This is a genomic window from Sphingomonas sp. P3_C6, from assembly GCF_056402595.1.
Genome location: NZ_JBFUHB010000001.1, coordinates 502,276 through 559,946, shown reverse-complemented (window position 1 = coordinate 559,946; position 57,671 = coordinate 502,276). Strand labels below are relative to the sequence as shown.

Sequence of the window (57,671 nt, the reverse complement as noted above, 5' to 3'; positions counted from 1 at the left end):
CTCGCCCACCTGCGTGCTGAGTTTCGGCGACAATGACGATTGTATCGGCGAGCTGATCGGCGAGGAGCTTGGCGGCATCCGGGCGATGTTCACCATGATGAACAATGCCCGGCTCAATGTCGGGCTGCAGGGCGCCCAGGTTGCCGAGCGCGCGACCCAGGCCGCAGTCGCCTATGCCCGCGATCGAATCCAGTCGGCCCGCGCCGGGTCGCCGAGCCGCGAGAGCGTCGCGATCATCGAGCATCCCGATGTCCGCCGCATGCTGATGCGGATGAAGGCGCAGACCCAGGCCGCCCGCGCCCTGGTCTATTACGCCGCCGCCCATGTCGACCGTGCCACGATCGGCGAGGCGGGCGCGCAGGAACGGCTCGACCTGCTCACCCCGCTTGCCAAGGCGCATGGCACCGACATCGGCTGCGAGGTCAGCTCGATCGGCGTGCAGGTGCATGGCGGCATGGGCTATATAGAGGAGACGGGTGCCGCCCAGTTCTTCCGCGATGCGCGAATCACCCCGATCTATGAGGGTACCAACGGTATCCAGGCGGCCGATCTGGTCGGGCGCAAGCTTGGCCTCGATAATGGCGGCGTGTTCGCCCGGCTGATCGCCGACATGCGCGCCGAGGCGAAGGATGCAGGGCTGGTCGCGCTGATCGATGCGTGTGACGCAATCGGCCGCGACCTGATGAGCCGGGACGCCGACGACAGGCTGGCGGCGAGTTATCCGTTCCTCACCATGCTCTCGACGGCAGCGTGCGGCTGGCTGATGGAAAAGCAGGGTCGCGCTGCCGCAGGCGGATCGGGCGATCCGGCGTTCCTCGCGATGAAGGTCGCGAGCGTGCGCTTCTATATCGAGCAGATCGTGCCCGAGGCGATGGGTCTGAAGGCAGCGGCGATGGCCAAGGCGGATGTGCTGTATTCGGTGCCGGCGGACGCGTTCGCGGCCTGACGTTTCTCGTCATGCCGGACCTGTTCCGGCATCCATCGTCCAGCGAGCGATGCGATCGGTAATGAAGCGCTGCGCTTGCAGAGCGACGACCCCCGGAACACGTCCGGGGCGACCATCCGGGCTTACGCCTCTTCGCGCTCCAGCAGTTCCTCGGTGTTCAGGCCGAGCAGCGTGATGTGCGCCCGAATGCGCGGCCAGCTTTCGCGAATGAAATGATCGCGCTCGGCAGCGCGGAGCTTTTCGGCTGCGCCGGGCAGGACGAACATGCCCACGCCGCGGCGGACCTCGACATAGCCGTCGTCCTGGAAGCTCTGATAGGCCTTGGCCACCGTCAGCGGGTTGGCGCCATGCTCGGCCGCGAGCGCGCGGACCGAAGGAAGCTGATCACCGGCGCGATATTCTCCGCGCAGGATCGCGGCTGAAATCGTGCCGCGCAGCTTGATGTAAACGGGGCTGTCTTCGCTGTTCAACGCTGTCATGGTGCAATAATACAGCAATTACCCCCCGAGTCCATACTATGTCCAATATCGAACAATTTTGTCCGATTCCGGACGCGGACGCTCCTCCAGGGGCTTTGATGGCGTGCCAATGAACACGAATCCGACGATTTTTTCGGGCGCAGCCCCGAAAGCATCGCGCACCGCTTCGTTATAAGCCGGCCATCCGGTGAGCCATCCGCCGGCGAATCCGGACGCGTGAACCGCATGGAGCAGATTCATGCAGGCCGCCCCAGCGGACAGCTCCTGCTCCCACAGCGGGATATGGCTTTCGACCTTGGGTGAGGACAGGATGACGATAAGCGTAGGCGCCTGGCGGGCGAACTGCTCGAGCGCTTCGATCTCGAGCCGCGCGGCCTGAGGACGCTCGGCGCGATAGGCGCTGATGATGACCTCAGCCAGCACATCGCGGCGATCGGACGGGACCACGACGAAGCGCCACGGGGCGAGCTTGCCGTGATCGGGCGTGCGCGCCGCGATCTCCAATATCTGCGCAAGCTGGGCCTCGTCCGGCCCGGGCGCCACAAGATCGCGGGGCTTGCCCGAGCGGCGGGTGGAAAGGAGCGCGAGCGGGCTGCTGGTGTCGTTGAACATGACCGCCATCTAGGGGCTGGGCGCGCGTATTTACACCCCGGCGTATGCCGCTAGGTTCGCTCCATCAGCACCGCCGCTTTCGACGGCGGGAAGTTATTGAGGGAGCTAACGAAAATGGTGGACACCCCGACCGCGGACAGCCCGCGAGAGCCGGATATCACCCATGTGAACCCGGCAAGCGACGCCGTCTGGTTCGGCCATCCGCCGCAGCTCAAGCGGCTGTTCACCACCGAGATGTGGGAACGCTTCGGCTATTACGGCATGCGGGCGATCCTGACGCTCTATCTCGCCAATCATTTCCTGTTCAACGACCAGACCTCGACCGGCATCTATGGCGGCTTCACCGCCCTGGTTTACCTGACCCCGCTGATCGGCGGCCTGATCGCCGACCAGTATCTCGGGTCCAAGCGCACCGTGAAGTTCGGCGCAATCATGATGGCGGTCGGCTATTTCACGCTCTGCTTCGGCGGCAATGGCGCCACGCCCTTCGCGACGATCGATGGCCAGCGCTATGAGGTGGTGGTCGAGGGCAAGGGCGATGCGGGCAAGCAGTTCCTGATCGACAAGGATCAGAAGCTGCAGATCCGCGGCAATGACGACAAGAGCGTCTCGCTGCTGGCGACGGACGGGCATGAGGTGCGCAAGATCGCACCGAACGGCTTCAAGTCGGACGGCGAGCGCTCGCCCTTCTTCGTCTTCATCATGCTGCTCGGCCTGTCGCTCGTCACCGTGGGCAACGGCTTCTTCAAGCCGAACATCTCGACCATGGTAGGTGAGCTTTATGCCAGCGGAGACCGGCGGCGCGATGCCGGGTTCACGATGTTCTATATGGGCATCAACCTCGGTTCGCTGATTTCGCAATTCTTCTGCCCGATCCTCGCCGAGGGCGTCGGCTGGTGGGCCGGCTTCGGCCTCGCCGCGATCGGCATGACCTGTTCCTGGCTGCTGTTCCAGTTCGATGGCGGCCGGCTTGTCGGCTATGGCGAACGCCCGGCCGACGCGCCGACCAACCGCGACTGGTGGATCTATGGCGGCGCGCTAGTGACCGTGCCGCTCGTCATCTTCCTGTTCTGGAACCTGATGAACTATGTCGCGCCGCCGGAAGGATCGGGCGTGATCGGGTATGTCATGAACCTGCCGATCATGGGCAAGGCACTGTTCGGCACCTTCCTGCTCGGCGTGCCGGCCATTCTGATCTGGTCCTTCGCCAAGGGAAGCAAGGCCGAGTTCCAGATGATGATGGCGGCGATGGTGCTGATCATCTTCAACGTGGTGTTCTGGACCCTGTTCGAGCAGGCCGGATCCTCCCTGACCCTGTTTGCCGCGCGCAACACCGTGCTCGAGATCGGCTGGACCGCGCCGCTGTTCGCGATGTTCCAGGCGACACCCATCACCTATTATCTGTTCTTTGCCGCAGTGATCGGCGGGGTTTCCTGGCTCGGCTTCTGGTTCTTCGCCTCGGGCGAGCAGGCGGAGACGCGGCGCATCCTGGCCATCGGTTTCGCCGTCGTTGCGGTGGCCGGCCTGATCGGCATGCATGTCGCACGGACCCACGGGTTCGGCAGCGAGGCCGTCTATGTGATGCCGGCCGGGCAGACCCAGATCTTCAACGCGTTGTTCATCGYCATCTTCGCGCCGATCTTCAGCGTGTTGTGGAATGCCCTGGCGCGCCGCGGGCTGGAACCGTCGATCCCGATCAAGTTCGCCATCGCGCTCATGGGCGTTGGCGCCGGCTTCCTGTTCCTCGTCTGGGGCAGCCAGTTCGTCGGCAGCGACTTCAAGGTCGGCATGGCGTGGCTCGCCGGCCTGTACCTGATCCATTCGATCGCCGAACTCTGCATCTCGCCGGTCGGGCTTTCGATGATCACCAAATTGTCGATCGCGCGGATCGTCGGCATGATGATGGGCGTGTGGTTCCTGTCGATCTCCGTCGCGCAATATGTCGCGGGCGCAGTGGCGCAGGTGGCCAGCGTCGAGACGGTCGGCGGACAGGTGACCAATCTGAAGGTCAGCCTGGAGACCTATACCGGCGTGTTCACGACGATCTCCTATATCGCGATCGGGCTCGGGCTGCTCCTGCTGCTCCTGTCCTGGCCGCTGAAGAAGTGGATGCACGGGGTCACCTGACGGCTGCCCCCTTCCCTCCCTCGCCTTGCGAGGGAGGGATCAGGCCTCGATTCAACCGATCGCCCGGTTGCGCACGCTGGAACCGGATGGGACGCAAGCGCGCCCTGTCCGGCTCTTTGACATGGTGAGAATGTCGGACGGTTTTTCTGCCGGAACGGCGGTAAAACAGCGGGGTTTTCGTCAGAAAGCCGGCGATTTTCCCCTGTTATGCGGTAACGGGGAAACGTCGTTCAACCCGTTGAAAACAGGTCAGGATTTCGGATGCGGAATCCAACAAAACAGCGGAAGAAAAATTGAAGCCGCGAATCGGCGGGAATGTTGGCCGCTCAGGCGGCCATGCGCAGTTCGAGGCGGCCCCAGATTTCGACCAGGGCACCGACGAGTTCGCGCATCATGGCTTCGTCATGCGCGGGGCCGGGGGTGAAGCGCAGCCGTTCGGTACCGCGCGGCACGGTGGGGTAATTGATCGGCTGCACGTACACGCCGTACTCGGCGAGCAGGATGTCGCTGATCTTCTTGGCCTTGACCGGATCGCCGACCATCAGCGGCACGATGTGCGTGGTCGAGTTCATCACCGGCAAGCCGGCCTCGGCCATCATCGTCTTCAGCAAGGTCGCCGCAGCCTGCTGGCCCTCGCGCTCGACGCCCGATGCCTTGAGGTGCCGCACGCTCGCCAGCGCGCCGGCGACCAGCACCGGCGACAGCGAGGTGGTGAAGATGAAGCCCGGCGCATAGGAGCGGATCACGTCGATGATCGTCTGATCGGCGGTGATATAGCCGCCCATCACCCCGAACGCCTTGCCCAGGGTGCCCTCGATGATGGTCAGCCGCCCGGCGACGCCGTCGCGCTCCGAGATGCCGCCGCCGCGCGTCCCGTACATGCCGACCGCATGGACTTCGTCCAGATAGGTCAGCGCGCTGTACTTGTCGGCGAGATCGCAGATCGCCGCGATCGGGGCGACGTCGCCCTCCATCGAATAGACGCTCTCGAACGCGATCAGCTTCGGCGCGGCCGGATCGACCGCCGCCAGCAGTTCCTCGAGATGATCGAGATCATTGTGGCGGAAGACATGCTTCTCGCAGCCCGAATTGCGGATGCCCGCGATCATCGAGGCATGGTTCATCTCGTCGGAGAAGATGATGCAGCCCGGCAGGATCTTGGCGAGCGTCGCGAGCGTCGCCTCGTTCGAGACATAGCCCGAGGTGAACAGCAAAGCGCCTTCCTTGTCGTGGAGATCGGCGAGCTCGCCCTCCAGATCGACATGGTAATGCGTGTTGCCGCCGATATTGCGCGTGCCGCCCGAGCCCGCGCCGACATCGTGCAGCGCCTCTTCCATCGCTGCGATCACCGCCGGATGCTGGCCCATGGCGAGATAGTCGTTCGAGCACCACACCGTGATCGGTTTCGGCCCGTTATGGCCCGCGAAACAGCGCGCGTTCGGAAACGCCCCCTTGTTGCGCAGGATGTCGATGAAGACGCGATACCGGCCCTCGACATGCAGTCGATCGATCGCCTGGGTGAAAATGCGCGAGTAATCGACCCCGCGCAGTGCCGTGCCATCCGCTTCCATATCGCTCGCCCTAGACCCCTGAGGTGCGGATTTCCAGTATTTTACGCGCGATGAATGCTCGCTTGATGAGCGTTCCCTTTGAGTGTGGTTCTTAGCGTGGATCAATCGCGGGCGTGTCGTTTTCATGCTATGAACGAACGTCACGGACAGGTGGCTGAACACAGGCCCGCGACCGAGAGACGCGATGCGCTCCCGCTACACGCACGGAGCTTCTTACCATGGCCGAAACCATTACAAGCGACGGAAAACAGGACTATTATGCTCGCCGGGCAGCGCAGGAGCGCGAGCTCGCCGGGCGGACCACCGACCGGTCTGCGCGCCGTGTCCATCACGATCTGGCGAGTCGTTATGCCGTGCTGGCGGCCGAGCCGGCAGAGCCGCCGGCCGAGTCGCCTAGAGTGCCTCGACCCGCATGAGGCCGTAGCGGGCGAGCACCGGCTTCAGCGCGCCGTGATCGGCATGACCGGTGAACACCGCGATTCCGTCGCCGGGACTGCCGGGCCATGACTGGTCGTTGGTTAGATGGGCGACTCGGCGCGCAATGCCTTCCGACCCGTCGACGAAGCGCACCGCATGGGGTGCCGCCGCCGCCAATTCCTCGACCACCAGCGGGAAATGCGTGCAGGCGTTGACGATCACGTCAATCCGGTCGCCGCCAGGCTGATCGAACAGACCGGCGAGGATCGCCCGGTAACGGTCCGGCGGCGCATCCTCTCCGCGCAGCTTGGCCTCGGCGAGCTGGACCAGCTCGGCCGATCCGTGCCGCAGCACCAGGCAATCGCCGGCGAAGCGCGCGGCGAGATCGTCGACATAGGGCTGGCGCACCGTCGCGTTGGTGCCGAGCACGCCGATCACGCGTGTCTCGCTGAGTGCGGCGGCTGGCTTGATCGCGGGCACGGTACCGACGATCGGCAGGTCCAGCGCCGCACGCACCGCGGCAAGCGCGATGGTCGACGCCGTGTTGCAGGCGATCACGATCAGCCGCGGACGATAACGCTCCGACAGCCGCCCGAGCAGCGCCGGCACGCGCGCCGCGATCTCGGCTTCGCTCTTCGTGCCATAGGGAAAGCCGCCCGAATCGGCGACATAGACAAAGGGCGCGCCGGGCAGGAGGCTGCGCGTGGGCCCGAGCACCGACAGCCCACCCACCCCGGAATCGAAGAACAGGATGGGCCGCGTGTCCGTCACAATCGCGATGTAGCGCTGGTGCCGGGTTTGACAATCCCGTCATCTTGGCCCGTCATCTTGGCCCGTCACCTCGGCCCGGCATCTCGGCCGGGGGCTTGCATCCGTGATCCGTCTGCCCGACCTAACAGAGGTTGTTGGCTGCCCACCCATATCGGGCTATGATGCCATGACCTGGGGGCTGATCCGTTTTGCCGACTGAATATGTCTGGATGGCGCCGGCTGGCGCGCTGCTGCTCGGCTATCTGCTGGGCTCGATTCCGTTCGGGCTGATCCTGACGCGTGCTTTTGGCGCAGGCGACATCCGCAAGATCGGATCGGGCAATATCGGCGCGACCAATGTGCTGCGCACCGGCCGCAAGGGGCTTGCAGCGGCAACCCTGTTGCTCGATGCGGCCAAGGGGTTCGCCGCCGTCGCGATCGTCGAGGCGATCTGGCCCGGCAATGGCGTGCTGGCCGCGGTCGCCGCCTTTCTCGGCCATGTCTATCCGGTCTGGCTCAAATTCCGCGGCGGCAAGGGCGTGGCGACCCTGATGGGCATCGTGCTTGCGCTCCACTGGCCCTGTGCGCTGGTCTATGCGGTGGTCTGGCTCGGGCTGCTGGCGCTGCTGCGTTTCTCCTCGCTCGCGGGCATTACCGCCGCGTTCAGCGCGCCGTTGAGCGCCGCCTTCTTTTCCGCCTTCGATATCGTGCTGCCACTGCTCGCGCTCGCGCTGCTGGTGCTGTGGAAACATCGCGAGAATATCGAGCGCCTCCTGAACGGAACCGAACCGAAGGTCGGCGCGAAGAGTGCGTGACGATCCGCCGCGCGATGCGGCGGCCACGGTCGCGCGCCTCAGGCTGATCCGCACACCGCAGATCGGGCCCGTCACCTATCGCCAGCTGGTCGGGCGTTTCGGCAACGCGGCGGCAGCGATCGAGGCGCTGCCCCAGCTGGCGGCGCGGGGCGGCGGGAAGTCGCCGGTCGTCGCAGCGCCGGCCGTGGCCGAACGCGAGATGGCGATGGCGGCAAAGCTCGGCGCGCGCCACCTGTTCGTCGACGACCCGGACTATCCGGCCTTGCTCGCCGAGCTCGACGATGCGCCGCCCGCCATGATGATCCGCGGCGATATCGGCCTGGCCCGCCGCCCCACCATCGCGATGGTGGGCGCGCGCAACGCGTCCGCCGCCGCCTGCCGTTTCGCGCGGCAACTGGCGGTCGAGCTGGGCCGCGAGCACGTCACCATCGTCTCCGGTCTGGCGCGCGGCGTCGACACCGCTGCCCATGTCGGGTCGATCGACAGCGGGACGATCGCGGTGATCGCCGGTGGTATCGACATCGCCTATCCGCCGGAGAATGCAGCGTTGCAGGAAGCCGTCGCCATGCGCGGCCTGCTGATCGCCGAGCAGCCGCCGGGCACCGAGCCGCGTGCGCGCCATTTCCCCTATCGCAACCGGATCATCGCCGGCCTGGCGCAGGGCACGGTGGTGGTCGAGGCGGCGCCGAAATCCGGATCGCTGATCACCGCCCGGCTTGCCGGCGAAATGGGCCGCGAGGTGATGGCCGTACCCGGATCGCCGCTCGATCCGCGCGCGCAGGGCTGCAACGGCCTGATCCGCGACGGCGCGACGCTGATCCAGTCGGCCGCCGACATCCTGGAACTGATCCGCCCGATCGACCCGCGCATGGTGCGCGCACCCGGATCGCGCTTCGACGGACCGCCACCCGAAGACGCGAGCGATGCCGAACGCCATGAGGTGAGCGGGCTGCTCGGCCCGGTGCCGGTCGCGGTCGACGAACTGATCCGCCAGTCGGGGCTTGCGCCCGCCATCGTGCAGACCGTGCTGCTCGAACTGGAACTGGCCGGCCGGCTGGAGCGTCATGCCGGCGGCCGGATCAGCCTGGTCTGAAAGAGGACGGACATGATCAGCGATCAGGTTACGACGGGGCAGATCTTCGAACGCCTGGGCGCGATCATTCGCGAAAACGGTGTCCCCCTGATCGGGTGCGTGGCGATATTGTCGGCCATCGACGTAGCGCTGGAACAATATGCACCGACGATCTCGGCCCTCCCGTCGGGTATCGCCAGCATCGTTGCCCAATATTATCTCACGATCACCGCACTTGAGCGCCAGGGTCTGCGTCAACCAGACGGCGGGAGGTTCGGGTCCTTTTTCCTCCTCGGGATTCTCTCCGGTCTCGGTATTTTGCTGGGTACCCTGCTGCTGATCCTGCCGGGTGTGTACCTCGCCATCCGGTGGTCCGCCGCGTCGGCTGTCCTCCTTGCGGACAAGAAAAGCGCGAACGACGCGTTGAGCGAGAGCTGGGCCATGACCCAGAAAAGCTTCTGGCCGATCCTCGGCGCCTATCTGGTCATCATCGTCCCGGCATTTATCGTGGGGATCGGGTTATCCGCCGCCCTTGGCGGCGTCTGGCCGATCGCGTCATCCCTGGTCGTGTCGATCCTGACACTCAGCGCCTTCGCGATCTCCTGGCTGGCGGGCGTGGCGATCTATTCATTGTTGAAACCGGGCACCGACCCCCTTGTCGAAATCTTCGCATGACCGATATTGCCAGCCTGCGCCGGACCGAGCCGACCGCTTGACGCCGCCCCGAACACCTCTCCATCCTCGCGCGTACACGTAAGGACGCTTTAAAAACCCATGCAGCTTGTTATCGTCGAATCGCCCGCCAAGGCGAAGACCATCGAGAAATATCTGGGATCCGACTATCGCGTTCTCGCGAGCTACGGCCATGTCCGCGACCTGCCGGCCAAGGATGGATCGGTCCATCCGGACGACGGTTTCTCGATGGAATGGGAGAATTACGCCGACAAGGCAAAGCAGCTCAAGGCGATCACCGACGAGGCCAAGAAGGCCGACCGGCTGATCCTCGCGACCGACCCTGACCGCGAAGGCGAGGCGATCTCCTGGCATGTCCAGGAGGTGCTGCGCGGGCGCAAGGCGCTCCCCAAGCATGTCGAGCGGGTCACCTTCAACGCCATCACCAAGGCGACGGTGACAGAGGCGATGAAGCATCCGCGCGAGCTGGATACCGACCTGATCGACGCGTACCGCGCACGCCGCGCACTCGACTATCTGGTCGGCTTCACCCTGTCGCCGGTGCTGTGGCGCAAGCTGCCCGGTGCCAAGTCGGCCGGCCGCGTCCAGTCGGTCGCGCTGCGCATCATCGTCGATCGCGAGCGTGAGATCGAGGCGTTCCGCCCGCAGGAATATTGGTCGGTCACGGCGGATATGGAGCAGGACGGCACGCCCTTCACGGCGCGGCTCGTCACCTTCGAGGGCAAGAAGATCGACCGGCTGTCGATCGGCGAGGAAGGCACCGCGCTGCGCGCGAAGAAGGCGGTCGAGGACGGCCGCTTCAGCGTGCAGACGATCGAGGTCAAGCCGGCCACGCGCAACCCGCCGCCGCCCTTCACCACATCGACCCTGCAGCAGGAGGCTGCGCGCAAGCTCGGCTTCTCCGCCGACCATACGATGCGCATCGCCCAGGGCCTCTATGAGGACGGCGCGATCACCTACATGCGAACCGACGGGGTGCAGATGGACGGCTCTGCCATCTCGGCTGCGCGCAAAGCGATCGCCGACCGCTATGACGCAGGCTATGTCCCGGACAAGCCGCGCATGTACCAGACCAAGGCCAAGAATGCGCAGGAAGCGCATGAGGCGATCCGCCCGACCGATTTCGGCAAGGACAAGCTCGGCGGCGGCGATCATGCCCGGCTCTACGACCTGATCTTCAAGCGGGCGCTGGCCAGCCAGATGGCGTCGGCACGCATGGAACGCACCACGGTCGAGCTGGCCGACGGCACCGGCCAGACCGGCCTTCGCGCGACGGGCCAGGTCGTACTCTTCCCCGGCTATCTCGCGCTTTATGAGGAAGGCACCGACGACAGCGCCGACGAGGATTCGCGCCGCCTGCCGCGCCTGCGCGAAGGCGATGCGCCGGCCAAGAAGGCCGTCAATGCCGAGCAGCATTTCACCCAGCCGCCGCCGCGCTTCTCCGAAGCGTCTTTGGTCAAGCGGCTGGAGGAGCTCGGCATCGGGCGCCCGTCCACCTATGCCTCGATCATCAAGACGCTGAAGGACCGCGCCTATGTGAAGGTGGAGAAGAACCGTTTCTTCGCGGAGGAAAGCGGGCGTCTGGTGACGGCGTTCCTCGAGCGCTACTTCGAGAAATATGTCGGTTATGATTTCACTGCCGGGCTGGAAGACGAGCTCGACGAAGTGTCGGGCGGCCGTGCACAGTGGCAGGCGGTGCTCGAATCCTTCTGGAAGGACTTCAAGCCGCGCACTACCGAGGTGATGGAACAGAAGCCGTCGGAAGTGACGGCGGCACTCGACAAGTTCCTGGAGCCCTATCTGTTCCCGGCCAAGGCCGATGGCGGCGATCCGCGGCTCTGCCCCAATTGCGGACAAGGCCATCTGGCGCTGCGCGGGGGCAAGTTCGGCGCGTTCGTCGCGTGCTCCAATTATCCGGACTGTAAATTCACCCGCCGTTTCGGCCAGCCGGGCAGCGACGGCGATGCCGGCGATACCGGCCCCGAGGTGATGGGCCAGGATCCGGAGACCGGCGCCGAGGTGACGAAGCGCAGTGGCCGCTTCGGCCCTTATGTCCAGCTCGGTGACGGCAAGGACGCCAAGCGCGCCTCGATCCCGAAGGACGTGCCCGGCGAGGATTTCGGCCTGGAATGGGCGCTGAAGCTGCTGAGCCTGCCGCGCACCGTGGGCACGCATCCGGAGACCGGCAATCCGATCACTGCGTCGATCGGGCGTTATGGCCCATATCTGGCGCATGACGGCAAATATGCCCGCCTCACCTCGACCGCCGAGGTGTTCGAGACCGGCATGAATGCAGCCGTGGTCAAGCTGGCCGAGGCAGCAGCCGGCGGTGGACGCCCGCAACGCGGCAGCCGCGAGCCGCTCAAGGTTCTGGGCAAGCACCCGCGTACCGAGGCCGAGATCAAGCTGATGGAAGGGCGTTTCGGCCCTTATGTCACCGACGGCGAGACGAACGCGACCCTGCCCAAGTCGGTAGAGAAGGACCAGCTCACCCTGGAGGAAGCGGCCCAGCTGATCGACGCCCGCGCCGCCGCAGCCCCTGCGAAGAAGAGCAAGAAAAAGGCTGCCCCGAAAAAGGCCGCTGCCAAGAAGCCGGCGGCGAAAAAGGCTCCGGCCAAGAAGGCTCCTGCAAAAAAGGTGGCCGCTGCGGAATAACCGGAATGCCGGGCCCGGGCCGGCGTAACGGTGCGTGGGTCAGCCGGCGTCGGGCATCAGCACTCGCAGCGCGAGCCATAGGGCCAGGCCGAGCAGGATCAGCAGGGTGGCAACGATGCCGATCGAGCGCGCCGGGCGTGGCGGCCCGGGCGGGTTGAACAGCCCGGCCGCGTTGAGCAGGCGCGCGCCGACAAAGGCGGCCGCGGCGATGGCGAGGGGCGTCCGGTTGGCCCCGCCGCTTTCGAGCAGGGCGATCAGGATGATGCCGATCGGAGCATATTCGGTGAGATTGCCATGCGCGCGGATGGCAGAGATCAGATCGTGCTGGCCCGCGTCGCCATAGGACGCGCGATGCTTCATGCGCATCCGGATCGTCGTGATCGACAGAAAGACCAGCAGCAGTGCCAGCGCGGCTGCGGTGAGCGCAGTGATCGTGAGTTGCATTGCCCCCTCCATATAATTGTGGAGGCGGTTCTATTCCTTTTGGCGCGCCCCGTCGATGTGGGCGGCGATTCAGCTCAGGCGGCGCGGGCGCTCGTCAGGTGCAGCCATGCGCGGGCCGCCTTTTGTGCTTCGGCGATCTCGCGCGCGGTCATGTCCTCGGCGATTTCGCTGCGGCAGGCCTGGGCCGCTTCGCTGCCCGCGACAGCGGCCAGGTTGAACCATTTATGCGCCTCGATCAGGTCGACGCCGATGCCGGCGGCGCCACTCGAATAGACCATGCCGAGTTCGTAGAACGCGTCCCTGTCGCCCCGGGCCGCGTCGGCCAGCCGGCTGTCGATCAGAAACTGCGCGCTCTTCAGGCTGCTGCCCATGTTCTTCACCCCTGTTATCCATCCCTGTCGGGCGATCTTGGGGTGAAGTTTTCAACAAATGGTTAATGCGACTTAAGCATCTTTGCGGATCATACCGCGATATTGTCGATCAGGCGGGTCGTGCCCATCTTCGCGGCGGCCAGCAGGCGGCGCGGACGATCGGGATCCGGACTTTCCTTCAGCGTCTCGGCATCCACCAGCGTGACATAGTCGACCTCGAATCCGGCGGCGGCCAGCGACTCCCGTGCGGTGACGAGCACCGTCTCGACATCGTCGCCCTTGCCGATGCCCCTTGCTGCCACGCCTAGAGCGCGCGGCAGCGCCACTGCCCGGCTGCGCTCGTCGTCGTCGAGATAGACGTTGCGCGACGAGAGGGCGAGGCCGTCATCCTCGCGCTGGGTCGGCAAGCCCATGATCTCGATGCCGAAATCGAGATCGGCGACCATGCGGCGGATGACCGCGAGCTGCTGGTAATCCTTCTCGCCGAACCAGGCGATGTCGGGGCGGACCTGATTGAACAGCTTCGACACGACCGTCGCGACCCCGTCGAAATGGCCGGGCCGGGCGGCGCCGTCGAGCCCTTCGCTGACGCCGGCGACCGAGACGTTGGTCGCGAAGCCTTCCGGGTACATCACCTCGACCGGCGGGATCCACAGCAGGTCGCAGCCCGCCGCCGTCAGCATGCGGATGTCCGCGGTTTCCTTGCGGGGATAGCGCGACAGGTCCTCGTTCGGGCCGAACTGCTTCGGATTGACGAAGATCGACGCGACCACGCGCGTGCCCGGGCGTTTCGCCGCCTCGATCAGCGCCATATGGCCCGCATGCAGCGCGCCCATGGTCGGTACGAGCGCGATCGTCGCCCCCTGCTCGCGGAATTCGGCAATCCCGCCACGGAGCAGATCGAGTTGACGGATGGTTTGCACGCTTGATGGGCCTTCGATAAGGACGGGAGGACGGGGCGGGCCTTCTATGGGGGGCAGCGCGACCGATCAATACGGCCAATCATCAGGGACACGAGCGACTTGTCGACGGTTGCACAGAAGCCACATATCATCGTGTTCGCCAACGAGAAGGGCGGCACCGGCAAATCGACGACCGCCGTCCATGTCGCCATCGCGCTGCAGGTACGCGGCGCGCGCGTTGCCGCGTTCGATCTCGACCATCGCCAGCGGACCATGGGACGCTATCTCGACAATCGTCAGGCGACGGCGAAACGCACCGGGCGCGAGCTGAACATCCCCCGCCACGCGACCCATGACGGCGAAAGCCTGGCGCGCTTCACCGAAACGCTGGAGGCGCTGGCCGAAGGCGCCGACTTCCTGGTGATCGACACGCCCGGTCGCGACGACCGTTTCGCCCGCATCGCGGCGCAAAAGGCCGACACGCTGGTTACGCCGATGAACGACAGTTTCGTCGATTTCGACCTGATCGGCCAGGTCGATCCGGTCACCTACAAGGTGACCCGCCCTAGCTTCTATGCCGAGCTGATCTGGGACGCGCGCAAGGCGCGCGCGAAGGCGGACGGATCGACGATCGACTGGGTCGTGCTGCGCAACCGCGTCCAGCATATCGAGGCGCGCAACATGCGCCGCGTGTCCGAGGCGCTCGACCAGCTTTCCAAGCGAGTCGGTTTCCGCATCATCCCCGGGCTCGGCGAGCGCGTGATCTATCGCGAGCTCTTCCCCAAGGGCCTGACCATGCTCGACGCACGTGAGTTCGGCGAGATGGGGCTGGCGCACGTCGCGGCCCGGCAGGAGCTGCGCGAGATGATGGCGGCGCTCGGCCTGCCCGAGCCAGCGCTGCCGCTGTTCGCCTGATGGCGAAGCTGGTCTTCATCGGACTGCTATTGTTCGGCGTCTGGCTGTTCCTGCGCCGCAGCGCGCCGACGCCGCCGATCGACGAGAAAGAGGCCCGTGCCATCCTGGGCGTCGACCGTGCCGCGGACGCGGACGCGATCCGCGCCGCGCATCGCCGCCTCGTCGCCGCCGTCCACCCCGATCGCGGCGGATCGGCCGAGCTGGCCCGGCGCATCAATGCGGCGCGCGACACATTGCTCAAAAGCCGCGACTGACCTTTCCCTACAATGAACTTTCACGGCGCTCGATTATTGGGCGCTCGACATCATGACCGGAGGACCGATGACGCACCGCTTCGACCCCACTTCCCTGCGCGAATATGACATTCGCGGTATCGTCGGGAAGACGCTCGGCCCGGCCGACGCCAATGCGATCGGCCGCGGTTTCGCCACGCGCGTACGGCGCGCAGGCGGCACCCGTGTCGCAGTCGGCTATGACGGCCGCATCTCCTCGCCCGAGCTCGAAGCGGCGCTGATCGCCGGCCTGACTGCGAGCGGCGTCGACGTCGTTCGGGTCGGCATGGGGCCGACGCCGATGCTCTATTATGCCGAGGCGATCCTCGAGGTCGATGGCGGCATCCAGATTACCGGCAGTCATAACCCCGGCAATTACAATGGCTTCAAGATGGTGCTGCAGCACCTGCCGTTCTTCGGCGCCGACATCCTGGATCTCGGCAAGCTGGCCGAGGAAGGCGACTGGGAAGAGGGCGAAGGCAGCGTCTCCGACTTCGACATCGAGGACGATTATGTCGGACGTCTGTTGGCGGGCTATGCCGGCGGCGCCTACCGGGTCGGCTGGGACGCGGGCAACGGTGCAGCCGGGCCGGTGATCGAGAAGCTGACCAAGCTGCTGCCGGGCGAGCATCATCTGCTGTTTACCGAGGTTGACGGTACCTTCCCCAACCATCATCCCGACCCGACCGAGGAGAAGAATCTCGCCGACCTGAAGAAGCTCGTCGCCGAGAAGCAGCTCGATTTCGGCCTCGCCTTCGACGGCGATGGCGACCGGATCGGCGCGATCGACGGCCAGGGCCGGGTGATCTGGGGCGACCAGCTGCTCTCAATCCTCGCCGAGCCGGTGCTGAAGGAACTCCCCGGTTCGACCATCATCGCCGACGTGAAGGCGAGCCAGGCGCTGTACGACCGGATCGCGGAACTGGGCGGCGAGCCGCTGATGTGGAAGACCGGCCACAGCCTGATCAAGATGAAGATGAAGGAGACCAACTCTCCGCTTGCCGGCGAGATGAGCGGGCACATCTTCTTCGCGCACGATTATTACGGGTTCGACGACGCGCAATATGCCGCGGTCCGGCTGATCCGCGCGGTGCACATGATCGGCAAGTCGATGACCGAGATCCGCGGCGCGATGCCGGCCATGGTCAACACGCCCGAAATGCGCTTCCAGGTCGATGAGAGCCGCAAGTTCGCGGTGGTCGACGAGGTTCTCGACCGGCTCGAGGCCGAGGGCGCCGACGTGAATCGTACCGATGGCGCGCGGGTCAACACGGCGGATGGCTGGTGGCTGCTCCGCGCCTCCAATACCCAGGACGTGCTCGTCGCGCGCGCCGAGGCAAAGGACCAGGCCGGGCTCGACCGGCTGATGGCGATGATCGACGCGCAGCTTGCCGCGAGCGGCATCATCCGCGGCGAACAAGCGGGGCATTAAAGCCGGTGGGGAGCCTTCCAGGCCCCTCCCTTCGGGGAGGGGCCTCAAGGGACTCGCATTTCAGCCCTCAAACCGCCACCTAGGGCCGATGCCTCCCCCTCCACCCCAGCTTATCCGCGTCGTCGACCTCGAGACCACCGGGCCGGCCCCACCGATGCATGGCGTGTGCGAGATCGGGTGGCAGGATGTCGTGCTCGGTGCCGATGGGCGCTGGGAACTCTACGGCGAGGGTGGCAGCCGGCTGGTCAATCCAGGCCGTCCGATCCCGCCGATCACGCAGGCGATCCACCATATCCTGGACGAGCAGGTCGCTGATGCGCCCTTCTGGCACGACGTCGCCCGCGCCGTGCTCGATCCCTGGCCGCGCCGACTCGCGCTCGCCGCGCATCGCACGACGGCCGAACTCGAATTCTGTACTCCCGCCCTGACCCGGAACGCCGACTGGGTGTGCACCTGGAAGTGCGCGATGCGGCTATGGCCGGATTGCCCGAGCTTTTCCAACCAGGTGTTGCGCTACTGGCGCAAGCCCGCGGGAATCGAGCATGAGCGCGGCCTGCCCGCGCACCGCGCCTTTCCCGATGCCTATGTCACCGCCTTCCACCTGCGCGACATGCTGAACGAAGTCGGACTGCCTCAGCTGGTCGAATGGTCGAACCTGCCGGGCCTGTTGCCGCGTGTTCGCCAAGGGCCGGATCGCGGCAAGGACTGGCGCGAGATCGAGGACGAATCGCTCGCCCGTTTCCTGGGCGACCGCGACATCGACGTGCGCTTCACCGCCGAGACCGAACTGGCCCGGCGCAGGGGCGGCGGTGCGGTCGGGCGGACCACGCTGCAGGGCGCCCTGTTCTGAGAGGCACCCTTCTCTGAGACGGCGCCGCATCGGCCGGGCGGTGCTGGCGTTTATGGTATCGCGTCTCTAGAAATGCGGCATGGCCGACAGACCGATGTTCGAGGGGATCGCCCGCCGCGTCGGATGGGCGGACCAGTCGATGGGCCGTTTCCTGATCGCCTGCATGGCGATCGGCTTCGCCAGCCTGATCGCGGTCGGCATCGCCGCCGTGTGGTCGACCGGGCGCAACGAGCAACATATCCGCGCGGTCAACCACACCTATGAGGTGCAGCTGGCGATCGCGCGCGCCAACATCCTGGTCGAGCAGGCGGAGTCGGTACGGCGCGGCTATATCATCGCGCGACAGCAGGAATATCTGACCAGCTACAAGACGATCGCCGCGCAAATCCCCGCCGCCCTGCAAAGGATCGACGCGCTGACCGCCGACAACCCCCGGGAGAAGGCCAATCTCGCCCGGCTGCGCGGGCTGGTCGCAGCGATCGAGCAGCGCCGCGACATCACCAATGCTCTGGTCGAGTCGGGACGGATCGACGCGGCGATCAGCGCCTTCACCGACGAGACCACCGCGCGCCGGATGCGCGGCATTCGCGATCTCGGCAAGGCGATGGAACGGGAGGAGCAAAACCTTCTCGCCCTTCGCGACGCCGAGCAGCAGGCGAGCGTACGGACCTTCCATGTGACCATCAGCGTCGCCGCTGCGCTGCTGCTGTTCGTGGCGGTCGCCTCGCTGCTGACCGTGCTGCGCTATACCAGCGATCTTGCCACCTCGCGCGACGCGCTGCGCAATTTCGCCGAATCGCTTGAGGAACTGGTCGACGAACGGACCGCCGACCTTAGCCGGGCGAACGAGGAGATTCAGCGTTTCGCCTATATCGTCAGCCACGACCTGCGGGCGCCCCTGATCAATGTCATGGGCTTCACCGCCGAGCTCGATACCGCAACGAACGCCATCACCGAACTGATCGACCGGATCGAGGCAGCGGCTCCCGGACTCCTCACCGAGGAAGCGCGCAACGCCGCGCGCCAGGACATGCCGGAAGCGATTCGCTTCATCCGCACCTCGAGCGAGAAGATGGAGCGGCTGATCGACGCGATCCTCAAGCTCTCCCGCGAAGGCCGGCGTCTGATCACGCCTGAGCGGATCGACATGATCGCGCTGATCCACACGGTGGGTGCGACCCTGCAGCATCTGATCGACGATAGCTGTACGGAGCTGGTGATCCAGGACGATCTGCCCGAGATCGTCAGCGACCGGCTCGCGCTCGAACAGATCTTCGCCAATCTGATCGAGAATGCGGTGAAATATCTCGAGCCCGGTCGGCGCGGGCTGATCGAAGTGCGCGGCGCGCGCGGCGGCGGTCGCGTGACCTTCGAGGTCAGCGACAATGGGCGTGGCATCGCCCGTGCCGACCATGCGCGTGTGTTCGACCTGTTCCGCCGGTCGGGCAATCAGGACCAGCCAGGCGAAGGCATCGGCCTGGCCCATGTGCGAGCCTTGGCGTATCGGCTCGGCGGCGTTATCGATGTCCGGTCAGATCTCGGCAAAGGTGCCATCTTCCGCCTTTCGCTTCCCGCCACACTCTCCGAAATACAGGGGACTTAGAAATACAGGGGAATTAGATGAACGATCACCACACAGTCAGCATCGTGATGATCGAGGATGACGAAGGTCACGCGCGGCTGATCGAGAAGAATATCCGGCGGGCGGGGATCCTGAACGAGATCGTCCACTTCACCGACGGGACGCGAGCGCTCGACTATCTGTTCGGCCACAAGGATGGGCCGGCGCCTCGCGACTCGTCACTCGTGCTGCTCGACCTCAACCTGCCCGATATGAATGGCAACGACATCCTGGCGAAGATCAAGAGCGAGCCCGCTCTGCGACGTACGCCGGTGGTCGTTCTGACGACCACCGACGACAAGGTCGAGATCGAGCGCAGCTATGATCTCGGCGCGAACGTCTACATTACCAAGCCAGTCAATTACGAAAGCTTCGCCCAGGCGATCCGCCAGCTCGGCCTGTTTCTGTCGGTCATCCAGGTGCCCGACGCGGAGACCCGGCCGGCCTGAGTCAGGCGGCAAAGCCGGAGAGCAGGCTGGCGACATTGGCGCCGAGCGCCTCGACGGCGTAGCCACCCTCCATCGCGATCACCGTCGGCCAGCCGCGCGCCGCCACATCGCGGGCGAGCACTGCATAGTCCTCCGTCGTGAGCCGGAAGAAGGAGATCGGGTCGCCGTCCCAGGTGTCGGCGCCGAAGCTCAGGATCAGCAGCTCGGGCGCGAAATGGGCGATGGCGTCGAGCGCGGCGGTCTGGGCTTCGCGAAAGGCGTCGAGCCCGGCTCCCTGCGGCAGGGGCAGGTTCAGGGTGGCACCGGCCCCTTCTCCTTCGCCGGTCTCGTCGTCATGGCCCCAGAAAAAGGGATAGTCGGTCGCCGGATCGGCATGGATCGAGGCGTAGAAGACATCGCCGCGCGCCCAGAAAATGTCCTGCGTGCCGTTGCCGTGATGATAGTCGATATCGAGGATCGCGACCCGCGCCGCGCCGGCATCACGCGCCGCCTGCGCCGCGATCGCCGCAGTGTTGAGATAGCAATAGCCACCGAGATAATCGGCGCCGGCATGGTGGCCGGGCGGGCGGCAGAGCGCGAAGGCGGCGCGGTCGCCGCCCTGTACTGCACCCAGCGCCGACAGGACCGACTGCGCGCTCCAATAGGCGGCATCCCAGGTATCCGCAGTCAGCGGAGTCGAGGCGTCGAGGCTGTAGCGGCCGGCGAGCGCGTCGATCCGGTCGAGCTTCAATCCGCGCCGTGCCACGATCGGCCAGATATAGCCGATCACGTCGCCCGGCCGCCCCGCCGCTGCCCAGCGCGCAGGGCCCGTTTTCAGGAAATCGAGATAGCCCGCGTCATGAACGGCGCGGATCGCCGCGTCGCCATGGTCGGTCGGCGCCTCGAAATTGCCGAGTGTGCCGGCGACCGCCTCAGCGCGTACCGGCCGTTCCGCATAATCGGTGAAGCCGCCATTGTGCAGCTCCGTCAGCGGAGCATGGGCTAGCTGACGGGAATCGAAGAAACGGCGCATCCCGACCTTGTCGTGCGCCGCGGTGGCCGGCGCAACCGTCGCACCCCCTGCGGGCATCAGGCCCGCTCGTTTCGGGAACCAGCGACGTACAGCAGGATGAACCCCATGACCGCCGACAGGATCGACCCCGCAAGCACGCCGATCTTCACTTCGTCCATCAGTGCCGCATTGCCGGGGAAGGCGAGGCCGCCGATGAACAGGCTCATGGTGAAACCGATCCCCGCCAGCAGCGCGACGCCGTAAACCTGCGCCCAGGTCGCGCCGCCCGGGGGCTTGGCAATTCCCAACCATACCGCGAGGCGGATGCTGCCGAAGATGCCGAACTGCTTGCCGAAGAAGAGCGCGAGCGCGATGCCGAGCACCAGTGGTTCGATCAGGATGAACGCACCGAGCCCAGCCAGCGACACGCCCGCATTGGCGAAGCCGAACAGCGGCACCACGCCGTACGCCACCCAGGGATTGAGTCCGTGTTCGAGCCGATGAAGCGGCGATTCTTCATGATCGGGCGCGCCGGGCGAACAGCGGATTGGGATGGTGACCGCCGCGACGACGCCGGCAATGGTTGCATGCACGCCGGACAGCAGCACCAGCAGCCAGAGCACCACGAAAGCCAGGAGATAGGGCCAGAGCCGCGTCATGCCGAAGCGGTTCATCGCGACCATGCCGCCCATGACGATCGCTGCCCCGGCAAGCGCGAGCAACGACAGGCCGTGGCTATAGAAGACGGCGATGATCGCCACCGCGCCCATATCGTCGACGATCGCGACCGTGGTGAGGAACAGCTTGAGCGAGGCGGGCACGCGCGAGCCGAGCAGCGCCAGCACGCCGATGGCGAAGGCGATGTCGGTCGCGGCCGGGATCGCCCATCCGGCACGCAGATCGGCCGCGCCGCCGGTGACGGCGAGATAGAGGATCGCCGGGCACGCCATGCCAGCGGCCGCAGCGATGATCGGTAGGCGCCGTCGTTCGGGCGACGCGAGTCGCCCGTCGACCAGCTCGCGCTTGATCTCGAGCCCGACCAGCAGGAAAAACAGCGCCATCAGGCCATCATTGACCCAGAGATGCACCGTCATCGGGCCGATCGCCGGGGCGAGCACCGGCCCGGTCTCAATATGCAGCAGATGGAAATAATCGGCGGCGAAGGGCGAGTTGGCGGCGATCATCGCCAGCGCCGACGCCATGATCAGCAGGATTCCCCCCGCCGCCTCACTGGCGAGGAAGCCGCGCAGCGCTGAGCCATAAAGATGTTTCGGGCTGGTCATCGCGTCTCCCTTTCACCGCTCGCTATGCCGGGCGTCACCGCCGGATGGCAAGGAAAGTCGGGACGGAACACCCACGCAATAGACAATGCAGGGACTGCATCCTGGCGGATTTCGTTTCGCCCGCCGTGCCGGAAGTCTCATATTGTGTGGTGCACCTATGTCGCCCTCGCCCTTGCCTCTCCCGCTGGGAGAGGGAGTTTTAGGAAGAGGAGTTTTCAGAGTTCCCGGAACATCACGAAGGCATCGACGAACCCGAGCGTAGGATGCTCGAACGCCAGCGGCAGGGTGCCGGTGATGTCGAACCCCAGCGATTGCCAGAGGCGTACGGCTCGCTCGTTGCTGCTCACCACGAAATTGAATTGCATCGCGCGAAAGCCCCGTGCCCGTGCATGATCCAGGGAATGTTCGGCCATCGCCCGCGCCACACCGCGGCCGCGTGCGTCGGCATGGGTCATATAGCCGCAATTGGCGACATGCCCGCCGCCCCCGGCCTGATTGGGCCTGATATAATAGGTGCCGAGCACCTGTCCGCCCTCTTCCGCGACGAACGTCTCCCGATCGGCGCCCATCCAATAAGCGATCGCCTTTGCCTCGCTGAGGTCGCGGTCGAGCGCATAGGTCTCCCCGGCCCGGACGACCGGGCCGATGATCGACCAGATGGCGACGGCATCGCCGGGACGCGCGGGCCGGATCAGCATGGCCCGGCCCCCTTTCGTCAGCGCGCCAGCGCCTCGGCGATAAGCTTGCGGCTGTTCTCGATACCGTAGAGCGCGATGAAGCTGCCCATGCGCGGGCCCTGGGACGAGCCGAGCAGAGTCTCGTACAGCGCCTTGAACCAGTCGCGCAGGCTCTCGAAACCAGCGGTCTTGCCGATCTCATAGACGATGTTCTGGATATCCTCGGCGCTGGCCTCTGTCGGTAGCGCGGCGAGATCTGCATCGAGCCGTTCGAGCGCCGCGACCTCGACACCCTCCGGCGCGCGGCGCTTGAGCGTCGGGGCGACAAAATCGCGCCCATAGGCAAGCGCATGACCGATCAGCCGGTCGAGTTCCGGATAGGCCTCGGCGGTCGCATCGGGCACATAGTTGGAGAGATAGCTCCAGACCTGTTCCTTGGTCGCATCGCCCATCACCCCGACCAGGTTGAGCAACAGCCCGAAAGTCACCGGCAGCTCGCCCGTCGGCATCTTGCCGTCATGGATGTGATGGACCGGGTTGCCGAGCTTCTCCTTCAGTTCCTGTCCGGCATAATTGCCGCGGAACTGCCAATATTCGTCCACCGCGCGCGGGATGACGCCCATGTGCAGCGACTTGGCCTTTCGCGGCTCGCGATAGATGTAGAAGGCTAGGCTCTCCTCGGGCCCATAGGTCAACCAGTCGTCGAGGCTGAGGCCGTTGCCCTTGGACTTGGAGATCTTCTCGCCCTTTTCGTCGAGGAACATCTCATAGGTGAGGCCCTCGGGCGGGCGAGCGCCGAGCACGCGCGTGATCTTCGACGCCTGGGTGACGCTGTCGATCAGATCCTTGCCCGACATCTCGTAATCGACCTGGAGCGCCGTCCAGCGCATTGCCCAGTCGACCTTCCATTGCAGCTTGGCCATGCCGCCGAGCGCCGACTGCTCGATCCGGTCGCCATCATCCATGAAGGCGATGATCCCTGCTTCGGCATCGACCACCTCGACCGGCACCTGGAGCACGATCCCCGATTTCGGGCTGATCGGCAGGATCGGGGAGTAGGTCGCGGCGCGCTCGGCGCGGAGCGTGGGGATCATCACGTCCATGATCGCCTGGTAGCGCTGCAGGATCAGCTTCAGGGTCGGATCGAAGCGCCCCGAGGCATATTCGGTGGTCGAGGACAGAAATTCATAGTCGAAGCCGTAGCGATCGAGGAAATCGCGCAGCATCGCGTTATTGTGGTGCGCGAAGCTTTCGAACTTCTCGAACGGATCGGGCACCTTGGTCAGCGGCTTGCCGAGATATTCGGTCAGCATCGCCTTGTTCGGGACATTGTCCGGCACCTTGCGCAGGCCGTCCATGTCGTCCGAAAACGCCACGAGCCGGGTCGGCGTGTCGCTCAGCGCGTGGAAGGCGTTGCGCACCATCGTCGTGCGCAGCACTTCGTTGAACGTGCCGATATGCGGCAGGCCCGAAGGACCGTAGCCGGTCTCGAACAACACCGGCGCACCCTGTTTCCCGTCCGGATAGCGCTTGAGCAGCTTGCGCGCCTCTTCGTACGGCCAGGCTTTGGATTCGAGAGCGGCGGCGCGGAGTTCGGGTGTCGTCATGCGGGGCGCAGTAGCGCGACGGTGCGTGAGCGACAACATCATGTCAGATGCAGAGGGGGCGGGCTTCTTTTTCGGCCCTTCCCTGGCGGAGATCGGGGGCCAGTTGGGAGACGTCTGAAATTTGCGTTGCAGCCAGTCACTCGAGCCTTCCCAACTGGACCCCGCCTTCGCCGGGGTAGAAGACTAGTAGTAACCGCTGAATGCGACGGGCCACCGTTGCCATTTCGTTCCATTCGCGCGATGGCATAGGCGTGGCCCTTCCCTATCCCGCCCTGCACGCAAGCCATAGCGGCATCTGGATCGCCGATGCCGAGGGTACCCGGCCGATCGGGCGGGGCGAGGCGATCAGGATCGCGGCCGATACGCCGGTGATCGTGCTCAACGCGCCGCTGATCGCGCAGCGGCTTGGCTATGCCGACCTGTCCGGATTGGACGTGCTGGAGTTGTTCGCCTTTCTCTGCCCCGCACGTTTCATGGTGCCGACGCCGCGCGGGCTGGCGCGGGAGACCGGGCTCGACGCGCCGGCGAGCGACGCTGAGGTGGCCGCCTTCCTGCGCAGCGCCGCCGAAAAGCTGCTCGAGCTGCCCAAAGGCGAATGGGCCGAGCGCGAAGGGGCCTGGACCGCCGCCCAATCGCTGTTCAGGCTGCGCTGGACCTGGGCGCCGGTCGTGGCGGATCGGCTGGCCAAACCCGCGACCGCCGAACGCTGGCTGTTCTCCAGGCTGCCGGAATGGTCCGAAGTGGCACCGCGCCCTGCGCCACGCACCATCTCGCTCGACCCCGAGGAGACGCAGGCACGACTCGCGCATCTGACCGGCAATGGCGCCGAGCAACGGCCGGGGCAGCGCGCCTTTGCCCAGGCGGCGATGGAGGCGTTCGGCCCGCGTATGGTGCGCGAGTCGCCCAACATGGTGCTGGCCGAGGCCGGCACCGGCATCGGCAAGACGCTCGGCTATCTCGCCCCGGCTTCGCTCTGGTCCGAAAAGGCCGGCGGCGCGGTGTGGGTATCGACCTTCACCAAGGCGCTTCAGCGGCAATTGGGGCATGAGAGCGCGCGGCTGTTCCCCGATGCCGAGATCCGCAAGGCCAAGGTGGTGACCCGAAAGGGGCGGGAGAATTATCTCTGCCTGCTCAACCTGGAGGATGCGCTGCAGGGCGGGTTTGCCGGGCGGGCGGCGATCCTGGCGCAGCTTGTCGCGCGCTGGGCCGCCTATAGCGCGGATGGCGACATGGTCGGCGGCGACCTGCCCGGCTGGTTGCCGACCCTGTTCCGACGCAACGGATCGACCGCGCTGACCGACCGGCGCGGCGAATGCGTTTATGCCGGCTGCCCGCATTACCGGAAATGCTTCATCGAACGCGCGGCCCGCGCGAGCACCGAGGCGGACATCGTCATCGCCAACCATGCGCTGGTGATGGTCAACGCGGCACGAGGCCGCGAGCTGGCAACGCGACCGACGCGCTACGTGTTCGACGAGGGGCATCACATCTTCGACGCGGCGGATTCGATGTTTTCGACCGCGCTGACCGGGCAGGAGACGATCGAGCTCAGGCGCTGGATCCTCGGCCCCGAATCGGGTGGACGCGGCCGGCGGCGCGGGCTGGCGGCCCGTCTGTCCGACGTGGCGAGCTATGACGAGGGCGGCGGCGTGGCCATTGGCGACGCGATCAAGGCGGCGGGCGCGCTGGCCGCGGATGGCTGGCTGCAACGGCTGAGCGAGGGCGCGCCGTTCGGGCCGGTCGAAACCTTGCTCGCGGCGGTACGCGGGCTGACCTATGCGCGCGCCGAGGCGGCCGGCGATGCCGGGTACGGGCTGGAGACCGAACTGGCCGAGCCCGACGCAGCGCTGATCGAGGCAGCCGGGCCAGCGGCCCATGCGCTCGACGCGCTGGTGCGGCCGCTCGTCACTTTGGGGCGACGGCTCGAGGCGGTGCTGGCCGAGGCGCCGGACTGGATGGACGGGCAGGCCCGGGCGCGGATCGAAGGGGCGATCGCCTCGATCGGCTGGCGCGCCGAGACGGTCGCCGCCTGGCTGTCGCTGCTCGCGCGGATCGGCGGCCCGGCGACGCCCGATTATGTCGACTGGCTGGCGGTCGACCGGATCGAGGGGCGCGAATATGACATCGGCCTGCACCGCCACTGGCTCGACCCGAGCAAACCCTTTGCCGAGACGGTGCTGAAACAGGCCCACGGCGCGCTCGTCACCTCGGCGACGCTGCGCGGCGGGGGCGACTGGGAGGTCGCCGAGGCGCGAACCGGGGCGCAGCATCTGATCCGCGGGGCGAGCCGGTTCGAGGCAGTGAGCCCGTTCGACTATGCGTCCCAGGCCGAGGTGCTGATCGTCACCGATGTGAAGCGCGGTGACATGGGGGCGCTCGCCAATGCCTATGCGCGACTCGGCGTCGCCTCGGGCGGCGGGATGCTGGGGCTGTTCACCGCGATCAGGCGGCTGCGCGGGGTGCATGCGCGGATCGCCGACCGGCTCGCGCGTGACGGGCTGCCGCTTTACGCCCAGCATGTCGATCCGATCGATACCGGTACGCTGGTCGACATCTTCCGTGACGATGCCTCCGCCTCCTTGCTCGGCACCGATGCGCTGCGTGATGGCGTCGATGTACCCGGCCGGTCGCTTCGGTTGGTGGTGATGGAGGGTGTGCCCTGGCCCAAGCCGACCGTGCTGCATGCGGCGCGGCGACTGGCCGGCGGCGGCAGCGCCTATGACGACCGCATCGTGCGCGCGCGGCTCGCCCAGGCGTTCGGGCGGTTGATCCGCCGGGCCGACGATCACGGCATCTTCGTTTTGCTCTCCGCGGCGATGCCGTCGCGCCTGCTGACCGCCTTTCCGCCCGGCGTGAAGGTGTCTCGCGTCACCCTCGACGAAGCGGTAGTGCACGCGGGCCGTCTTCCTTCTGTCAGCCATGTCGGGCATGAGACCCGAGAGGAAGCCTGACGGAGACGCTTGCCGGGATGAAGACGCTGACGCTCCTGCGCCATGCCAAATCGGGCTGGGACGATCCCGTGCTGCGCGATTTCGATCGACCGCTGAACGGCAAGGGCAAGCGCGCCGCCCAATTGGTCGGGCGCAACTGGCGGACGCTTGGCCTGAAATTCGACCAGGTCGTCGCCTCCCCCGCGGTGCGCGTGATGGAGACGATCGAGCAGGTCGCGACCGGCTATGGTGCCGCGCTGGCACCGGCCTGGGACCGGCGAATCTACCTCGCCTCGGCGACGACCCTGCTTGATGTGATCCACGAACTGCCCGAGGGCGCCGACGATGCACTGCTGATCGGGCATAATCCGGGGCTGGAGGATCTGGTGCTGTTGCTGGTGCCCGATTCGGACGGGCAGCCGCTGCGCGACGATGTCGAGAAGAAATTCCCGACCGCGAGCACCGCTCAATTGCGATTCGACGTGGCATCCTGGGGGGATATTGCCGCTGGCGGCGCGGCGCTGGCGCTGTTCGTCCGGCCGCGGGATCTGGACCCGAGCCTGGGGCCTGACCAGGACTGAGTCCTGCTACCTTCCGCTATCTCCCTTCGTCATGCCGGACTTGTTCCGGCATCCATTGCTCCGCATCCGCTGGGGCTGGCCCTCATGCGGAACGGTACAACGTACCTTCATCGTCTGCGTTGCCGGCACGATGGACCCCGGAACAAGTCCGGGGTGACGGCTTGATTGGCGGCTCGGCTACCGCTTTTCGAGCTTCGCTTTCAGGTCGGCCAGGCCCGCCAGCGCGCCGAGCGGCTTCGCCTCTTCCTCGCTGATCACGCCCGCTTCCTTCAGTGCCGCCGCTGCGTTCGGGCCGCGCGGGAAGGGATCGAGCGCGAGCGCCATGGTGTCGGCCGCCGCCTCGCCCAGATCGATCGCAGCGCCGTCGAAGCCCATCGTATCGAGCGCATCCTCGCTCAGCTCGACCTCGGCGCTTTCGCCTTCGTCTCCGGCAACGAAGCGCAACGCGACGGGTTCGTCGACCGCGACGCGAACCGGATCGTCGGTGACGACGCAGGATTGGACGACCTCCGCCACGACGCGGCCGCGCGCGACCACGCCAGCCGCGTCGCGGCGGACACGGAACGTCCCTTCGAGTCGGTCGATCGCCTTCAGCCCGAAGCGTATCGCAAGGGCAGCGCGTTCCGCCGGCGAGGCCGAGACCGCAACCTCGCGCTCGCCTTCGCCGATCGTGTCGATCCGTTCCGGCCGGGAGAATTCGGGCGCCGTCATGGTAGCTGCCCTGCAAGCAGGGTCGCCGTCGGCGTTGCGGCGAGCGATTCGCGCAGCGCCAGCAGCGAATCGCGCGCGTGCGCCAGCGCCGCCGCCTCGGGCGCGGTACCGCGATACAGGTTGCGGACCAGCGCCGCATCGAGATCGGCCGGGGTCGCCGCGTCGCGATAGGCGCCGAGGCGTCCACCCAGCATGCTCATCATCTTGCCGATATGCTTGCCGACCACGATGTCGCCGATGCCGATCTCGCGCAGTTGCCCGTCCATGTCGTCGACGAAACGCTCGGTCAGCTTTGCGCTCGGCCCGGCAGCGGCGGGATCGGCCTCGAGCCTGAGCAGGACGAAAGAGAGGACCGTCGCCACCATGTCGAACCGACCGTCGATCGTGTCGGGAACCGCACCCGCTTCATACCATTGGGGCAGCCTGGCACGTGCGACGACCGCATTATAGAGCGGCAGCGTCTCTTCATCCCGGCTACCGAACAGCTTCGCGATCCATTGCACGTCTCAAGGTCTCCCGCGCGTGCCCTTGTTTGGCCGCGTTCATCCGCATATTGAGGCTGGCGGCGCATGATGCAATGCACGCGCGTTGCCGCGCCGGCGTGCCTGGAGAGTATGATGAGTGTGATTACCGCCCGCTTTCTGATGGGCGCCGCCCTGGGCCTCGCGACAATCGCCGCCGGAGGCTGCACGCCGCTTCGCGCGCATCAGGGTTATGTGGTCGATGTCGACCTGGTCAATTCGGTTCAGCCGGGCGTCGACAACCGCCAGTCGGTGCTCCAGGTGCTGGGCAAGCCGAGCTTCGCCAGCCAGTTCAACCAGGGCGAATGGTATTATATCGCCCGCGACACGCGCAATTTCGCCTATAACAATCCCAAGGTCACGACCCAGACGACGCTGAAGGTCAGCTTCGACGCCAAGGGCAACGTGACCGCGGTGACCCGCACCGGCGCCGAGCAGATCGCGAAGATCAGCCCGTCGGGCGAGAAGACCCCGACGCTCGGCCGGAGGCGCAGCATCTTCGACGAGCTGTTCGGCAATATCGGCACGGTCGGCGCAGCGGGCATGGGCCCGGCCGGCGGCGACTCGGGCGGCCGCGACACGCCGTAATCCCCGCAAAGGGCTGGAGCCCGACGTCCTTCCATCCTTTCTATCGCCTGACTGGACGGTTCGCGATCCGTTCAGCGCGACTCGGCGAGAAGAGGACCGGGGCGGCATTCCATGCGGATGCCCCCGGGAAAATTGGAGGATATCATGCGTAAATTCATCATCCTGACGCTGATGGCGGCGACGGTGTTGCCGACGGCGGCGATGGCCCAGTCGAACCGCGAAGTGCGCCAGGACCGGCGCGAGCTTCGCCAGGAACAGCGCGAACTGAACGACGCGTATCGCCGTGGTGATCGCCGCGACGTTCGCGACGAGCGCCGCGACGTGCGCGATGCCCGGCAGGAATTGCGCGAGGACGTGCGCGACCGCAATCGCCGCTGGGGCCGCAACGACTGGAACAGCTATCGCAACCAGAATCGCGCGCTCTATTCGCGCGGCAACTGGCGGGCTCCGTTCCGTTACAACGCGTTCCGCCCTGGCGTACGCATCCAGTCCAGCTATTTCGGCCCGCGCTATTTCATCAACGATCCGTGGCGCTATCGCCTGGCGCCGGTCGGCTACAACCAGCGCTGGGTGCGTCATTATAACGACGTGCTGCTGGTCGACACCCGCCGTGGCGTCGTGGTCGACGTGATTCGCAACTTCTACTGGTAAGATGATCGTCACGGCTCGGGCGGCTAGTCCGCCCGGGCATGGCCGCGTCCACCCTCGGGTAGGCGCGGCCTTTTTTATCTGATGGTGAAGAGGACCTGGTCGACCACCCGGCCGTTGATGTCGATCAGGCGCAGCCGGTGCTGGCCGGGTGGGGCTAGAATCTGGGGCTGCGAATCGGCGGCACCGAGATCGCGCTTGTCGAGCAGCAGGCGGTGGGCGGTCACCTCGCCCGAGACGCCGACCGCGAGGCGCTGGCGATCGGGCGGGATGTCGGGATCGATCGCATAGACGCTGCCCGCGACCGGGTTGGTGATGCGCGGCCGGCGTGCGGCCTGGGGCGCGGCGGCAATCTCGGTCTGCGCGGTGCCGGCCAGGAAATATTCCAGCCGCGGCTGCTCGACATGATTGGCGAAGCGGATCGCGCGCTGCTCCACCCCCGTCGGGCGCGGCGGCGCGACGACCTTGCGATCGGCGTTCAGCGCCAGCATCAGGTCCCGCCACACCGGCGCCGCGCCGCTGGTGCCGGAGACGGCACGCATCGGATCGCCCTCCAGATTCCCGACCCAGACCGCCACCGTATATTTGTCCGAAAAGCCGATGCACCAATTGTCGCGCATCGCCTTCGACGTGCCCGTCTTCACCGCCGCCCAGAAGGGAAGGCGCAGCGCCGAATCGAGCCCGAAGGTCGCGGCGCGGGCATTGGGATCGGCCATCATGTCGTCGACGATCCAGGCCGCCTGGGGCGTGGTGACCTTGCGCGGGGGATCGCGCGGGGCATCGGCGGTAAGGCGCAGCGGCGACCAGCGGCCGCCATTGGCAAGGCTGCGGTAGGCATCGGCCTGTTCGAGCAGGGTCACTTCCGCCGAGCCGAGCGCAAGCGAGAAGCCGTAATATTGGCCATCCTCGGTCATGCCGCGATAGCCGGTATCCCATAGCCGGTCGCGGAACGGATCGACTCCGACCAGCAGCAGGGTACGCACGGCCGGCACGTTGAGCGATCCGGCCAGCGCGGAGCGGGCGGAAACCTGCCCCTTGAAGCCGCGATCGTAATTCTGCGGGACATACAGGCCCGAGGCGGTGTCGAGCTGGACCGGCGAATCCTCGAGGATCGACGCCGGGGTGAGATACCCCTTTTCGATCGCCTGGGCGTAAAGGAAGGGCTTCAGGGTCGATCCGGCCTGACGATAGGCATTGGCCCCATCGACCGAAGGCGCGGTCGAGGCACCGCCGATGCCGCCGACATAGGCGAGCACATCGCCGCTTTCATTGTCGAGCACCACCACCGCGCCATCGCGTGCGCGCGCGCCGCCAAGCCCCTGAAGCTGGCGTTTCAGCGCGGTGATCGCGAGTTGCTGGATACGGCGGTCGAGCGTCGTTTTGATGCGCAGACCGGGCTTGCGCAGCAGGCGATCGGCAAGGTGCGGGGCAAGGCCGGGATCGAGCGCGAGGCTGCGCGTCGGGCCGAGCATCGACGCTGCTTCGCCGGCAAAGCGGGTGCAGTCGGATTCGTGGGCGAGGATGCAGGCACGGCGCGCGACTCGCGTCGAATCGGCCTGGGGATCGGGCAGCAGCGCCGCGAGTAGCAGCGCGTCGTCACGGGCAAGCGCGTCCGGCGTCTTGCCGAACAGGCCGAGCGCGGCGGCGCCGATGCCCTGCGCCTCACCGCGGAACCCGGCGAGATTGAGATAGGCCTCGAGAATCTGATCCTTGCTCCAGCCGCGCTCCAGCGCCCAGGCAGCACGCATCTGGCGGATCTTGTCCCACCAGCGGCGCGAGCCGGGCGCGGCGAGATCCGGCGCGAGATAGCCGGCAAGCTGCATGGTGATGGTGCTGGCGCCGCGGGCGCGTTCCCCCTGCGCCTTGTTGCGCGCCACGCCCGCCAGGGCGAGCAGGTCAACGCCGCCATGACCGTAGAAACGACGGTCCTCGGCGCCGACCAGTGTGTTGCGGGTGACCTGCGAAACCTTGTCGAGCGGCGTCCAGCCGAGCCGGCGCGCGGCGAAATCGACCCGGGCGCTGTCGATGAGCGCGCCATTGCGGTCGTAAAGCCAGGACTCCGACGGATGCCAGGCGGCGCGGACCTGCACATAGGCTGGGAGCGGTGGCGGCAGGGTGGCATAGTCGGCTGCCCCATACAGCAGCGCGACCAGCCCGATGCCGGCAAAAGCCATGCCTTTTGGGGTGCGCAAAGCCGCCCATCCGCGCTCCAGTTGGCGCTGACCGAACGCTCCCGCCTTCTCGACCCGGTCCAGAAGAAAATCGCAACCCTTCGAGAAGCTCAAGGCGAACGGTACTGGGTCTCGTGGCTCTCCCATCCGATCACCGCTGCGCCACCGTCATCGGCGCATTGGGCAGTTGGGCGCGAATCGCGGGCGAATACATCGCCTCGACCCGCGACGGCGGCAGGTTGAACCGGCCGGCACCGTTGAGGCGGACCAGATAGCTGACCGTCAGCTTGCCCTTGGGCAGCCAGGAGAAGAAGGCACGCCACGAATCATTGCCGCGCTCGACATAAGCGAGCTGGGCGCCGACCTCGACGTTCCACAGCTTGCCCTCGCCATCCTGCGCGACGAAATCGAAGCCGCCGCCATTGCTGCCCTGATCTGCGAGAATCTTCGACTGGCCGCCGAGATCACCGATGATGGTGCCGCCGGCCGGGATCGGGTCGTCGATCACCACCCAGTTGCGCTCGGCGGTGGAGTCGACCGTGATCGTCACCTTCACGACGTCGCCGCGGGTCAGCACGCCCTTGGTACGCGCCTGCACCACGTCAACCTTGCGCGACATGCGATAGCCCGCGTTGAGCGGCTTGGTCAGCGGCACCGCAGCCGAGACCGAGACGCTCGCCCAGGGGCCGGCGCCGCCCGACTGGGTCAGGCGGAGCGGCGTCTGCGCGGCGGGCAGCGGGAAGCTGGCATGGCGAAGATCGACGGTGAGCGGCCATGCCTTGGCGATGGTACGGCTGCCGAGCACCAGCGAGGTGGTGCCGGCGATCGCCTCGGCCGGGTAGAGCGTCGCGAATTTCCGCGCGGCGACCGTGCCCCAGGCATTGGCGGTGGTGGTATCCCAATGGCCACGCACCTGGCGCAGCGCGACGCCGACCATCATCTTCGGGGCATCGTCCTGCCAGCCGGGCCGGCCGAGCGTGGCGAGCAGCGCCTTGATCGACGCCTCGTCGCTCGACGACATCAGCCACCAGGCCGAGCTCGACGCGTCGGTCAGGTCGAGGCGCGTGCCTTCATAAGCGATGCGCGACCGGATCACGCCCTCGGCCGCCGCCTTCAGCGCCGGGCCGTTGGCGAGGCCGGGGACATTGTCGAGCGCCATCAGATAATCGGCGACGCTCGCCGTCGGCATCTCCTTCGGCGTGATGCTGATCTGGCCGAGCATCGCCGGCGTCGCCGCGCCGGCACGCGCCAGCGCGGTGAAGGCGGCGACCTTCTCAAGCCTGACGTCGCCATAGGTCTCGTGCCGCAGGCGGCCGTCGAGCACTGCCTTCAGCCCTTCGATCATGCGCGTGCGCGATGCCTCGGGGATAGGCAGGCCGGCATCGGCGGTCAGCGACAGGACATAGGCAGTCAGGATTTCCGATCCTTCCAGCGTGTCCGAGGGCCAGAAACGGAGCAGCCCGTCAGGCGCCTGATAGGTCGGGATCGCCCCGGCCAGCGCCGTCCAGCCCGCCGCGTCGCCGAGCGCGACGATGCGCGACAGGCGCTGTTCGAAACAATCATAGGGATAGGCGGCCATGAAGGCGCGCACGCCGGCAAGCGGCGGGGCGAGCGTATCGTCCAGCCTGATGTCGACCGTGCCGCGACCCGGCAGCGCACCGGCGGGCGGGGCGATGGGGATCATCGTGTCGGTACCGACCCGGGCAAGCGTCGCCGCCCACACCTCGACCGGCACGGCGGGGATCACCTCCTGGTTGACGGTGAGCTGGTCGACCGCCTTGCCGTTTTCCGCCTTCGCGCTGACGTGCCAGCGCAGATTGGCGACATTGCCGGGCGCGGTGAGATTCCACGCGACCGGCGTAGCGCCGCCGGCCGGAATGACCACGGTCAGCGGTTTGCCCTGCGCGATGCGCGGGGTGACGTCGACCGTGGCGGTAACTTTCATTGGCTTGTCCGAGCCGTTGCGCAGCGTGAAGCCGGCCGCGAAATAGTCGCCGGTGCGCACCAGTGGCGGCAGGCCGGCAAAGATCGACAGATCCTGCGCGGTCCTGACGCTCGCCGTGCCGGTGCCGAACAATTGCGCACCGTCGGTGGCGATGGCGACCAGCTTGAACGAGGACAAGGCATCGCTCATCACCACCGGGATCCGGGCATGGCCATTCGCGTCGAGCGCAACCCGGCCCTTCCACAGCAGCACCGGCTGGAAATTCTCGCGGTTGAGGCCCGACATGTCGTTGCCGCCGCCGCCGCCCGCCTCGACCGCCTTGCGGCCATAATGGCGCTTGCCGACGACCTGCATCTGCGCGGTCGAGGTGAGCACCGAGAGCGAGCGTTCGCCCATCATCGCGGTCAGCACGTCCCAGCTTTCATTCGGCGCGAGCTGGAGGATCGCCTCGTCCACGGCAGCAAAGGCGACATCGGCGGTGGCCGCCGGCTTTCCGTCAGGCGTCTTCACCTGAACATCGACCTGCGCGGTGTCGCGCGCGGCATATTTCTCCTTGTCGGCCTTGACCGCGACCTGGAGCTGATGCGCCTCCCAGCCGACTTTCACCTTGGCCATGCCGAGCCGGTAGGCGGGCTTGGCGAGATCGACGAGCGCCGTTGGCTCAGGCGCGGCGGGCGGGCCGCTGGCGAGGCCGAGACTCTGCGCGATGCCGTGGATCCAGCTCCAGAAGCCACCCTCGACCCGGCCACGCACCGCCATGACGGAGACGAACACGTCCGGCGCATAGGAACCCGGCATCTTCACCTCGACCACCGGATCGGTGCCCGACAAATTGGTGACATAGGAGGAGAGCACGCCCTCGCGCTCCACGGTGACCAAAGCGGTCGCCTCGCGGAAGGGCATGCGCACCTGGAAGCGCGCCGTTTCGCCTGCCTTGTACGCAGTCTTTTCGGGCACGACGTCCATACGGTCGCCATTGTCGCCGCCGAACCACCAGTCATCGTCACCGGCGAGCCAGACCGACCGCGTGGCGCGTGCCACGTTGCCGTTGGCGTCAGTCGTGGTTGCGACCGCATAGACCTCACCCGAGACGCCGGGATCGGCCTTGCACTGCGCCATGCCCTGAGCATCCGTCGTCGCGGTGCAGGTGCCGGCCAGCTTCTCGGTCTTCATCTGGTTGTCGTACGCGTAAAAGCCCCCGATCAGCCGACGCCGTGCGGTCAGGATTTTGCGGCTGTAAAGATCAACCGAGATCTTCTGGTTGGCGAGCGGCTTGCCCGACGTGTCGAGCGCGACGAAGCGCAGGCGCAGATCATCCTGCTTCATCAGCCAGCCATCGGTCTTGATGCCGATCTGCACCGCTGACGGGAAGATCGGGATCCGGCGCGAGGCGGTCAGCACCTCGCCATTCGCGTCCTCATAATCCATCTCGACCAGCATGTCGGTCGCGCCGTCCAGGCCCTGCGGCACCTCGATCACCGATTTGGTCGTACCGTCACCACCGAGCGTGGCGGGAAGAGTCTGGGTCGGCGGAAGTGGGGTCTGTTCCTCCTCACCGTCACCATCGAGCGGTTTGGTGCCCTCCTTCACGGCGTTGCCGCCAAAGGTGTAGCCTTCGTACCCCTCGGGCGTCACGCTTCGCCCGAAATAGCCGACGCGAAGATCGACCGGCAGGTTGGCCGCGCCGCCACCCGAGAGGTAGCCGACGAACAGGTCGAGCGGCAGCGTCTTGGGCTTCACCGCCGCGTCCTTCGGCCCGGTCACCGTCGCGCGCATGGTGGGCAGTTTGTAGACATCGACCTTGAACGACTGCGACGTGTAGATCGTCTTGTCGCCGACGATCACCTGAAGGTCGTAATCGCCCATCGGCGCGCCCTGCGGCGCGGTCCAGCTCGATTCGCCGATGCCGTTGGCGTCGATCTTGAGCGGCATGTCGAACTGGGTGTCCGACCCGCGATGCGACAGGCGCAATGTACCCTCGAGCGCGGGCGCCATGCCGAAGCCGGCGCCGATCGAGGTGCGCAGGATGTGCTTCATGTTGATCGTCTCGCCCTGGCGGACGAGTGCGCGATCGAACACGGTGTGGAGGATGTCGCCCTTGGCCTGATAGCCATAAGGCAGGTCGAAATCATAGGGCCGGATGCCCTCGCCCCACGCCGTCAGGGTGAAGCTGAAATCATCGTCCTGCCGCGCCGACACCATCAGCGGATGCGAGCTGCCGCTGTCGCAGCTGCCATAGGTTTCCGGTTCGGGCAGGCCCTGCGGCACGAACACGCCACCGCTGGCATCGGTGGTGCCCCGCGCCAGCTGTTCGCCGGTGCAGCTGTCGGTGATCCGCACCGTCGCGCCCGCAACGGGCTTGCCGGTGTCGAGCCGGGTCACCCAGGCAAGGCTGCGCTCCCTGCCCCATTTGAAATGCACCGCCATGTTGGTGACGAGCGCGGCCGAGGCGACATAGCGCGGTGCCTTGCGCCCGAGCAGGGCCTGGCCGAGCACCGGGCTAGCCAGTTCGACGACATAGAATCCGGGCTTGCCGAGCGGAATGCCGACGACCTCGAAATCCTTGCCCTTGCCGGGCAGCCCAACCTGAAGCGGCGCCCCACCGGCATCGGCCAGGATCGACTTCGAGCCGGTGTCGTTGATCGTGATCGATTCCGAGCCCTGCTTGACCTCATGGCTCTCATAGTCATCGGCCTTGTCGACCATGCGCAGCCATTCGGCGACCTTGCCGTCCGACCCGTCGATCCGCAGCGACTTGCCGGCGATCGCCGTGCTGAGCCCCTGGAGCGAGGGTTCCACATTGCGCACGGTGACGGGCAGAACGCCCTGTTCCTTCGCCTCCAGGATGCCGAACGGCGCTGCGAACTTCACCAGCGGCGGCGCCTCGTCGAAACGGACGTCGAGCGGGAAACGCTCGGCATTGGCGAGCACGCGCCCGCTCTCGTCCTTGATCCCGGCGGGCAGCGTCAGCTTGGCGACGGTCGCTGGCGGCAACGGCGCCGAGAAGGTGATGCTGCTGATCGTCGCCTTCTTCTTCTCATCGGCATCGAACACCGGGGTCAGCGCCTTGCCGTCGGCGGTAGTGATGCGAATCTGCTCGGCAGCGCTCATCGCGATCGGCGCGGTAAAGCGGACATAGGCCTTTTCGACCGGGCTGCATCCGGCCTGGGCATTGACGCGCGAGCATTCGAACCGCGCGGTGAAGGGCTTGCGCACGGTATAGTCGAAACGCTGCTCGGCGCCGGCGATCTTGCCGCCGACGGCCGCGATGTTCGCCCCCCATACCAGCGCCACGTCGCGACCCGGGGGCAGTGGGCGGCGGCATTTAAGCGCCGTGACGGCGGCATAGGCCTTTTGCCGGTCGCCCGCATTGGCCGGCACCGCCGCGGGCAGGCCGGCATTTTCGAGGAAGCTGCGCACGTTCCAGTTATCGGTGCCCATCTCGCCGAGCAGCTTGCCGGGCAGGTCGGCCGCGAGCACGTCGACCGGAATCTTCTCGCCGATGCCGTCGACCGCGCAATAGGCATTGGCGCCGACCGAGGCGGCAGTGGGGGCCATGTTGGCGGCAACGAGGAAGACCTGATCCTCCTCGATCTCGCCATCATATTGCGCCGGCAGGATCGCGCGGGCGACCGGGCCGCCGGCATCGACCTTGAATTCCTGCTGGCCGGTGACGGCGTAGCCGGACACGCTCTTCAGCCCGGCATTCAGCTTGAAGCTGCAGGTGGTACCGCCGGGCAGCGGGCCGCTGAAGTCATAGACATAGGTCTGGGGATCGACCCAGCGACCCTCGCCATCGACCGTGCAGGTGATGCCATAGGGCGACGGTGCGCGCGGATCGCCGAGCGGGACCATCGGCTGACTGAAGCGCGTGGTGAAGGAGCGAATCGAGCCGCCATCGCCGACGCCCGGGGTGGCCATCACCACCTGGGGGCTGTTGTCGCCAAGCGCAGCAACGGGCGCGAGCGCCAATCCGAGCAGGGCCAGACGCAGTGCGAGCTTCATCGACATCTCCCGGACAGTCGCTTTCAGGCTAAAGCCCGATCGCGGTCCAAGTCCAGCCGTAAGTGTCGATGCCGTGACGGGAATATCTGCACGATCCTGCCGGGAATTGCCCTTTCCCGCCGGCATCCCGCCCCGGCCGGTCATATTCTCCGCCGATCATCGGCGTTGTGCTTTCCGCCGGGCCCCGAACAGGATATCCGCCTTGGGCAATGGACATCTATCTGCCCATCGCCAATCTCTCGGTGAACGCGCTCGTCATCGTCCTGCTCGGCGGTGGCGTCGGGCTGCTCTCCGGCATGTTCGGGGTCGGCGGCGGGTTCCTGACCACGCCGCTGCTGATCGTCTACGGCATTCCGCCGACGGTCGCCGCCGCGTCGGCCGCCAGCCAGGTGACCGGCGCCAGCGTGTCGGGCGTGTTCGCGCATATCCGCCGCGGCGGGGTGGATACCAAGATGGGCGGGGTACTCGTCGCCGGCGGTCTGCTCGGGTCGCTGTTCGGCGGCTGGCTGTTCAGGCTGCTCCAGGCGACCGGCCAGATCGATACGGTGATCGCGATCGTCTATGTGCTGATGCTCGGATCGATCGGCGGGCTGATGGCCCATGAAAGCTGGACGGCGATCCGTGCCAGCCGCACCGGCGCCCCGCCGCGCCCGCGCAAGCGCCGGCACCACCCACTGGTCGCGGCGCTGCCGCTGCGCACGCGTTTCTATCGTTCCGGCCTGTACATCTCGCCGCTCGCGCCGCTGCTGCTCGGCTTCTTCGTCGGTATCCTGACGATATTGCTGGGTATCGGCGGCGGCTTCATCCTGGTGCCGGCGATGCTCTATCTGCTCGGGATGACCACTCAGGTCGTGGTCGGCACCTCGCTGTTCCAGACGCTGTTCGTCACCGCCATGGCGACGATGGTCCATGCCACCACGACCAAGGCGGTCGATATCGTGCTGGCCGCGCTGCTGCTGCTCGGATCGGTGGCCGGCGCGCAGGTCGGCGCGCGCTTCGCGACCAAGGTGAAGCCGGAATATCTCCGCCTGGCGCTGGCGATCATCGTGCTGCTCGTCGCTTTCCGCATCGGTCTCGGCCTGGGCTGGCGGCCGGACGAGATCTATTCGGTCGAGCTGTCGTGAAGCGCGGATGGCTCCTCGCGCTGCTGGCGCCACTCCTGATGGCGCAGTCCAAGCCGGTGCTCGTCCCGGACGTCTCGCAACGCGATATCGAGATCGCCTATTCCTTCACCGGCGCCGAGCTGCTGCTGTTCGGCGCGATCCTCTATCCAGGCGGCCGCCTGCCCGACGACGACAAGCCGACCGACATCGTGGTGGTGGTGAAGGGGCCGGTCCAGTCGATCCTGGTGCGCGAGAAGGAGAAGGTCGCCGGCATCTGGGTCAATGCGGCGCGGCTGCGCTACCGCTCGGCACCAAGCTTCTACGCGATCGCCTCGTCACGACCGATCGGACAATTGGTCGATGAGCGGACCCAGGCGATCTACGAGCTTGGGCTGAACAGCCTTCAGCTTTCCCCGGCGAGCAGCGCGCCGACCGAAGAACAGAATCGCTTCGCGCGCGGACTGGTCGACCTGAAACGCCGGTCCGGCCTGTATTACGAGGCGCCGGGCGCGGTCGAGATCACCGACGGCGTGTTGTACCGCGCCCGGGTCACCATCCCGGCGCGTGTGCCGGTGGGGCGCTTTACCGCCGAAACCTTCCTGATCCGCGACGGACGCGTGCTGGCGGCGGCGACACGCGACATCGACATCCGCAAATCGGGCTTCGAGCGGTTCGTGGCGCGCTCGGCCGATCGCTGGTCCTTCACCTACGGCCTGACCGCGGTGGCGCTGTCCGTGCTGTTCGGCTGGGCCGCGGGATGGATCGCGCGGCGGTTCTAGAATGGCGAGCTCAATTGGGCTGGTCAGAACAACTGTTTCGTCTCTTCTTTACCCCGCCTGCAAGGACGGCAGCACACTTCGCCCCGCGACATGGTGGAACCTCGTCACTCGCGCCGCTACCGGGCCAGGCGTCGATCCGGTCCGAACTGCCGTCATTATGGTCGCTTATGCGATGTCGCCCCCATCGCGGCGGGGTTATGCTGAGTCCGTGGTGAGGGACCGACAATGGCAAAACTGAAATCGGGCAGCGTTCGTGGTGCGGACAAGGTCGACCGGGTGGTCGTACGTGCCGCGATCCATCCGGCGATCGGGATCGCCCGGATCGGCGACAGCAAGACGGAGTATTTCATCGGACCGGAAACGGTTGTGCCGCCCGGGCCGGACACGCCGCCCGAGACCTATCGGGACAAGAAGGGGGCGATCAAGCGGCAGGCAGCCCGATTCCGCCTCTATGGCTATAACGCCGCCGGCGAGGTGCTCAGCGAACTGACCCCCGACAATGCCGAGATCATGTGGACCGCGCACCTCGCGAACCGCAAGGCGGAGTGGTACCAGTTCCAGTACGCGCTCGACATTCCCGAGGCGGTCAATGCCCCCGACAACCAGTTTCCCTTGCGCAACCGCAAGGTGAAGGACCGCAGCACCCTGGCGATCGACCCGGGGCCGCGCAGCATTTCGGGCTGCGACACCGCCGGGCCCAAATATGCGTTCGATACCGGGACCTTCCAGGCAGCGGCAAAGCAGCCGGTCACGGTACCGCTCGGAGAGATCCGCACCGACGAGGCGGGCCGGCTGATCGTGCTGGGCGGCACCGGCGAGTCGGCGTCCCCGACTCATGCCCCGGTGTTCGACCCGGCCAATCCGGCGAGCTTCAACAATGCCGACGACTGGTATGATGACACGTCGGACGGCCCGGTGACGGCGACGGTATCGATCGGCGGCAGGCCTATTCCGGTCGAGGGAGCATGGGTGGTGGTCGCGCCGCCCAATTACGCGCCCGGCGTGCTTAGCTGGCGCACCATGTACGACCTGATGTGCGACGTGTTCGTCGAGGCTGGCCTGATGACCATGCCCGAGACACCATCCTTCGCCCGCGATATCCTGCCGATCCTCAACCGCCTGACCGGGCTGCAATGGGTCAACAAGGGATTCGCCGCCTATTTCGGCAAGGGCGGGCCGATGGATTTCACCAACCCGGATCTGATCGCCAAGCTGTCGTACAAGCCGGCCGGCACGGGCGACGACCCCTATGCCGAGCTGCGCCTCGCCATCCTGCACAGTTTCCGCCCGAACAAGCCGCTGGTGGCCGAACCGGTCAGCTGGCCGCATATCTGGCCATGGATCTACGGCGATGCGTTCGGCAGTTTCCCGGCGAACAGCACCGGCAACATGCTGCCGATGACCGGGCTGCAGGAGGGATTGCTGCGCCGCTGGGCGGCGGGGCATTTCATCGCCGACTGGCCCGAACAGGCACCGCCGGCGGTCTTCGATTCGGTTCCGCTGGCCGAGCAACCGGGGACGCTCGACCGTGCGGCGCTCGATTATTGCCTGGCCGACACCTTCCATCCCGGATGCGAGATGACCTGGCCGATGCGCCATGCCAGCCTCTATTCGGCCCCGTTCCGCATCCGCGCGCGGCTGGTGGGCGAGCCCGAGCCGAATTACGGATCCACGCTGAATCCGGTCAATGTCGAATTGGTGGGCGGCCCGCTCTACGCTCAGCCGCCGGGTGGCGTGACTCGCTGGATGGCGATCCCCTGGCAGGGCGACACGGCCTTTTGCCGGTCGGGCTACGACCCGGATTTCGACCCGTATCTGCCGACCTTCTGGGCGGCCCGCGTGCCCAACCAGGTGCTGACCGCCGACGATTACGACATCGTCATGAATACCTCGCTTCCGCGCGAGCGGCGGCTTGCCGCCTATCAGCGCCGCGCGACCTGGCTTCGGGCGATCGACCAGGCCAGCACCCCGGACGTCATGATGAAGATGATCGCCCAGTTCGGCGAGCTGGGAATCGTCGAGGCGCGGCCGGGCATCGCTGGCGACCCGGATTTCCCGGAGATCATCCATGTCGAGAACCTGGCGGCCGGCAAGCTGAAGAAGGGCGCGCTCAAGGCGACCGCATTGCTCGCCGAGATCGACCGGCCCCTCACCCCGCTGGAAAAGGCCGGCTGGGCGAGCCACGAGCAGTTCGAGGCATTCCGGTCAGTGCGTGTCCGTCGCGAGTGACGGCAGCGGCCTGGGCCGAATCGACATATTGGTGGCGGGAGCCGGACCCGCCGGATCGATCGCCGCGATCGAGCTGGCGCGAGCGGGTCATTCGGTCCTGCTCGTCGACCGGCTGGGGCCTGCCCCGCCGAAGATCGGCGAAACCCTGCCCGGGGCGGCGATCCGCCTGTTGCACCGGCTCGATCTGTCGTCGGTCGTCGGGGCGGGCGAGACGCGCCATCGTCCGGTCAGCGGCACGCTGACCGCCTGGGATTCGGAAACGATGATCGCGCGCGACGCCATGGCCGATCCCTATGGCGCCGGGGTCCGGCTGGATCGCGGGCGGTTCGACGCGGCGTTGCGCCAGGCGAGCCTCGATGGCGGCGCCGCGTTCCACCCCGCCGATATCGCGACGCTCGAGCGGACGCCGCTGGGCTGGGTCGCCGGGTTCGACGATGGCCGGCGGGTCGCCGCATCCTGGCTGGTCGATGCCACCGGCCGGCGCGGCAAACTTTCCCGGCTGATCGGCGTGCACCGGCGTCGCCACCGGTCGCTGGTCGCGATCTATCGGTACGGCCACCCGACCCTGAATGCCCATCTCGACCGGACCATTATCGAGGCACGGCCGAATGGATGGTTCTATGCCGGGCATCTGGGGGATGGGCGGTGGGCCTTCGGCTTTCACACGTCGCCGCAGGAAGCGGCCATATTGCGGCGGGACCCCGCCCATTGGGAGGTCATCGCAGGCGGGGCGCCACAGCTTGCCGGCTTGTTGGGCGAGCCCGTGTTCGAACCCGGCCAGGTCTTTCGCGACGCACGCGATGGCGGCCTTGCCTCACCGGTCGGGCAGGGCTGGGTCGCGTGCGGAGACGCTGCGCTGAGCTTCGACCCGATTGCCGGACAGGGACTGTTCAACGCGCTGCGGTCGGGCATGGCGGCCGCGCGGCATGTCGTCGCCGCGATCACCGGGCAAGCCGGCTCCGACTATGCCGACGAGTTGGCACGGGCCGCCGCGATCTACGCCGGGCGTCGCCAGGCCCTCTATGCGGCGCAACGCCGCTGGCCCGACGCACCCTTCTGGTGCCTCCAGCGTGACGCAGCGACCACGCCCGCCTGAATCTCCCCCTCCGGCACATTTCCAACCGATTCGGACGGATCGTTGGGGAATCCGTCCCCGAAAACCCCGGCACACCCAATATTTACCTGTCGTCGACATAGCTGGTGCGAGGAACGCCGGGGTAAGCGAGGAATGACTGAAATGCTGGGCAGCCATGCTTTCGAAAGGGCAGCTCCCGCGAGCACCGGAACGGCCCTGCCCGATGCGGCGGGCAGCGGCATCGGGATCGTGTTCGAAATCTCCGGATCGAGCAGCTCGGTGATGCTCGACGCCCAGGCGCTCGACCTTGCCGCGCAGAGCATCGACCCGGTGGCGGCAAGCGCCGGGCAGGTCGGCAGCCAGATCAAGATGCGGGTCGGCAATGCCTGGCTGATCGCCAATATCCGCTCGCTCAAGCTCGCCGACGGATCGGGCGACCGGATTTCAGCCCTGGTCGATTTCCTTGGCGAGGGCGACGAAGAAAAGCTGACCGGCAAGCTGTATAAATTCCGCCGCGGTGTGACGCGCTATCCCACGCCCGGCTGCCTCGTCTTCCCCGTCACCACCGCCGACCTGAAACAGATCTACGCCGCCGACGACCGCGCCAATATCGAGATCGGCACCGTCTATCCGACCAAGGACATCCGCGCCGCGCTCTATATCGATGCGATGCTCGGCAAGCATTTCGCCCTGCTCGGATCGACCGGTACCGGCAAATCGACCAGCGCCGCCCTGATCCTGCACCGGATATGCGAGCTCGCGCCGCAGGGCCATATCGTGATGGTCGATCCGCACGGCGAATATAGCGCGGCGTTCAAGGACAATGGCGCGATCTTCGACGTGTCCAACCTGCAGATGCCCTATTGGCTGATGAACTTCGAGGAGCATTGCGAGGTGTTCATCACCTCGAGCGGCTCCGAGCATCAGATCGATGCCGACATTCTGGCCAAATGCCTGTTGATGGCCCGCGGCAAGAGCCGGCTCGGGCAGGAAATCTCGAAGCTGACGGTCGACGCGCCGATCCCCTATCTGCTCAGCGACCTGACCAACCTGATCCAGCTCGAAATGGGCAAGATGGACCGGGCCGGCGACACGGCACCTTATCTGCGGCTGAAGACCAAGATCGACGAGATCAAGGCCGATCCGCGCTACAGCTTCATGTTCTCCGGCATGCTCGTCGCCGATACCATGGCGGGATTCCTCGAACGCATCTTCCGCCTGCCGGGCGGGGGCAAGCCGATCTCGATCATCGACGTGTCGGGCGTGCCGTCCGAAATCACCTCGGTCGTCGTCGCGGTGCTGAGCCGGATGGTGTTCGACTATGCCATCTGGTCGCGTGGCGAGGCACAGCGCCCGATCCTGCTCGTCTGCGAGGAAGCGCACCGCTACATCCCGAACGAGCGCAATGCCGACAACAGCTCGGTCGGCCGGATCCTCAGCCGGATCGCCAAGGAAGGCCGCAAATATGGCGTATCGCTCGGCCTGATCACGCAGCGCCCGTCCGATCTGGCCGAAGGCGTGCTGTCGCAGATGGGCACGATCATCTCGATGCGGCTCAACAACGATCGCGACCAGGCCTTCGTCCGTGCGGCGATGCCCGAAGGCGCGCGCGGCTTCCTCGATTCGATCCCGGCGCTGCGCAACCGCGAATGCATCATCTGCGGCGAGGGCGTCGCCATCCCGATCCGCGTGTCGTTCGACGGGCTGGAGGAGAACAAGCGGCCCGCCTCCGAAGATCCGCTTTTCTCCAACCTGTGGCGTGAAGTCGGCGACGAGGACCAGATCATCAGCCGCACGCTCAAGCGCTGGCGGTCACAGGGGCGCTGATCCGTCGAGCCGTTCCGCCGCTCGGCTTTACCCCAATGCAACAATCGAAAGGCGTCGCGCCTCAGTGCGCGCCTGGCTTCACCGCCATCAGATTGGCGAAGCGCGCCTTGAACGCGCGTAGCGTATCGCCCGACAGCTGCGCCATGCTCGAGAAGGACATCGAGCGCGGATTGACCGCGATGCCGTTCTTCCAGACCTCCCAATGGAGATGCGGGCCGGTCGACAGGCCAGTCGAGCCGATATAGCCGATGACCTGGCCAGCCGCGACATGCGTGCCGGTGCGGACGGCGATGCGGCTCATGTGACCATAGCCGGTGCCGATGCCACCGCCATGCGACAGCTTCACGAAATTGCCGTATCCGGCATTGCGCCCGGCAAAGGCGACGACGCCGGCCGCGGCGGCATGGATCGGTGCGCCATAGGGAGCGCCGATATCGAGCCCCTTGTGCATGCGGGTGAAGCCGAGCAGCGGATGGCGACGCAGGCCGAAGGTCGAGGTGATATGGCCGGTGACGGGCATGCCCATGGTGCCGCGCCGCTCATATTGGCCCGACGCTTCATACCATTGGCCATCATTCCATTTGACCAGCTGGGTCTTCTTGCGGCCCTGGTCGAGCCCGGCGAACATCAGGCTGCCGATCTGCACTTCGCCGGTGGCGGCGCGCGCCTGTTCGACGATGATGTCGAAGGTGTCGCCCGCGTCAACGTCTCGGCCCACCGACAGGCGCGTCGCCATCGCCTTGATATAGGTCTCGACGATCTTGGCGGGCACGCCGGCGGCGCGTGCCGAGCGATAGAGGCTGCGGCCGGCCAGGCCCTGGAAACGGGCCGGCGTATGATCGATCACGATCGGGTGGCGGGTCAGGGTCAGCGCGCCGTTCACGCGCGACACGCTGAGATTGAGGTCGAAGCGCGCACGGAAGGACAGCATGTCCAGCGGGCGGGCGACGCTGCGGTTCGGGCGGCGCCCGAGCGTCATGTCGATCGGCGTGCCGGGCTTGATGTCGCCAAGGCCGACCGAACCGGAAACGAGATTTGCGGCCGCCGACGCGTCGCTTTCGGACACGCCGGCGCGCTGAAGCACGCGGGTGAAGCTGTCGCCGTTGCCGAACAGGGTGGTGACGTCGATGATCGGGCGTTCGGGCGTCTGGGTCAGCGGTGCGACAAGATCGTTCGCTGCCATGTGGCGCCCGGTATCGGCGCCCCAGGCAAGCGGTGCGATCGATTGCGCGCGGGCTTCGTCCCAGTCGGAGCCTTCGAGTGCAGGTGGTGCGGCGCCGATGATCTTCGTGTCGAAGCTCGGCGCAAGCATCCAGGTGGCGGTGCAGAGCGCAGCGCAGGTGGCGGCCCCACGCCACCAGTCGAGCGAACCGATCTGCGTGCCGAGATCGGGCGCCCAGTCGATACGGGCGATCGCATCGCGCAGGCGCTCCATCGTGCCGGGCTGTGCCATCGGGACGATGGCACGACCGAACGACAGGGTGGCCGTGCCACCCGCCTGTTCCAAGCCATGATCATTACGCAAAAACAAAGGCTGTCCGCCCCCAGGTCGCGGCGCCGACTGATAGAACACACCCCCGGCGCGAGGTGGGTTGAGTGTGGCGACATTCTCCTAAAGTCAAATTAAGGAATGTCCCTGGAGTGCAATCGCGCGGCGAGACGTGGCGGCCCTGCGACAAGGGGCTTAACATGAATCAGCCAGAGATTCGATGTGCTTAGCATTGTTTGCGACGACTATAGGTTGCGTCGGCGCCGTCGGCAGACGATGTTGCTTTCACGATGAAGCGCGACACCGAACGTCCGGTCACCGCAGTGCTGGGCCCGACCAATACCGGCAAGACCCATTTGGCGGTCGAACGGCTGTGCGGCCATTCGAGCGGCATGATCGGCTTTCCGCTGCGGCTGCTCGCCCGCGAGGTCTATGACCGGGTGGTCAAGATCAAGGGCGCCAACCAGGTCGCGCTGATCACCGGCGAGGAGAAGATCGTCCCGAAGGACGCGCGCTGGTTCCTCTGCACCGTCGAGAGCATGCCGCTGGGCGAAAGCCGGCAGGCCGGACGCCCCAATCAAATACCTCGGGACATGGCCTTTGTCGGGATCGACGAGGCGCAATTGGGCGCCGATCCCGAACGCGGGCATGTCTTCACCGACCGTATCCTGCGCGCACGGGGCCGCGAGGAGACGATGATCCTCGGCTCGGAGGCGTTGCGGCCGATGCTCAAGGCGCTGGTGCCGGGAATCGATATCCTCAACCGGCCGCGTTTCTCGACGCTCAGCTATGCCGGCGCGCGCAAGATCTCGCGGCTGCCCAAGCGCTCCGCGATTGTCGCCTTCTCGGCCGAAGAGGTTTACGCGGTGGCCGAGATGCTGCGGCGGCTGCGCGGTGGTGCCGCGGTGGTGATGGGCGCGCTTTCGCCGCGCACGCGCAATGCCCAGGTCGCGATGTTCCAGGCCGGCGAGGTAGATTATCTCGTCGCGACCGACGCGATCGGCATGGGGCTCAATATGGATGTGGCGCATGTCGCGTTCGCCAGCCTCGACAAGTTCGACGGACACCGTCAGCGCCGGCTGACCGTCGCGGAGATGGCGCAGATCGCCGGGCGCGCCGGCCGGCACCAGCGCGACGGCACCTTCGGCGCGCTGGTCGAGGAGGGCCCCGGCGCCTTCACCCCGGAGGAGGTGCTGGCGATCGAGGAGCATCGCTTCCCGCGGCTCGACTTTCTCTACTGGCGCGACGGCGATCCCGACATGACCAGCATCGACGCGCTGATCGCCAGCCTGGAGGCGCGACCGACCGAACGGGTATTACGCGCCGCACCGCAGGCGACCGACCTCGCCGTGCTCAAAAGGCTGGCCGAGGAGGGCTGGGTCCGCGACCGTGTCCGTTCGCCGGCGATGGTCAAACGGCTCTGGGCGGCGGCGGGGCTGCCCGATTTCCGCAAGCTCGGCGTCGATCCGCATGCGCGCTTTGCCGGGCGGGTATTCGGCCATCTGAGCGAGGGCACCGGTCATATCCCGCACACCTGGTTCGCCGAGGAGATCGCGCGTCTCGACAATGTCGCGGGCGATGTCGAGACGCTGGCCGGGCGGATCGCGGCGGCGCGGAGCTGGGCCTATATCGCCAACCGCCCCGACTGGCTGGCCGACCCGGCACATTGGGCGGCGCGCGCGGCAGCGGTGGAGGAACGGCTGTCCGACGCGCTTCACCTGAGCCTGACCCAGCGCTTCGTCGACAAACGCACCACCATGCTGCTGCGCCAGATCGGCGCCGACAAGGGCGCCCTGCCGGTGACGATCGGCCCCGAGGGCGAGGTGATGGTCGAGGAGCATGCGATCGGGCGACTCGACGGCTTCCGCTTCACCGTCGCGGCCGACGCGCGGCATGGCGACAAACGCCTGCTACTCGCGGCCGCGGAACGGCGGCTCGGTGACGAACGGGCGCGACGGGGCGAGAAGCTTGCCGCTGCCGGGGAAGCAGCGCTGGCGATCGACGACAGCGGCCGGCCCGCGATCCTGTGGGAGGGACTCAAGGTGGCCGAACTGGCACCTGGCCCGTCGCTGGTACGGCCACGCGTAAAGCTCGACCGGTCGCTCGATTGCCTCGATCGGGGGCTGCAGACCCGGGTGCGGACCCGGCTGGAGGAATGGCTTGCCGGACAGATCCAGCGGCGCCTGCCGGGACTGGTCGCGCTCGACGCAGCGCAGCGCGATCCGGCGGCAACGGCGCCGCTACGCGCGGTGGCCGCCGCACTCGTCGGCGCGGGCGGGATCGTCGCGCGCGGCGGGATCGACGCCGCGGTGGATTCGCTCGATGCCGGCGGACGCAAGCGGTTGCGCACGATTGGCGTGACGATCGGCGCGCTCGACCTGTTCGACGCGAGGCTGCTGAAGCCCGGACCGGCACGGTGGCGGCGCATGCTGATCGCAGCACAGGTCGAGCGCCCACCGGGCGCGGCGCCACCCGATGGCGCCAGCGTGCTTGCACGCGGCGCGCAGGGGGCGACGCTCGCCGACGGGTTCCGCCCGCTCGGCAACCAGGCGGTGCGGGTCGATCTGGCCGAGCGCATCGCGCGGGCAGCGCATGACGCGCGTGCCGGGCGCAGGCCGTTCGCGCCCGATCCGGCGCTCGCCACCTCGATCGGCGTGACACCCGAAACCCTGGCGCGGCTGATGGCGGCCCTCGGTTTCCGCACCGCGCCGGAGCAGGAAGGCGCGCCACGCTGGGTCTGGCGCGGCCTGACCCGGGCGAAGGTGGCGCCGCCGCCGCGCGACAATGCCTTTGCCGCGCTCGCCGGGCTGAGGTCGACGCATGGCTAGTGCCGAGGGCACGACGATGCGGCTCGACCGATTCTTATGGTTCGCGCGGCTCGCCAAGACCCGAAGCGCTGCACAGAAGGTCGCGGGCGACGGCCGGTTGAGGCTCGACGGCAGGACGGTCGATCGTGCCCATGTCGGCGTGCGCGTCGGCAGCGTTCTCGCCTTCGTGCAGGGCAACCGGGTGCGCGCGATCCGGGTCGAGGCGCTGCCCGCGCGGCGCGGTCCCGCACCCGAGGCGCAGGCCTGCTATACCGACCTCGTCATTGAGAACGTCTCGCATCAGGCTTCGGGCGATTGACGAGGACGGCGACCGGGCATAGCAGACGGGTCGTTTCGTCGGACCTGGACGGTCCGGAGAGGCGTTTCGTCGGACCCATGTGTTCCGAGTTGGGGAGTATGCAATGACCTACGTCGTCACCGATGCCTGCATCAAGTGCAAGTACATGGACTGCGTCGAGGTCTGTCCGGTCGATTGCTTCTACGAAGGCGAGAACATGCTGGTGATCAATCCCAGCGAGTGCATCGATTGCGGCGTGTGCGAACCGGAATGCCCGGCCGAGGCAATCCTCCCCGATACCGAAAGCGGCCTTGAGAAATGGCTTGAGCTGAATAACACCTTTTCCGCGCAATGGCCCAACGTTACGCGCAAGAACGATCAGACCCCTGCCGATGCCGATGAGCACAAGGGCGAAGACGGCAAGTTCGACAAATACTTCTCGGCGGAGCCGGGTAGCGGCGACTGATCGAGACGCGTTTTCGTCGTTTCCATACTATTTTTCGCACGGCCGACCCGCAATGGGCGTCCGGCGGCTGGTAATTTTATTACGACTCTGCTACATACAGTAGGACGGAGGCGCGGATTCGCGCCATCCGGCTGGAGACGTTTAAATCAACACCCCCTTATCGCGCGCACGCAGCCCCGCTGCCGACGCGCACCCTCAGGGGGACCAGTCCACGGAAAGGCTCAACGGAATGGCTGCCAAGGCGCTGTCCTTCGACGTCGGCGATTATGTCGTTTACCCCAAGCATGGCGTTGGCCGTGTCATCGAGCTGCAACGGCAGGAAATCGCCGGCATGCAACTCGAACTCTATGTGCTCCGTTTCGAAAAGGAGCGCATGACTCTCCGCGTGCCGACCAACAAGGCGGAAAGCGTTGGCATGCGCAAGCTGTCGTCGGACAAGACGCTGCGTGAGGCACTCGATACGCTGACCGGCAAGCCGCGCGTCAAGCGCACCATGTGGTCGCGTCGCGCCCAGGAATATGAAGCCAAGATCAATTCGGGCGACCTCGTGTCGATCGCCGAAGTGGTCCGCGACCTGTTCCGCGCCGACGACCAGCCCGAGCAGAGCTATTCGGAGCGTCAGATCTTCGAAGCGGCGACCAGCCGCCTCGCGCGCGAGCTCGCCGCGATGGAACAGGTCGACGAACCGACCGCTCAGGAAAAGATCCTGGAAATCCTCCGCAAGGCGGCGGCGATCCACAACAAGGACAAGGCGCCCGCCTGATCGCGGGAGTCCGATCCGAACGACAAGGGGCGACCGGCGACGGTCGCCCCTTTCTGTTTGCGTCCTCCTGCTCGGTGTGTTATTTCACCAATACACACAAGGAGAATATCATGCGTCTCGCTGCCCTGATCACAGCCATTCCGCTGGCTCTGGTTCCGCTCGCGGCCTGCTCGTTCACGCCGGACCATTCGGACAGCAACGATTCCAAGCCGGGCCTCACCGGACAGGGCAGCGGCACTACCCGCAGCTATTCCGTGGCTGATTTCACCGGAGTCGATCTGCGCGGATCGGACGATGTCGATGTGCGTGTCGGAACCGGCTTCTCGGTGCGGGCCGAGGGCCCGTCGGAACAGCTCGACAAGCTCAAGATCGAGCGGGTCGGCGACACCCTGCGGGTCGGGCGGATCAACAGCGACGGCTTCAGCTGGAGCGGCGGCGATCACGGGAACGTGAAGATCTTCGTGACGATGCCGCGCATCGCCGCGGCGAGCATTTCGGGATCGGGCAACATGGCGGTCGACCGGGTCGAGGGCCAGAGCTTCGACGGATCGAGTGCCGGTTCGGGCGAACTCGACATCGCTGCCATCACTGTCGAGACCGGGAAATTCTCGATCGCCGGATCGGGCGACATCAACGTCAAGGGCAATGCCAAGAAGCTGGCCATCAAAATCGCCGGATCGGGCGGGGTCGATGCACCGGCGCTGACCGCCCAGGGTGCGGAAATCTCGATCGCCGGTTCGGGCGGCGTGCGCGCCACGGTCAAAGGTAGCGCAACGGTGTCGATGGTCGGATCGGGCAATGTCGATCTTGGCCCGGACGCGAAATGCGCGACCTCAAAAATGGGATCGGGCGACGTGAAATGCGGAAGCGGATCGAGCTGATCCGCACGGCCGCCTCAATACTGGACCTTGCCTGAAATCGTTAATGGCGCGATGCCGGGCGGATGATCCGTCGCCTGTCAGCAATCGCCCTGTTGCTCCTGCCCGTTTCGGCGAGCGCGGCTGAACGCACCTATTCGATCGGCAGCTTCGAGCGCGTTCGGGTCGAGGGGCCGTTCGAGGTCCGGCTCACCACCGGCCAGTCGCCTCGCGCGCGCGCCGAGGGGCCGACACGATCGATCGAAGGCCTCGACATCCGGGTGGAGGGAACGACGCTGATCGTCCGTGCCGGCATCAATGGCTGGGGCGAGCAACCCGTTGCCGGCAGCCAGGGGGCGCCGTTGATCAGCGTTTCGACTGGGGCGATCCGCGATGCGACCGTGCTCGGAGGCGGCCGGCTCAGCATCACCGGCCCGCTGAGGGGGCAACGCATCGAGCTGTCGGTGACCGGTAACGGCACGATCGACGCCGGCGCGATCGACGCCGACCTGTTCAATGCGGCGGTGTACGGAACGGGCACCATGAAGCTTGGCGGGCGCGGTGCAAAGGTGCGGCTGGTCGCCAACGGCACCGGCGGCATCGATGCGACCGCGCTGAGCGCTGGCGATCTGACCCTGTTGCTCGACGGCCCGGGCCAGATGCAGGCGACGGCCCGGTCCACCGCCAACGTAACCTCGACCGGCATCGGCACCGTCACCATCTATGGCAAGCCGGCCTGCACCGTGAAAGCGGTGGGTCCGGTCAGCTGCGGCAAGCTGCCTGCGCCTTGAGCAGCAGCAGCTCCCCTTCCGTTCGTGTCGAGTGAAGTAGGGACACACTGGCGAGCTGAGCGGCAAGTTTCTCGACTTCGCTCGAAACGAACGGTTGGGGTTTGACTCGGCGTAGAAGAAGCAGCCCTAGATCAGCCCCAACCCGGCAAGCTTGCCCATCAGCGCCGCCGGCATCTGGTCGCCCACCATCATGTCGCCATCGAGATCGGCAGGCGCGTCCGCATCCTCGAGATACCGCCAGCCCTGGTGCGCGCGCTTGGGGCGAGCCTGGGTGAGGATCAGCGTCGGGTCGATATGGATCGCAACCCGGCCACCCTCCGCCTCGCCGAACTGCAGGATCGGGGAGCGGGCGATGAGCTGGTGTTTGATGATCCAGAACAGCGATCCCCGCCCGGCAATCTCCTCATGCCGCTTGGGCAGATAGCGGGTGGTGAGGAAGACCGGCCCTGCCTCGGCGCGCAGTAGCAGTCGCTCGGCGAGATGATCGACGCCGGTGGCGCCGAAGGCGACCTTGGTGATATGCAACGGGCTGATATTCTCGGGCATCTCAGCGATCTGGGAAGCCGGAGGTCAGCCGCCAAGGCCCCATAGGGTGGCGAGGCCGAGGAACGAGAAGAAACCCATCACATCGGTCATCATCGTGACGAAGACGGCCGAGGACACTGCCGGATCGACCCCGGCCCGTTCGAGCCCGACGGGTACGAGCACGCCCGACAGGCCGGCGATCAGGTTGTTGATGACCATCGCCATGGCAATGACGATGGCGAGATCGGCATTGCCGAAGATGAGATAGGTGCCGAGCCCGATCAGCACGCCGAGCATTGCGCCGTTCGCGGCAGCGATCGTGAATTCGCGCATGATCATGCGCTGCGTATTGGAACTGGTGAGCTGATTGGTCGCGAGCGCACGCACCACCACCGCCAGCGTCTGGGTGCCGGCATTACCACCCATGCCCGAGACGATCGGCATCAGCACTGCGAGCAGGGCAAATCGCCCGATCTCGCCCTGGAACAGCCCCACCACCGAGGCGGCGAGCATCGCCGTGCCGAGATTGACGATCAGCCAGGTGATGCGGGTGCGCACGGTCAGCCGGATCGGCTCGTTGATGTCGCCGTCGCCAGCGCCCGACAGGCGCAGCACGTCCTCACCGGCTTCCTGCTGGATGATGTGCACGATGTCGTCGACGGTGATCATGCCGACCAGCCGGCCATTGGCATCGACCACCGCGGCGGAAATCAGCGCGTATTTCTGGAAGCGTAGCGCGACCTCTTCCTGGTCCATGTCGACCGGGATCAGCGTCTGCTCGCGCTTCATCACGTCGCCGATCGAGACGGTGCGCGGCGCGCGCAATATCCAGGAAAGCTGGCAGGTGCCGACCGGCTTGTGCGACGGACCGACGACGAAGATTTCCCAGAAATCCGTCGTCAGCTCTTCATGGCCGCGCAGATAGTCGATCGCGTCGCCGACGCTCCAATGCTCGGGCACCGCGATCAGCTCGCGCTGCATCAGTCGGCCGGCGGATTCCTCCGGATAGGACAGCGCCTCCTCGATCGCGGCGCGATCGTCCGGATCGAGCGCACGAAGGACCGCGCGCTGGTCGTCCTCCTCCATGTCCTCGATGATCGCGACGGCGTCGTCGGTATCGAGTTCAGAGGCGATGTCAGCGACCTGGTGCGGCTCGAGCGCGTCGATCAGGTCCTCGCGGACATAATCGTTCATCTCGGCGAACACGTCGGCGTCGAGCAGGTCGGTGATCGCCTTGGCCAGGTCGGCGCGCTCTTCGTGCGGCGTCAGCTCGAACAGGTCGGCGATGTCGGCTGGGTGCAGCGGCTCGACCAGCGCGCGCGCCGCTTCGGGATCGCCCGCCTCCACCGCGTCGAGCACGGCACGGACGAATTCGGGCTTCAGCCGGTCGTCCTCGTCCAGCTGGCCGGTCTCGGCCTCGTCGTCGGGCTGGGTCAGTTCGGTCTCGCTCATTCTGACCTCCCAAAGCCCGTGCCCAACCTGGACGACGCCCGCCTCTACCCTCGCGCGGCGCCAAAGCCAAATCAACATGGCAGGATTTGTAACGGCACCGAAATCGCCGGTCCGTCGTCCGCTCCACCGTCCGCAACCGGACGCGAAGATGTGTCTGCGGGCCCGCGCCTACCCCGGGTCAACGCGGGCCCGTCCCAATCCTGCGTCACCTGCCATTGCGGATATCGAAGACCGCCCCTAGGTGCGGGGACCTTATTTCTTCAGGAGCCCGACATGGCCGATTCCCCCGAAACCCTCACCCTGACGCTCGACGGCGGCGACGTGACGATCAAGCTGCGCCCCGACCTGGCGCCGCAGCACGTCGCGCGCATCGTCGAACTGGCCAATGACGGCTTTTACGATGGCGTCGTCTTCCACCGCGTGATCCCCGGCTTCATGGCGCAGGGCGGCGACCCCACCGGCACCGGCATGTCGGGATCGGACAAGCCCAATCTGCCTGCCGAGTTCTCGCGCGAGCCGCATGTCCGCGGCGTGTGCTCGATGGCGCGCGCGCAGAGCCCGAACAGCGCGAACAGCCAGTTCTTCATCTGCTTCGACGATGCGCGCTTCCTCGACGGCCAGTACACCGTCTGGGGCGAAGTGACGTCGGGCATGGAGCATGTCGACGCGCTGCCCAAGGGCGAGCCTCCGCGGGAGCCGGGCAAGATCGTCAAGGCGCGCGCCGCGTAACGACGCGCAGTTGCTTATTCGAAGCCGCTCCCCGCGAGGGGGGCGGCTTTTTCAGTTCAAACGCCGGGGTCGCCGATCGTTTCGATCAGCCAGTCATGGAACAGCCGCACGGGCCGCTGCGCCAGCGCGCGGGGGCGGCAGGCGAACCAGTAGCTGTACGGACTCTCCACCTCGATATCGAACAGCTTGACCAGCCGGTCGTCATGCGCGTCCTCGAAATGGCTTTCGTGCATGAAGGCGATGCCGAGCCCCTGCGCCGCCGCCTCGAGCATCAACGCGCCCGAATCGAAATGGTCGATCGCCAGTGGCTCTAGGTCGTCGAGCTTCGCGGCGCGGCGCCATGCGGTGAAAGTATCGGGCATGTCGCGGTGGACCAGCGCGGTAAGACCGGCGAGTTGCTTTGGCCGGGTGATCGGATCAGGCCCCTCGATCAATGTGCGCGCGCCGATCACATAGACGGAATTGCGGTCGAGCCGCTTGCCGTACAGGGCAGGGTCGATTTCCCGGGCAAGCGCGATCACCGCATCAAGCCCGTCACCGAGCCGGGCGAGCCCGTGTGCGGCGGTATCGATGTCGAGATGCAGTTCCGGATGTTTCGCACGCAATTCCGCAAGCCGCGGGAACAGCCGCTGCGAGGCGAACAACGGCAGGATGCCGAGGCGCAGGCGCAGCACGTCGGTGCCGCTGGTCATCACCTCGACGGCATCGGACAGGCTGTCCAGCGCCGGCGCGATCTGCGCGATCAGGCGTTCGCCATCGGCGTTGAGCACCACGGCCTGGTGACGTCGATCGAACAAGGGTTTGCCGATAAAACGTTCGAGCGCCTGGATACGGCGGCTCAGCGCAGGCGGAGACAGCGCCAGTTCCTGCGACGCGGCCTTGATCGAGCCGAGGCGCGCCACCTGGACGAACGCTTCGATCGCGGTCAGCGGCGGCAATCTGCGCATGGTGGAACGGCTCCCTTTACGCCCGCATTGTGCGCTGCGTCATAAGATCAAATCTATCATCGTCCTTCGCGCAAATGCCAGCATTGATTGCACCAGACGCAATCGCAACGACTCCTTTCGCACTTGCAGCATAACCCGCCTGGCCACATATGCAGGAGGCCTTTCAGGCATCCTCTCCTAAAACTTTCAAGGCCAGCCCTTTGGGGCTGGCCCTTTTTTTGTCTGCTTCCAGTAGCTTATCCGAAGCAGACGACCTACCCCTCGTATCTGAGGAACCACGATCCTATCTCGCGCGCTCAACATCGAGTTCTCGAGGGGATCATAGATGGCGGATGGCGAAGCGCCCGTTCGGAAATTGCAGGTGGCGAATGCCAGGCCGGAAGATAGCGGCCGCGGCCTCGCCCATATGCCGCGTGCGCTGATGGCGGCGCTGGGCATCGGCGAAGGCGATGTGATCGAGATCGTCGGCAAGTCGACCACCCCGGCCCGTGCCGTCGCGCCCTATGCCGAGGACGAGGGCCTCGAGATCATCCGCATCGACGGCCTGCAGCGCGCCAATGCCGGCGCCGGCTCGGGCGATTTCGTGGAGGTACGCAAGGTCGAATCCAAACCGGCAACGCGGGTGGTATTTGCGCCGGCGCAACAGAATCTGCGGCTCGAAGGATCGTCCAATGCGCTGAAGCGCACCTTTTTCGGCCGTCCCGTCACCCAGGGCGACGTCGTCGCGACGGCCGGGCAGCAGCGCGTCGACAATATGCCGCCGGGCGTGCAGCAATTCCTACGGGCGCCGGCCTATGCGCTGCAGGAAATCCGCCTCGCCGTGATTGCGACCACACCCAAGGGCGTGGTGCATGTCGACGAGAATACCGAGATCGAGCTGCGCCCCGAATATGAGGAGCCCAAGGAAGCGCGCCGCGCCGACGTCACCTATGACGATATCGGCGGTATGGGCCAGACGATCGACCAGCTCCGGGAGATGGTCGAGCTGCCGCTGCGCTACCCCGAGCTGTTCCAGCGCCTGGGTGTCGATCCGCCCAAGGGCGTCCTGCTGCACGGGCCGCCCGGCACCGGCAAGACGCGCCTCGCACGCGCCGTCGCCAATGAGAGCGCTGCCGAATTCTACCTGATCAACGGCCCCGAGATCATGGGCTCGGCCTATGGCGAATCGGAAGGCAAGCTGCGCCAGGTGTTCGAGGAAGCAGCCAAGAACGCGCCCTCCATCGTTTTCATCGACGAGATCGATTCGATCGCGCCGAAGCGCGGCCAGGTGTCGGGCGAGGCGGAGAAGCGCCTCGTCGCGCAGTTGCTGACCCTGATGGACGGGCTGGAGGCGCGCGCCAATGTCGTCGTCATCGCCGCGACCAACCGCCCCGAGGCGATCGACGAGGCGCTTCGGCGCCCGGGCCGCTTCGACCGCGAGATCGTGGTCGGCGTGCCGGACGAACGCGGTCGGCGCGAGATCCTGGGCATCCACACCCGCGGC

General features: G+C 66.5%; 48 protein-coding genes (2 of these 48 only partly in view). 29 read left to right on the top strand and 19 right to left on the bottom strand.

Annotated elements, in window-relative coordinates; translation table 11 throughout:
- Positions 1 to 946, top strand: partial view of an acyl-CoA dehydrogenase gene (locus AC1DT7_RS02715; RefSeq protein ID WP_478034034.1) — the 3' portion only. It extends 779 nt beyond the left edge of the window; only the last 946 of its 1,725 coding nucleotides appear in the window; its start codon lies off the left edge, out of view; it ends in the stop codon at positions 944 to 946.
- Between the two features lie 122 nt (positions 947 to 1,068).
- Here AC1DT7_RS02715 and AC1DT7_RS02710 read toward each other — a convergent pair whose 3' ends face one another.
- Together AC1DT7_RS02710 and AC1DT7_RS02705 are read right to left on the bottom strand one after the other, a co-directional pair.
- On the bottom strand, positions 1,069 to 1,425 hold the full coding sequence (locus AC1DT7_RS02710; RefSeq protein WP_478034032.1) for a GntR family transcriptional regulator: 357 nt from the start codon (positions 1,423 to 1,425) through the stop codon (positions 1,069 to 1,071).
- Positions 1,426 to 1,461: 36 nt separating this feature from the next.
- Positions 1,462 to 2,037 (bottom strand): nitroreductase family protein, encoded by a 576-nt coding sequence (locus AC1DT7_RS02705; RefSeq protein ID WP_478034030.1) that lies wholly within the window; start codon positions 2,035 to 2,037, stop codon positions 1,462 to 1,464.
- A 114-nt stretch (positions 2,038 to 2,151) separates the two neighbouring features.
- Here AC1DT7_RS02705 and AC1DT7_RS02700 point away from each other — a divergent pair, with 114 nt between their 5' ends.
- Positions 2,152 to 4,164 (top strand): peptide MFS transporter, encoded by a 2,013-nt coding sequence (locus tag AC1DT7_RS02700; RefSeq protein WP_478034029.1) that lies wholly within the window; start codon positions 2,152 to 2,154, stop codon positions 4,162 to 4,164.
- A 326-nt stretch (positions 4,165 to 4,490) separates the two neighbouring features.
- Here the strand turns inward: AC1DT7_RS02700 and hemA are convergent, their stop codons facing one another.
- Both hemA and murI read right to left on the bottom strand, forming a co-directional pair.
- A complete protein-coding gene (gene hemA / locus AC1DT7_RS02695; RefSeq protein ID WP_478034028.1) occupies positions 4,491 to 5,735 on the bottom strand; it encodes a 5-aminolevulinate synthase in 1,245 nt (414 codons plus the stop codon).
- A gap of 393 nt (positions 5,736 to 6,128) precedes the next feature.
- On the bottom strand, positions 6,129 to 6,923 hold the full coding sequence (gene murI / locus AC1DT7_RS02690; protein WP_478034027.1) for a glutamate racemase: 795 nt from the start codon (positions 6,921 to 6,923) through the stop codon (positions 6,129 to 6,131).
- Positions 6,924 to 7,132: 209 nt separating this feature from the next.
- On the opposite strand from murI, the gene plsY reads away from it, so the two are divergent.
- The 4 genes from plsY to topA all read left to right on the top strand — a co-directional run bounded on the left by plsY (position 7,133) and on the right by topA (position 12,137).
- Positions 7,133 to 7,717: a glycerol-3-phosphate 1-O-acyltransferase PlsY gene (plsY, locus tag AC1DT7_RS02685; RefSeq protein ID WP_478034246.1), complete on the top strand. Its 585-nt coding sequence runs from the start codon at positions 7,133 to 7,135 to the stop codon at positions 7,715 to 7,717.
- Entirely contained in the window at positions 7,710 to 8,810 is a 1,101-nt protein-coding gene (gene dprA / locus AC1DT7_RS02680; RefSeq protein ID WP_478034025.1) for a DNA-processing protein DprA, read from the top strand. The genes plsY and dprA overlap by 8 nt, the downstream gene beginning before the upstream one ends.
- Before the next feature lie 12 nt (positions 8,811 to 8,822).
- Positions 8,823 to 9,464 (top strand): glycerophosphoryl diester phosphodiesterase membrane domain-containing protein, encoded by a 642-nt coding sequence (locus tag AC1DT7_RS02675; RefSeq protein ID WP_478034024.1) that lies wholly within the window; start codon positions 8,823 to 8,825, stop codon positions 9,462 to 9,464.
- A 99-nt stretch (positions 9,465 to 9,563) separates the two neighbouring features.
- Complete coding sequence (topA, locus tag AC1DT7_RS02670; RefSeq protein ID WP_478034023.1) at positions 9,564 to 12,137, top strand: type I DNA topoisomerase; 2,574 nt, start codon at positions 9,564 to 9,566, stop codon at positions 12,135 to 12,137.
- Between the two features lie 39 nt (positions 12,138 to 12,176).
- Here the strand turns inward: topA and AC1DT7_RS02665 are convergent, their stop codons facing one another.
- From AC1DT7_RS02665 to panC, 3 genes are all read right to left on the bottom strand, one after another.
- Positions 12,177 to 12,581, bottom strand: coding sequence for an MAPEG family protein (locus AC1DT7_RS02665; RefSeq protein ID WP_478034021.1), 405 nt, complete (start codon positions 12,579 to 12,581; stop codon positions 12,177 to 12,179).
- A gap of 74 nt (positions 12,582 to 12,655) precedes the next feature.
- Positions 12,656 to 12,952 carry a hypothetical protein gene (locus tag AC1DT7_RS02660; RefSeq protein WP_478034019.1) on the bottom strand — a complete coding sequence of 99 codons (297 nt, stop codon included), beginning with the start codon at positions 12,950 to 12,952 and terminating at the stop codon, positions 12,656 to 12,658.
- 89 nt (positions 12,953 to 13,041) lie between these two features.
- Positions 13,042 to 13,875 (bottom strand): pantoate--beta-alanine ligase, encoded by an 834-nt coding sequence (panC, locus tag AC1DT7_RS02655; protein ID WP_478034017.1) that lies wholly within the window; start codon positions 13,873 to 13,875, stop codon positions 13,042 to 13,044.
- Between the two features lie 99 nt (positions 13,876 to 13,974).
- On the opposite strand from panC, the gene AC1DT7_RS02650 reads away from it, so the two are divergent.
- The 6 genes from AC1DT7_RS02650 (at position 13,975) to AC1DT7_RS02625 (ending at position 19,393) form a co-directional block, all read left to right on the top strand.
- A complete protein-coding gene (locus tag AC1DT7_RS02650) occupies positions 13,975 to 14,769 on the top strand; it encodes a division plane positioning ATPase MipZ (RefSeq protein WP_478034016.1) in 795 nt (264 codons plus the stop codon).
- The gene (locus tag AC1DT7_RS02645) at positions 14,769 to 15,023 is read left to right on the top strand and encodes a DnaJ domain-containing protein (RefSeq protein WP_478034015.1); all 255 of its coding nucleotides are present in this window, start codon (positions 14,769 to 14,771) and stop codon (positions 15,021 to 15,023) included. Before AC1DT7_RS02650 ends, AC1DT7_RS02645 begins: the two co-directional genes overlap by 1 nt.
- A 67-nt stretch (positions 15,024 to 15,090) precedes the next feature.
- A complete protein-coding gene (gene pgmG, locus AC1DT7_RS02640; RefSeq protein WP_478034245.1) occupies positions 15,091 to 16,473 on the top strand; it encodes a phosphoglucomutase/phosphomannomutase PgmG in 1,383 nt (460 codons plus the stop codon).
- An 88-nt stretch (positions 16,474 to 16,561) separates the two neighbouring features.
- Positions 16,562 to 17,323 carry a 3'-5' exonuclease gene (locus AC1DT7_RS02635; protein ID WP_478034014.1) on the top strand — a complete coding sequence of 254 codons (762 nt, stop codon included), beginning with the start codon at positions 16,562 to 16,564 and terminating at the stop codon, positions 17,321 to 17,323.
- Positions 17,324 to 17,402: 79 nt separating this feature from the next.
- Positions 17,403 to 18,926 (top strand): sensor histidine kinase, encoded by a 1,524-nt coding sequence (locus AC1DT7_RS02630; RefSeq protein ID WP_478034013.1) that lies wholly within the window; start codon positions 17,403 to 17,405, stop codon positions 18,924 to 18,926.
- 17 nt (positions 18,927 to 18,943) lie between these two features.
- On the top strand, positions 18,944 to 19,393 hold the full coding sequence (locus tag AC1DT7_RS02625; RefSeq protein ID WP_478034012.1) for a response regulator: 450 nt from the start codon (positions 18,944 to 18,946) through the stop codon (positions 19,391 to 19,393).
- Position 19,394: 1 nt separating this feature from the next.
- On the opposite strand, the gene AC1DT7_RS02620 is transcribed toward AC1DT7_RS02625, so the two are convergent.
- The 4 genes from AC1DT7_RS02620 to AC1DT7_RS02605 all read right to left on the bottom strand — a co-directional run bounded on the left by AC1DT7_RS02620 (position 19,395) and on the right by AC1DT7_RS02605 (position 23,951).
- Positions 19,395 to 20,405, bottom strand: a complete 1,011-nt coding sequence (locus tag AC1DT7_RS02620; RefSeq protein ID WP_478034243.1) for a histone deacetylase family protein — start codon at positions 20,403 to 20,405, stop codon at positions 19,395 to 19,397.
- A 56-nt stretch (positions 20,406 to 20,461) separates the two neighbouring features.
- A complete protein-coding gene (nhaA, locus tag AC1DT7_RS02615) occupies positions 20,462 to 21,667 on the bottom strand; it encodes a Na+/H+ antiporter NhaA (protein WP_478034010.1) in 1,206 nt (401 codons plus the stop codon).
- Positions 21,668 to 21,882: 215 nt separating this feature from the next.
- The gene (locus AC1DT7_RS02610) at positions 21,883 to 22,365 is read right to left on the bottom strand and encodes an N-acetyltransferase family protein (protein ID WP_478034009.1); all 483 of its coding nucleotides are present in this window, start codon (positions 22,363 to 22,365) and stop codon (positions 21,883 to 21,885) included.
- 17 nt (positions 22,366 to 22,382) lie between these two features.
- Positions 22,383 to 23,951 (bottom strand): lysine--tRNA ligase, encoded by a 1,569-nt coding sequence (locus tag AC1DT7_RS02605; protein ID WP_478034007.1) that lies wholly within the window; start codon positions 23,949 to 23,951, stop codon positions 22,383 to 22,385.
- 200 nt (positions 23,952 to 24,151) lie between these two features.
- Between AC1DT7_RS02605 and AC1DT7_RS02600 the strand changes: the two genes are divergently transcribed.
- Together AC1DT7_RS02600 and AC1DT7_RS02595 are read left to right on the top strand one after the other, a co-directional pair.
- Entirely contained in the window at positions 24,152 to 26,902 is a 2,751-nt protein-coding gene (locus tag AC1DT7_RS02600; RefSeq protein ID WP_478034006.1) for an ATP-dependent DNA helicase, read from the top strand.
- Between the two features lie 17 nt (positions 26,903 to 26,919).
- Positions 26,920 to 27,462, top strand: a complete 543-nt coding sequence (locus AC1DT7_RS02595; protein WP_478034004.1) for a SixA phosphatase family protein — start codon at positions 26,920 to 26,922, stop codon at positions 27,460 to 27,462.
- Between the two features lie 177 nt (positions 27,463 to 27,639).
- Here AC1DT7_RS02595 and AC1DT7_RS02590 read toward each other — a convergent pair whose 3' ends face one another.
- Positions 27,640 to 28,173 carry a YceD family protein gene (locus tag AC1DT7_RS02590; RefSeq protein WP_478034003.1) on the bottom strand — a complete coding sequence of 178 codons (534 nt, stop codon included), beginning with the start codon at positions 28,171 to 28,173 and terminating at the stop codon, positions 27,640 to 27,642.
- Positions 28,170 to 28,676: a ubiquinol-cytochrome C chaperone family protein gene (locus AC1DT7_RS02585; RefSeq protein WP_478034001.1), complete on the bottom strand. Its 507-nt coding sequence runs from the start codon at positions 28,674 to 28,676 to the stop codon at positions 28,170 to 28,172. The genes AC1DT7_RS02590 and AC1DT7_RS02585 overlap by 4 nt, the downstream gene beginning before the upstream one ends.
- A gap of 114 nt (positions 28,677 to 28,790) precedes the next feature.
- Here AC1DT7_RS02585 and AC1DT7_RS02580 point away from each other — a divergent pair, with 114 nt between their 5' ends.
- Both AC1DT7_RS02580 and AC1DT7_RS02575 read left to right on the top strand, forming a co-directional pair.
- Positions 28,791 to 29,282: an outer membrane protein assembly factor BamE gene (locus tag AC1DT7_RS02580; protein ID WP_478034000.1), complete on the top strand. Its 492-nt coding sequence runs from the start codon at positions 28,791 to 28,793 to the stop codon at positions 29,280 to 29,282.
- Positions 29,283 to 29,426: 144 nt separating this feature from the next.
- Entirely contained in the window at positions 29,427 to 29,933 is a 507-nt protein-coding gene (locus tag AC1DT7_RS02575; RefSeq protein ID WP_478033999.1) for an RcnB family protein, read from the top strand.
- 74 nt (positions 29,934 to 30,007) lie between these two features.
- Here AC1DT7_RS02575 and pbpC read toward each other — a convergent pair whose 3' ends face one another.
- Both pbpC and AC1DT7_RS02565 read right to left on the bottom strand, forming a co-directional pair.
- On the bottom strand, positions 30,008 to 32,104 hold the full coding sequence (pbpC, locus tag AC1DT7_RS02570) for a penicillin-binding protein 1C (RefSeq protein WP_478034242.1): 2,097 nt from the start codon (positions 32,102 to 32,104) through the stop codon (positions 30,008 to 30,010).
- A gap of 148 nt (positions 32,105 to 32,252) precedes the next feature.
- Positions 32,253 to 38,051, bottom strand: a complete 5,799-nt coding sequence (locus AC1DT7_RS02565) for an alpha-2-macroglobulin family protein (protein ID WP_478033997.1) — start codon at positions 38,049 to 38,051, stop codon at positions 32,253 to 32,255.
- Positions 38,052 to 38,260: 209 nt separating this feature from the next.
- On the opposite strand from AC1DT7_RS02565, the gene AC1DT7_RS02560 reads away from it, so the two are divergent.
- From AC1DT7_RS02560 to AC1DT7_RS02540, 5 genes are all read left to right on the top strand, one after another.
- On the top strand, positions 38,261 to 39,175 hold the full coding sequence (locus AC1DT7_RS02560) for a sulfite exporter TauE/SafE family protein (protein WP_478033995.1): 915 nt from the start codon (positions 38,261 to 38,263) through the stop codon (positions 39,173 to 39,175).
- A 38-nt stretch (positions 39,176 to 39,213) separates the two neighbouring features.
- Positions 39,214 to 39,933: a TIGR02186 family protein gene (locus AC1DT7_RS02555; RefSeq protein ID WP_478034241.1), complete on the top strand. Its 720-nt coding sequence runs from the start codon at positions 39,214 to 39,216 to the stop codon at positions 39,931 to 39,933.
- A 225-nt stretch (positions 39,934 to 40,158) separates the two neighbouring features.
- Positions 40,159 to 42,162 (top strand): LodA/GoxA family CTQ-dependent oxidase, encoded by a 2,004-nt coding sequence (locus AC1DT7_RS02550; protein WP_478033993.1) that lies wholly within the window; start codon positions 40,159 to 40,161, stop codon positions 42,160 to 42,162.
- The gene (locus tag AC1DT7_RS02545; RefSeq protein WP_478033991.1) at positions 42,146 to 43,258 is read left to right on the top strand and encodes an FAD-dependent monooxygenase; all 1,113 of its coding nucleotides are present in this window, start codon (positions 42,146 to 42,148) and stop codon (positions 43,256 to 43,258) included. The genes AC1DT7_RS02550 and AC1DT7_RS02545 overlap by 17 nt, the downstream gene beginning before the upstream one ends.
- A 132-nt stretch (positions 43,259 to 43,390) precedes the next feature.
- The gene (locus tag AC1DT7_RS02540; protein WP_478033989.1) at positions 43,391 to 45,064 is read left to right on the top strand and encodes an ATP-binding protein; all 1,674 of its coding nucleotides are present in this window, start codon (positions 43,391 to 43,393) and stop codon (positions 45,062 to 45,064) included.
- Positions 45,065 to 45,125: 61 nt separating this feature from the next.
- Here the strand turns inward: AC1DT7_RS02540 and AC1DT7_RS02535 are convergent, their stop codons facing one another.
- Entirely contained in the window at positions 45,126 to 46,571 is a 1,446-nt protein-coding gene (locus tag AC1DT7_RS02535) for a peptidoglycan DD-metalloendopeptidase family protein (protein WP_478033987.1), read from the bottom strand.
- A gap of 272 nt (positions 46,572 to 46,843) precedes the next feature.
- Between AC1DT7_RS02535 and AC1DT7_RS02530 the strand changes: the two genes are divergently transcribed.
- The 6 genes from AC1DT7_RS02530 to AC1DT7_RS02505 all read left to right on the top strand — a co-directional run bounded on the left by AC1DT7_RS02530 (position 46,844) and on the right by AC1DT7_RS02505 (position 52,535).
- The gene (locus AC1DT7_RS02530; protein ID WP_478033986.1) at positions 46,844 to 49,381 is read left to right on the top strand and encodes a helicase-related protein; all 2,538 of its coding nucleotides are present in this window, start codon (positions 46,844 to 46,846) and stop codon (positions 49,379 to 49,381) included.
- Complete coding sequence (locus tag AC1DT7_RS02525; RefSeq protein ID WP_478033984.1) at positions 49,374 to 49,679, top strand: RNA-binding S4 domain-containing protein; 306 nt, start codon at positions 49,374 to 49,376, stop codon at positions 49,677 to 49,679. Before AC1DT7_RS02530 ends, AC1DT7_RS02525 begins: the two co-directional genes overlap by 8 nt.
- A gap of 103 nt (positions 49,680 to 49,782) precedes the next feature.
- On the top strand, positions 49,783 to 50,124 hold the full coding sequence (gene fdxA / locus AC1DT7_RS02520; protein WP_478033983.1) for a ferredoxin FdxA: 342 nt from the start codon (positions 49,783 to 49,785) through the stop codon (positions 50,122 to 50,124).
- Positions 50,125 to 50,353: 229 nt separating this feature from the next.
- Positions 50,354 to 50,887: a CarD family transcriptional regulator gene (locus AC1DT7_RS02515; protein ID WP_372856581.1), complete on the top strand. Its 534-nt coding sequence runs from the start codon at positions 50,354 to 50,356 to the stop codon at positions 50,885 to 50,887.
- Positions 50,888 to 50,997: 110 nt separating this feature from the next.
- Positions 50,998 to 51,768, top strand: a complete 771-nt coding sequence (locus AC1DT7_RS02510) for a head GIN domain-containing protein (RefSeq protein WP_478033981.1) — start codon at positions 50,998 to 51,000, stop codon at positions 51,766 to 51,768.
- Positions 51,769 to 51,830: 62 nt separating this feature from the next.
- A complete protein-coding gene (locus AC1DT7_RS02505) occupies positions 51,831 to 52,535 on the top strand; it encodes a head GIN domain-containing protein (RefSeq protein WP_478033980.1) in 705 nt (234 codons plus the stop codon).
- 126 nt (positions 52,536 to 52,661) lie between these two features.
- Here the strand turns inward: AC1DT7_RS02505 and AC1DT7_RS02500 are convergent, their stop codons facing one another.
- Positions 52,662 to 53,081, bottom strand: a complete 420-nt coding sequence (locus AC1DT7_RS02500) for a DUF1489 family protein (protein ID WP_478033979.1) — start codon at positions 53,079 to 53,081, stop codon at positions 52,662 to 52,664.
- Positions 53,082 to 53,105: 24 nt separating this feature from the next.
- Positions 53,106 to 54,512, bottom strand: a complete 1,407-nt coding sequence (gene mgtE / locus AC1DT7_RS02495) for a magnesium transporter (protein ID WP_478033977.1) — start codon at positions 54,510 to 54,512, stop codon at positions 53,106 to 53,108.
- A gap of 273 nt (positions 54,513 to 54,785) precedes the next feature.
- Here mgtE and AC1DT7_RS02490 point away from each other — a divergent pair, with 273 nt between their 5' ends.
- The gene (locus AC1DT7_RS02490) at positions 54,786 to 55,241 is read left to right on the top strand and encodes a peptidylprolyl isomerase (protein WP_478033975.1); all 456 of its coding nucleotides are present in this window, start codon (positions 54,786 to 54,788) and stop codon (positions 55,239 to 55,241) included.
- A gap of 56 nt (positions 55,242 to 55,297) precedes the next feature.
- On the opposite strand, the gene AC1DT7_RS02485 is transcribed toward AC1DT7_RS02490, so the two are convergent.
- Positions 55,298 to 56,188 carry a LysR substrate-binding domain-containing protein gene (locus tag AC1DT7_RS02485; protein WP_478033974.1) on the bottom strand — a complete coding sequence of 297 codons (891 nt, stop codon included), beginning with the start codon at positions 56,186 to 56,188 and terminating at the stop codon, positions 55,298 to 55,300.
- A 325-nt stretch (positions 56,189 to 56,513) separates the two neighbouring features.
- On the opposite strand from AC1DT7_RS02485, the gene AC1DT7_RS02480 reads away from it, so the two are divergent.
- Positions 56,514 to 57,671, top strand: the 5' portion of a protein-coding gene (locus AC1DT7_RS02480) for a CDC48 family AAA ATPase (RefSeq protein WP_478033972.1). 1,137 nt of this gene lie beyond the right edge of the window; the window shows 1,158 of its 2,295 coding nt (coding positions 1-1,158); the start codon lies at positions 56,514 to 56,516; its stop codon lies off the right edge, out of view.

Coding starts and splice junctions, on each gene's coding strand:
- AC1DT7_RS02710 (WP_478034032.1), bottom strand. CDS start 1,425: ATGACAGCGTTGAACAGCGAAGACAGCCCCGTTTACATCAAGCTGCGC.
- AC1DT7_RS02705 (WP_478034030.1), bottom strand. CDS start 2,037: ATGTTCAACGACACCAGCAGCCCGCTCGCGCTCCTTTCCACCCGCCGC.
- hemA (WP_478034028.1), bottom strand. CDS start 5,735: ATGGAAGCGGATGGCACGGCACTGCGCGGGGTCGATTACTCGCGCATT.
- plsY (WP_478034246.1), top strand. CDS start 7,133: ATGGCGCCGGCTGGCGCGCTGCTGCTCGGCTATCTGCTGGGCTCGATT.
- AC1DT7_RS02675 (WP_478034024.1), top strand. CDS start 8,823: ATGATCAGCGATCAGGTTACGACGGGGCAGATCTTCGAACGCCTGGGC.
- topA (WP_478034023.1), top strand. CDS start 9,564: ATGCAGCTTGTTATCGTCGAATCGCCCGCCAAGGCGAAGACCATCGAG.
- AC1DT7_RS02665 (WP_478034021.1), bottom strand. CDS start 12,581: ATGCAACTCACGATCACTGCGCTCACCGCAGCCGCGCTGGCACTGCTG.
- AC1DT7_RS02660 (WP_478034019.1), bottom strand. CDS start 12,952: ATGGGCAGCAGCCTGAAGAGCGCGCAGTTTCTGATCGACAGCCGGCTG.
- AC1DT7_RS02645 (WP_478034015.1), top strand. CDS start 14,769: ATGGCGAAGCTGGTCTTCATCGGACTGCTATTGTTCGGCGTCTGGCTG.
- pgmG (WP_478034245.1), top strand. CDS start 15,091: ATGACGCACCGCTTCGACCCCACTTCCCTGCGCGAATATGACATTCGC.
- AC1DT7_RS02635 (WP_478034014.1), top strand. CDS start 16,562: ATGCCTCCCCCTCCACCCCAGCTTATCCGCGTCGTCGACCTCGAGACC.
- AC1DT7_RS02630 (WP_478034013.1), top strand. CDS start 17,403: ATGGCCGACAGACCGATGTTCGAGGGGATCGCCCGCCGCGTCGGATGG.
- AC1DT7_RS02625 (WP_478034012.1), top strand. CDS start 18,944: ATGAACGATCACCACACAGTCAGCATCGTGATGATCGAGGATGACGAA.
- AC1DT7_RS02620 (WP_478034243.1), bottom strand. CDS start 20,405: ATGCGCCGTTTCTTCGATTCCCGTCAGCTAGCCCATGCTCCGCTGACG.
- nhaA (WP_478034010.1), bottom strand. CDS start 21,667: ATGACCAGCCCGAAACATCTTTATGGCTCAGCGCTGCGCGGCTTCCTC.
- AC1DT7_RS02610 (WP_478034009.1), bottom strand. CDS start 22,365: ATGCTGATCCGGCCCGCGCGTCCCGGCGATGCCGTCGCCATCTGGTCG.
- AC1DT7_RS02605 (WP_478034007.1), bottom strand. CDS start 23,951: ATGACGACACCCGAACTCCGCGCCGCCGCTCTCGAATCCAAAGCCTGG.
- AC1DT7_RS02600 (WP_478034006.1), top strand. CDS start 24,152: ATGCGACGGGCCACCGTTGCCATTTCGTTCCATTCGCGCGATGGCATA.
- AC1DT7_RS02595 (WP_478034004.1), top strand. CDS start 26,920: ATGAAGACGCTGACGCTCCTGCGCCATGCCAAATCGGGCTGGGACGAT.
- AC1DT7_RS02590 (WP_478034003.1), bottom strand. CDS start 28,173: ATGACGGCGCCCGAATTCTCCCGGCCGGAACGGATCGACACGATCGGC.
- AC1DT7_RS02580 (WP_478034000.1), top strand. CDS start 28,791: ATGAGTGTGATTACCGCCCGCTTTCTGATGGGCGCCGCCCTGGGCCTC.
- AC1DT7_RS02575 (WP_478033999.1), top strand. CDS start 29,427: ATGCGTAAATTCATCATCCTGACGCTGATGGCGGCGACGGTGTTGCCG.
- pbpC (WP_478034242.1), bottom strand. CDS start 32,104: ATGGCTTTTGCCGGCATCGGGCTGGTCGCGCTGCTGTATGGGGCAGCC.
- AC1DT7_RS02565 (WP_478033997.1), bottom strand. CDS start 38,051: ATGAAGCTCGCACTGCGTCTGGCCCTGCTCGGATTGGCGCTCGCGCCC.
- AC1DT7_RS02560 (WP_478033995.1), top strand. CDS start 38,261: ATGGACATCTATCTGCCCATCGCCAATCTCTCGGTGAACGCGCTCGTC.
- AC1DT7_RS02555 (WP_478034241.1), top strand. CDS start 39,214: ATGGCGCAGTCCAAGCCGGTGCTCGTCCCGGACGTCTCGCAACGCGAT.
- AC1DT7_RS02550 (WP_478033993.1), top strand. CDS start 40,159: ATGGCAAAACTGAAATCGGGCAGCGTTCGTGGTGCGGACAAGGTCGAC.
- AC1DT7_RS02540 (WP_478033989.1), top strand. CDS start 43,391: ATGACTGAAATGCTGGGCAGCCATGCTTTCGAAAGGGCAGCTCCCGCG.
- AC1DT7_RS02530 (WP_478033986.1), top strand. CDS start 46,844: ATGAAGCGCGACACCGAACGTCCGGTCACCGCAGTGCTGGGCCCGACC.
- AC1DT7_RS02525 (WP_478033984.1), top strand. CDS start 49,374: ATGGCTAGTGCCGAGGGCACGACGATGCGGCTCGACCGATTCTTATGG.
- fdxA (WP_478033983.1), top strand. CDS start 49,783: ATGACCTACGTCGTCACCGATGCCTGCATCAAGTGCAAGTACATGGAC.
- AC1DT7_RS02515 (WP_372856581.1), top strand. CDS start 50,354: ATGGCTGCCAAGGCGCTGTCCTTCGACGTCGGCGATTATGTCGTTTAC.
- AC1DT7_RS02510 (WP_478033981.1), top strand. CDS start 50,998: ATGCGTCTCGCTGCCCTGATCACAGCCATTCCGCTGGCTCTGGTTCCG.
- AC1DT7_RS02505 (WP_478033980.1), top strand. CDS start 51,831: ATGATCCGTCGCCTGTCAGCAATCGCCCTGTTGCTCCTGCCCGTTTCG.
- AC1DT7_RS02500 (WP_478033979.1), bottom strand. CDS start 53,081: ATGCCCGAGAATATCAGCCCGTTGCATATCACCAAGGTCGCCTTCGGC.
- mgtE (WP_478033977.1), bottom strand. CDS start 54,512: ATGAGCGAGACCGAACTGACCCAGCCCGACGACGAGGCCGAGACCGGC.
- AC1DT7_RS02490 (WP_478033975.1), top strand. CDS start 54,786: ATGGCCGATTCCCCCGAAACCCTCACCCTGACGCTCGACGGCGGCGAC.
- AC1DT7_RS02485 (WP_478033974.1), bottom strand. CDS start 56,188: ATGCGCAGATTGCCGCCGCTGACCGCGATCGAAGCGTTCGTCCAGGTG.